The organism is Mesorhizobium sp. WSM4814 (assembly GCF_055811595.1).
Genome location: NZ_JBVVQT010000022.1, coordinates 57,672 through 109,558, shown reverse-complemented (window position 1 = coordinate 109,558; position 51,887 = coordinate 57,672). Strand labels below are relative to the sequence as shown.

Here is a 51,887-nt window from a genome sequence, read left to right as displayed (position 1 = left end):
CGCTCTTCCTCGCATTCCCCGGTCCGCTGTTTCTGCACGAGCGAGCCAGCTTCTGGTCGCACGCCGCCGCAGAAAAAGTGCGTCGCGATCTGATCGATCTTGGATTGCGGATCGGCCAGCGGCTGGAGACATCCGGCAACGCCCAGGAAGCGCGCTCGATCTATTTGAGGGCGTTGGACCTCTATCCGGATGCCGGCCCCGTCTGCAAGGCGCTGATCAGGGAGCAGCTGTCGCGCGGTGATTTCGAAGGCGCGGTCGACGACTATGCACGCTACGAACGGGCGCTGCGCGCTGCCGGCGAAGCGGCGCCTGCTGCGGAAATACGCGCCTTGGTCGAACCCTATCTTGTGCGGCACACGCGCTGAAGACCGTGTCATGCGCTGCCTGGCGAAACACCGGGCTATCGCCGGTCTGGCAGCCCCCTCAATCTCCGAGCAGGGTGTTTGCTAAGGGCTGCCAGGTTCAGAACGAGGCCAGCGATCGCGTCCATCCTCTCGCTGCGCGTCAGCCCGGCCTGGATAGCACGAGGTGATGGAGCCGAGGGAAATGACAGGTCGCGAGGCAGGACAGCGCTGTCATGCATAACAATGACTTAAAGCGCCTCGCATGAATCCATTCAGCCGCGACGCGCTTTCGACTGCGGCACACGGATCGTTTGTTCAGCCAGGTCGCGCTGCACGCACCCAATCGAGTCGTGCGGCGGGGACAAGGCCGTAATTGTAAAAATTGATACCGTCGACGTCCGGCGCCACCGCCGGCTTCACCTTGGCGGCGAGAATTTCGGGGCCTGCCATTTCCGGATAAAAGAGCCGGTAGCCGGCGCCGAGGAATTTCTCTGCCCCGAGCGCGGTGCGGCCAGCCGCCATAAGGCCCGTCACGTCGCCGGCCTGCATGTCGTAGGCACAAAGGATCGCCCCGTCGCAAACCTTGCCGAGCGCTGCCAGATCGCAGCCGCCGAGCCAGCCGTCTCGCAGGTCGATGACGAGGACACGGGTCCCCGGATCGGCAACCTCGCGCAGTTCGGCGACAAGACTGGTCACCGGCTCGAACCGCCACAACAGATAGGCGTGGAGATGCGGCCAGGGCAAAAAGGTGTCGAGGCCACTTGCGGGAAATTCTGGAAAGCGCCGTTCAGGCACCGCGCGCTCGCACGCCTCGGCAATCCACTGCTTGACGAGGTCACGCGCCGCCTGGCCTTCGATGCCGGCACAAGCGGCGCGGGCGAGGCAGGACGGACAGAAGCACAGCGACAGAAGAAAGTCGTCTTCCGGCGTCAGCCCGACGCCATCTTTCTCATGATGGTATTCATGGGCAAAGCCCATGAAGGACGGGCTTTCAAGTTCGATTCTGTCCGGCTTATAAGTGTGCGTAACGTCGGCGACGAGCGCGCGGATATAAGCGCGCGCATCCGGATGCGACGGGCACAGATTGTAATAATTGGGATCGCCAAAGGCGTTGCGGGTGACGGCCTGCGGATAAAGCATGCCGAGGCGGGTATTGTGCAGGCAGACCGTCCAGCACGACACCTGGAGGCCGCCTGCCTCGCGCTGTTGGATAAGTTCGGCCAGAACGTCGCCACCTTCCGTGATCATTTCGGCCACCTTCGGCTGGATCACGAGATCGGCCCATCGGGCGGCGGTTGGCTTGAAGTAGATCGTGCCGTCCTCCGGGAAATAGGCTTTGCGGCGTGGGCTGCGCGGCTGCAGGAAGCGACCGGCATGATAGGAGGTCGCGAGACTGATCATGTTGAGCCTGGCGCGCTCGACGAGATCGCGTTCGACTGTCTCCAAGCCCAGATCCTGGACATCCCAGGGGTAGGTCCACATCGAAAGCTGCATGAAATATCCTCAGTTTTCTGCAATGGCGCCGTGAGCAAACGCCGGTTGGTTTCCCTGTCAGCCTTCCACCGGTTCGGCGATCTGCAAAAGGCAATCTCCTGCCTCGCACATCGTGTGCAGCCGGCGCGAAAGTACGATACCGCTTTCGGCGAAATGCAGGGCCTCCTCGGCCAGATCGAGCCGCTCGAGGTCGTGATACCAGCCGGCCAATTGTCCGGCGCTCACGCCGTCGCCGAGCCTGACGGCGGGTTCGAACCAGCCGCGGCGGGTGGCGTAGAGGCCCTGACTGTGCCGGGAAAGCGAGAGCAATCGCGTCGGCGCCGAAGGCTTCGACTCCGGCGCGAGAACCGGCGCCTCGACCACGCCGGTGGCGACCATCAGACTGTCGATCGCGCGAGCGGTAATCGCCATCGTCTCGACTGTGGCAGTGCCGCCGCCGCCGAACTCGCCGCTGACGCCGATGGCACCGGCCCGGCGGGCTGCGCCCATCGAGGTTGGCGAGGCCTGACCATTGTTGGCCACGAACCCGTACGGCATGCCGAGCGCCCGCATCAGCTCCACCCCGCGCCCATGCCTATCGGGATCGGTATTGCGCTCGATGAGCGCCGTGGGAAGATGCTCCATCGAGGTGCCGCCCGAATGAATATCGAAGATGACGTCGTGGCGGGGAAACAGTTCCGTCTCCAGGAAATTGGCAAGCCGGCTTGTCGGCGCGCCCGACGGATCGCCGGGAAAGGCGCGGTTGAGATTGCCGCCATCGAGCGGCGAACAGCGTTTGGCGGCCATGACCGCCGGTGCGTTCGCCATCGGCAGGACGGTGACGCGGCCCTTGAGCCGCTTGGGATCGAGCCGGCGGATCAGCTTTGCCAGCGACAGCTCGCCCTCATATTCGTCACCGTGATTGCCGGCCATCAGAAGCAGCGACGGGCCTTCACCGTTGCGTATGAGGCAGATCGGGACCTTGACCTGGAAATAGGGCGAACGGTCTATCGAGAACGGAATGCTGAGATAACCTGATGTCTTGCCGTCCCGGTCGAAGTCGAGCGTATGGGTGAGGCCGGTGTGCATGGCGGCAACTCAGGCGGCGGCGATCGCGGTGACCTCGATGCGGAGGTCGGGATCGGCGAGACGCGCCTCGACGCAGGCCCGCGCCGGCAGGCGTTGAGGATCCACCCAGGCATCGTAGACGCTGTTCATGGCTTCGAAGTCGCCGATCTGCGGCAGGAAGACGTTGACCGCCACAAGCTTTGACTTGCTGCTGCCGGCCTCGACCAAAAGCGCCTCGATCTTTGAGAGCACATCGCTGGTCTGGTCTTCGATGCCGGCCTTGCGATTGTCGGCTACCTGGCCTGCGATGTGGACGAGGCCGCCATAGACGACCGCCTGCGACATGCGGGAGCCGGACTGGAAATACTTGATCATATCGGATCCTTTCGAGGTTTCTTTGGGGCCGCCGCAAGCTCCGGTCAGCCGAAATAGGTGGGAAAGGCGTGGCGGACATGCCCGGCCGCGTCGACGCCGAAGATCACGCGATAGCGATCGAGGCAGGTGCAGGGATGGGAGATGCCGAATTCAACGACGTCGCCAACGGCAATGTCGTCGCCCTGCGCGATTGTCAGGAAGGCGTGCTGGTCGTTGAGCTTGAAGACCTCGGCGCGTGGTATCGGCAGCGGCTTCCCGGCCCGGAAGACCGCGAGCACCATCGGAAAGCCCTGATCGAACGACACGTCGCGCATGCCCATGCCGCATATCGCAAGGCCGGCCTCCGGCCGCGACAGCACCTCGGCCCACAGGCGCAAAGCCGGACGAAACGAATTTCGTGCGGAAGCACCGACGCCGCCGACCGCAAAACCCTTGCGGGCATCGAGTGCAACAAGCGAGCGGTCATAGATGCCATGGTCGTGGAAGAAGATGGCGCCGCTGCGCAACACCAGCGTCGCATTGCTGTCCCTGGAAACGGTGGGCGAAAGTGCTGCGACCACTTTGTCGAAGAACACAGAGCCGCCGGCCGTGACGACCAGCGGCACGTCGCCGCCGACGCGGGCGCGCAGCCGCAGGAACATGTCGGCGGTCATCGCCAGCAGAGCCGAGATCGCCGCATCAGTGCGGCCAGGATCGGGTTGCGCCGCGGCACCTTCGTAGGTTGCGACGCCGGCGATCAGCAGCCGTCCGCCGGCCGCATCAACTGCATCGGCGATCGCCTCGGCTTGCGTCGTGGTCCGCGCGCCTGCCCTCCCCGCACCGAGGTCGACGATCACGCGCAACGGCGGCAGCGTCGCATTGGCCCGCCAGGCTTCGGCAAGCGCATTCACGGCGGCGATCGAGTCGGCGAAGACGAAGAGCTCGACGCCTGGCCAGGCGCCAACCAGCGCCGCGAGCCGGTTCGCACCGCCTGATCCACCAACCTCGTTGGCGATGATCAGCCGTGTGAGGCCGGCCCTGAGCATCACTGCGGCCTGCCTAATATCCGCGACGGTCGTGCTCCATGCTCCGGCTTCTACCAACGATCGAGCAAGGTCTGGCGCCATCGGGGTTTTGGCATGCGGCGCGATCATCGCGCCCTGTTCGCGCGCGTAGCGCAGAAACAGATCACTATTGGCGATGAAGGCCTCCTCGTCGAGGGTCAACACCGGCAACGACATGCGCCCGTCAGCCGGATGCCAGCGCTCAGATGCGACAAGGCTGCTGTCCAGCCCGAAGGTGCCGGGCGGCACGCCGCGGATGCGATCGTCGAGCAGGAAATTTTCAGGGGTCGCGAGCGACAGTACGGGTGAGTTTTCGGTCATCCGATGCTAGTCCTTTCGCCTTCGCAGGATGAAGTCCGGTTCGATTTCCGATGCCGGCCACAGCATGAGAGAGATGCGTGCCAAAGCCTTACTCCGGACCGATCATCGATGCCCACCATCATCTTTGGGATCTCGGCCTCGGCCGCCATCCCTGGCTCGCCACAACGGCTGGCGAACGCGGCGGCCTGGGCGAGCTGGGCCCCTTGCGGCGAAACTATCTTCCTGAGGACTATTTGCGCGACGCCAGCCGGCACAATGTCGTCGCCGCCGTCCATGTCGAGGCCGGTTGGGCCGGGGATGACTGCGTCGGCGAAACGCGATGGCTTGAAACGCTCGGCAAGTCGCGGGGCGTGGCCGCCCGCTACGTCGTTCACGTTCCGCTTGCGAACCGCCAAGCCCCGGCGCTGGTCGAGGCGCAGGCGGCATTCGACCGTGTCGTCGGCGTGCGCGACATACTGAGCTGGGATCCCGATCCCGCCCGCCGTTTCGCTGCCCGTGATGACATCATGGACGACCCAGCCTGGCGCGCCGGCCTGGCGCTGCTTGCCGGCCACCGGCTGGTTTTCGACCTGATGGTGTTTCCGCGCCAGCTCGCCGGTGCAGCGCGCCTTGCAGCGGCCTATCCGAACCAGCAGTTCGTTCTCAACCACTGCGGCAGCCCGATCGATCGCGACGCCGACGGAATGCGGGCGTGGCGCGAAGGGGTTCGGCGTTTGTCCCAGTGTGACAACGTCGCCATCAAGATATCGGATCTGGTCGCCTACGATCATGACTGGACGCTCGACAGCCTGAAGCCGGTTGTCATGCATTGCATCGACTGTTTCGGCACGCGGCGCGCGATGTTCGGCAGTGACTTCCCGGTGGCCGGTCTGCACGCGTCGTTCGATGCAGTATATGACAGCTTCAAGGCCATTGCCGGGGAGCTTTCCGCAGACGAGCAGACGGCGCTGTTCTTCGGCAACGCAAGGCGCATCTACCGGCTTGACGATATGTCATCGGCGGGCCTGCTCCCTGCCTGAGAGAAGCAGCAGCCCCAGGATCAGCGAACCGAACAGGATGCTGCGCCAGCCCGGCGATGCGTTGACGACGGTTATGAGAGCCGTAATCGTGACCAGCAGGATGGCGCCGGGGATGGTGCCGGCATAGGTGCCGAGCCCGCCGAGGATCGAGGTGCCGCCGAGCACCACGGCCGCAATCGAGGCGAGCAGATAGGGATCGCCGATCCCGACATAGCCTTGCCCGTTCATGCCGAGCACCAGCACGCCCGCAAGCCCTGAATTGAAGCCGCTGATGCCGTAGACCGCCAGCGTCGTCGAGGTTACTGGAACCCCCGACAGTGCCGCGGCGAGCGGATTGGCGCCCATGGCGAAGAGCCGTGCGCCAAAGGATGTGGCATGCATTGCGGCCAGAACGATCACGGAGACGGCCACCCACAAGAGCACACCTGCGGGAATACCGGCCGGCCGCGCATTGCCGAGCCAGCGGACCAGCGGGTTTTCGGCGGTCACGGCGCTGCCGCCGGCGATGATGATCAGCAGACCCTGCAGGAATGTCGCCATGGCCAGGGTCATGATCATCGGATGGACGCGCAACAGCGCCACGCCCAGCCCGTTCACCAGACCGATTGTCGTCGTCAACGCAAGGACGGCAAGGACGGCGGTGAGCCCGGTCGGATCCCCCTGCCACGACAGCAGCGGCAGGCTGACGGCGCTCACTGTGACGATAGCCGCGACGGAAAGGTCGATGCCACCGGCAATCACCACGAAGGTCTGGCCCGCCGCAACCAGGCCAATTACCGCGGCCAGTTCGACCAGATAGCGCAAATGGCCATAGGCGCCGAAGCCACGCGAAACGAAGCTCGCGACGATCCACACTGCGGCAACGATGGCAACGGTGAGAAAAGGCCGGCTGCGCAGGATTGTCAGGGCGCGCCTGCCGCCTGCGCTCTCTTTCCATGCTGTCATTGCTGCACCTTGCGGAATTGCGGGGTGGCGACCGCCCCGATGATGATGAGGCCTTGTGCGACATACTGGGCGACCGGCGTGAAGCCGAGGAAGAACATCACACTGATCATCAGGCTGAGCAGCAGGCTGCCGGCAAGAGCGCCGCGCATCGTGCCTTGACCGCCGAGGAAGCCGATGCCGCCGAGCACGGCGGCGGCGATGGAATTCAGCGTGAAGGCCGTGCCGATGACCGGATCACCCGAACCCGTTTGCGCCGCAACGAACAGACCGGCGCCTGTGCAAAGCAGGCCACTGATCGCGTAAGCCGCTATCCGTGCGCCATCGACCGGCACGCCGGAGCGATAGGCGCCGACGGGATTCTCGCCGGCAGCATAGAGGCTCAAACCAAGCGGCGTGGCGAGATAGAGCTTCCACAGAAGGACTATGAGCATCAGCAGCACGAAGGCTGCGGGCGTGTTGCCGGCAAGCAGGTCCGACAGCCATTCCGGAATGGCGCCGCCGGGTCTCGGCAGGATGAGCAGCGCAGCACCGCCGATGATGAAGGAGCCGGCGAGCGTCACCACGATCGCCGGCAACCGAAGTTTCACGACAATGAACCCGGTTGCGGCACCGATGCCGACACCGGTCAGCGCCACCGCAGCGGCACCGCCGGCTATGCCCAGCGGCCCGGTCATCGTCGTCGCGGCGATCACCGCGCCCAGGCTGACCATTGCGCCGATCGCCAGGCTGATGCCACCAGTGAGCATGAGGATCGCCTGGGCCATGGCGACCAGCGCCAGCGGAAACCAGCTCTGGGTGAATTTGGCGAAGCCGGAGGCGGTCAAGAGGCCAGGAAAGAGGAAGCCATAGGCGACGAGGAACGCCATAACCACGGCGAACAGGCTGCGCACGCCGACATTGCGGCGCAGTTGAACCGGCCAGTAAAGAGCGCCGGCTTGCCCTGAGGGAGCCACCGTATTCACGCCGCCACCTTTCGCTGTTCGGCGCCCATCGCGGCGGAAACGATCGCTTCCTCGCTCAGCGCGCCGCGCTCGAGCATGGCAACGATGTGACCCTCCCGGACCACCGCGACGCGGTCGCAAAGGTGCACCAGTTCGGGTGTGTCAGAACTGAGCAGCACGACCGCCTTGCCGGCGGCGGCGAAGTTGCGAAGCATCATGTAGATTTCGCGCTTGGTCTCGACATCGACGCCGCGCGTCGGGTCATTGAGGAGAAGCACAAGCGGGTCGTGCGGCATCCATTTCGCCAGCGCGACCTTCTGCTGGTTGCCGCCCGAGAGGGCCTGCGCCGGCCGGTCGAGGTCGCCCTTGATACCAAGCTGGGCAGCGAGACCTCTTGCCGTCTCGCGCTCGGCACGGCGGCTGCGCAGCTTCAGCGCCGGCAGTCTTGCGAAAGCGGGCAGCATCATGTTGGTGATGATGGAATGGATCAGGTGCAGGCCCTCGCGCTTGCGGTCGGCCGGGACATAGGCGAGGCCAAGCGCGTTGGCTTTCGGCACACCGCTGGGCAAACCCGAAGCCCCCTTAACGATCGCGGATGCCGTCCTGGCCGGAATGGCACCGTAGAGGCCGAGCAGCAAATCTTCCTGCCCTTGCCCGACCAGGCCTCCGATGCCAAGCACCTCACCCGTCCTGATGTCGAGATCGACGTCGCGCATCAGGCCGGCCGAAAAATTACGAACCGAAATGGCGTTGGCAGCCGATGCCGAAGGCTGCCAATGCGGAAAGAGGTCGCCGGGGTCGCGCCCGACCATCAGCCGTACCAGTCCTCTGGCGTCGGTTCCTTCCAGGGTGCGGTCCGCCGTGCAGGTGCCGTCCTTCAGGACGGTGACGTGCTGGCACAGCGCCATGACTTCGTTCAGCCGGTGCGAAATGTAGAGAATGGCGATGCCCTCGCCGCGCAGCCTCTCCAACAGGTCCGTCAGGATTTTCGTTTCGGTTGCCGAAAGCGACGAAGTGGGTTCGTCGAGAATGAGCACGCGCGGCCGGCGGTAAAGCGCCTTGGCGATCTCCACCATCTGCCGGCGGCCAAGCGACAATTGTCCGACCGGCATCGAGAGCGGTTCGTGAAGTCCGACAAGGTCGCATGCTGCCCTGGCCCGCACTGCGAGTTCGGGATAGTCGAGCAAACCGAACCGGCGCGGATAGGCGCCAAGGCCGATGTTCTCGGCGATGGAGAGGCTGGCCGTCAGGCTGAGTTCCTGCTGGACGACGGCAATCCCTGCCTGTTGCGCATAGGCAGGGCTCATGCGCGACACCGGGCGCCCATCGACCTCGATCGCCCCGCCGTCCGGGCGCAAGGCACCGGACAAAAGGTTGATCAAAGTCGACTTTCCGGCGCCGTTCTCGCCGAGCAGCGCATGCACGCGGCCCGGCTGGAGAGCGATGGAAACATCGCGCAGGACGGGATTGCCGAAGAAGGACTTCGACACCCCCCGCGCGGCAAGAAGCGGAGCCGTGGCCAGCACTTTCTGCGACCTTTCAGGCTTATTGCTCAGCCAGAAGTTTCTTGAACAACTCCTCGTCGTAGGGCGAATAGATATAGCCGTCGGCCGGAAAGTCGGCCGCCCGTGCGAGGTACTGATCGATATTGGAATTGTCGATCACCGGCAGCGGGATCTTGACAAAAGCCGGCACATCCTTGCCTTCCAGCGCCTGGACGGCGGTGTAGGTGGCGAAAGCGCCGAGCCAGTTCGGCTGCATGGTTGCCCAGCTCTTGAGGCCCTTTTCCTTCCAGAGTTCGAGGAATTGGCGGGCATTCTCGCCGGTGATCGGCACTTGTTCGCGGCCCTGCTTGTCGAGGGCGAGCACCGCGCCCGCCGACAAGGCGCCGCCGAGCGACAGTATCCCGTCGATCTCGGGATTGGCGAACAGCAGGCTGGTGACGGCTTCCTGTGCAGGCGCGACATTGTAGGGTGTATTGGTCTCGGCAAGGACCGTGACGTCAGGATGGGCCTTGAGCGCCGCGTCAGCGCCTTTGCGCCGATCGTCGCTGACCGAAACGCCGGCCGGGCCGTTGAGGATGAGGATCTTGCCCTTGCCGCCGATCGCGTCGATAAGGAACTTGGCCGCCTGATCGCCCCACTGGGCGGAATCGGTGTTGACCTTGGCGGTCACCTGGTCGGTGTCGACGAGGCTGTCGAAGTTGATGATGGCGATGCCCTTGGCGCAGGCATCCGCCAGCACACGCGCCGGCGCGGTCGACGAGCCGGCAATCAGGATGATGGCGTCAACGTCGGAATCGATCATCGACTGGATCTGCTGGATCTGGACGTTTGCGTCGCCCTGGGCGTCGGTTACGACAAGCTTGTCGACCAGCCCCTGCTTCTTCAGGGTCTCGACCTCGGCTTCGATCGTGCCCTGTGTCTGCTTCATCCAGGTCGGCACTGAATAAATGTTGGCCCAGCCGATCGTGTACGGCGCCTTGCGGTCGCCCTTGATGCATTTGGCGGCCGCATTGGCCTGCGAACCGGCGCCGAGGCTTAGTAGGAGACCGAGGCAAAGGGCGCTGGCGGATGCGAAAAACGATGATTTCGTCATGATTGTTCCCTTCTGAGGTTATGCCTGGACGTGCGGGGTCCGGACGAGAAAACCCGCCGGTTGCCGCATCCGGAAACCGCCTGTTTTTCTCGTCAGAACGTTCTGCGCCTGGCTCGTTATTGTCTGATATTTCAGACAATGGGTCTGTATATCAGACAAATGGGATGCTAGACTGAGCCTTGACATCTTTCAAGCGTCTTGAGACGAGGGCCGAATTGATTTTTACGCGGATGCGGCCGACATGAGCGATGGAGCTACTGGTCTGATCGAAACGGAAGCCGGCGCCGAGCCGCGCAATGGCGAACGCCGCCGCGGCATCGACCGCGTCATCATGCTGCTGGAAGCGCTTTTGCGGCACCGCGCGCCGATGCGCGTCGGCGACATCGCCAAGATGATCGGCGCACCGCGTTCGACCACTTACGAAATCGTCAACAGCCTGCTCGAAGCCGAAATGCTCGAAAACGTCGGGACGGAAGGCTACGTCTATTTCGGTCGGGCTATGCATCTGTTCGGCTGGGCCTACTCGCATCACAACGCCCACTACCGGCGCATTATCGAGACGCTGGACAAGATGGCGGCCGAGACCGGCGAGACCGTGCAGTTGTGCGGCCTGCGCGGGAACAAATACATCGTTCTCGATTGCCGTGATTCTTCCGGCCCGTTCCGGATTTCAAGCGATGTCGGGGTCGAGGTGCCGATCCCGTGGACGGCGTCCGGGCGGCTCCTGCTCGGCCATATGAGCGAGCAAGAAGTGAAGGACTTCATCCCGCCTGGCGACTACAAGCTGCCCGACGGCCGCGTCATTGCGCCAGCCGAATTCTTCAGCGATGTCGCCCTGGCCCGCCGGCAAGGTTTCAGCGAGACCGTCGCCCTCGCCGACCGCTTCACGTGGTGCATGGCCGCGCCCATCCGCGATAGCTACGGCGCCATCAACAAGACTCTTTGCTTCGTGTTGCCGGTCGACACACCGGAAGCACGGCGCAGCGATTTGCTTGCGCTGCTGTGCGAACGCGCCCGTGGATTGTCGTTGGCGGGAAGCTAACGCATTTCGCCCAAAAGTGCGCAGCGGTTTTGGGATGACGACATGCATAAAAATAAAGAACTTAAAGCGCGTCGCGTGAATTCCTTATGACGCGCTTTTTGAAGAATCGGCTCTGGCGCCTTCGCCAAGGGAGCGCGGAAAAAAATGGCCGGGCTCGAATACGGCCCGGCCAAAAGAAGGTTTACACCTTCAGAGGGGAACACCGTTCAGCGGATGGGAGGAAACCGTCGAACGGTGTCGCCTGTTTGAGCCTGTTTGGGCGGGTTGGCGACGAACAAAATTCCAAAAGCCGGCGGGACGACGAAAATTCCTGTTCTATGTGCTCTGACCACTTCAGACGGGTGACGCCCTTGTCTCAACCCTTGTCTCTGGCAGATCGGCATAGTGCCGGCGCGCCACGTCGGGATGCGAGCGCAGGCGACTTTTCAGCACATTGGTGCCGACGTCGCGAAACAGCGGATTGTCCGGATCGCTCGCCGGTCCGCGCGCCTCGGCAGCCAGTTCTTCAGGCAAGGTCAGCAGCGGGATCGTCGCGTCGAGCCGGGCGCTGAAGAAAAACGGAACGGAAATCCGCTCGACACCGGCCGGCGGCGTCACGACACGGTGAACCGTTGCCCTGAGATAGCCGTTCGATGCCAGTTCGAGGAGTTCGCCGATGTTGACCACCAGCGTTCCGGGGATCGGATCCACATTCACCCAGCTTCCGTCATATTCGACCTGCAGCCCCTTGTTGTCGTCCTGAAGCAGGAGCGTCAGGAAACCGCCGTCCTTGTGTGCGCCGACACCCTGGTCGCCGCCGGTTGTGTCGCGCCCGGGATAGCGCACGATCTTCATGCGATGGTTGGGCTCACCGCTATAGATCGGATCGAAAGCATCCTCGGCCTGGTCGAGCGACAGCGCGAAGGCCTTCAGCAGGCGGACTGCCACCGCCGTCGCCCTGGTCTGCCATGCCAGCAGTGCCGGCTTGAGTTGCGGCAGGGCCGAAGGCCATTGGTTCGGCCCTTGCAGCCGCGTCCAGGCAGGAATGCCCGGCCCCTTTGGTATGGGTCGACGCTCGACGCCGATGTCGAGCTGTTCGCGCCAATCGGCCTTGCCCCTGGTCAGTTCGCCACCGGTGCGCGTGTAGCCGCGGAATTGCGGGGACTTGACCATTTCGATGGCCAGCTTGTCGGCTTCCGGCAAGGCAAAGAACCGCCGCGAGGCGTCGAGCACCTCGTCGATCTCCACAGCCGAAATTCCATGGCCGCTGAGATAGAAGAAGCCGACATCGCGGGCCGCCGTGCGCAGATCGAACAGAAAGGTCCGACGCTCCGACGCGCCCTGTTCGAGACGGCTGAGATCGAGCACGGGTACAATCCTGGCCATGGTCAACCTCCTCCTGCCTCAGGCTTGGTTCAGGCCTTTACGGTGACACGCAGGTTGTTGCGATCAAAGCAACGCTCGATCCAATCTCGATGCCGTTGGCGGAAAGTCAGCGCTGCGTTTGGCGGCCGGCAGGCAAATAACGTCCGAACGGCTGTTCCATGGCACACTCACGGCCAAGCGCTGCAATGTCATTGCATGAAGAGTTCTGCGGTCTCAGGTTCGCCCTCTCTTCATGAATTCGGCTCGATTGCGAACGCTCAGATCACACGACACGGCGACGACGCACCATAGCCGCTTTCAGCCATCAGCGTATTGACAAAATATTTTGTCAATACGAAAATGAGTGTGCTTGAGCTTTGGCGGCCGCATCGGCTCGTAGTGGCGTCGTACCGCACCCGGCCCCGACCGTGAGGACGCCAAACCCTGAAAGGAGTTCCCATGCCGATCAAGAAAGATGAAACCGGAAAGCGTTGGGTCGAGATGGAGTTCATCACGCCCGGCACACCTGAGGAGGTGTGGCGGGCCATTGCGACGGGTCCCGGCAACACTGCCTGGTTCACAAAAACCACGATCGACGAGCATGTCGGCGGCAGGCTTCATTTCGACTTCGGTCCCAATGGCGCGTCCACCGGCGAAGTGACGATTTGGGAGCCGCCGTTCCGTTTCGGCTATGTCGAACGCGACTGGAGCGAAGGCGCGCCGCCTGTCGCAACGGAGATCACCGTGACCAGCCGGTCGGGTGATCGTTGCGTCGTCCGCATGGTCCATTCGCTGTTTGCCTCGACCGACGATTGGGATGATCAGTTGGAAGGGTTCGAGAGCGGCTGGCCCGGCTTTTTCGAGGTGCTGCGCATTTACCTTTCGCACTTCGCTGGCGAAAACGCCGCCAGCTTCAGCGTCATGGCCAGCACGAAGGCCGACCAACTCTCGATTTGGAGGCAACTTACCGAGACGCTCGGACTGGCCGGCGCAAATGTCGGCGAGCAGCGGAATGGCCCGCAGCAGCCGGAGAGACTATCCGGCATAGTCGAACGCGTGCGGCAGGACGACAAGCAGCGCTTCATCGCGCTGCGCCTGACTGCACCTGCTCCCGGCATTGCCCTGATCGGAACCTATGATATCGATGGCAGCGCAAACGCCAGCATGGCCCTGTATCTTTATGGCGACGACGCCGAACAGCGCGCCGCCGAGGGCGAGCCCAGGTGGCGAAACTGGTTTGGCGAAACCTTCAAGCATCCGGGCTGACGGATGCTTCTGGATCGGCCGGCCAGGAGGTCGGCCGCCCGGGCAGTTCCGATATCATGGCGCATATGCATAGGAGAGTGTGATGAAGGTCGCCAGGTGGGGCAACAGCCTCGCTATCCGTATTCCTGCCGTTGTGGTCGAGGTCCTCGAACTCAGGGAGGGCGATGAGATTGAGATCCACGTCGCCGATGCCCGACGACTCGGCGTCGCGCGCAAACCTGCGCGCGAGGAATTGCTGAAGCGGCTTCGCGCCTTCCGCGGCCGCCTTCCCGCCGATTTCAAGTTCGACCGGGACGAGGCGAATGCTCGGTAGCTTCTTCGACCGCGCAATTCGGCTGTCGGAACGATACTGCTGTGAAGCGTCGCCCCGATCCGGTGACAGGACGCGTCAGTCGTGGAGTTCCCTCGAGATCGCCGGGCCGACTGAAAAATCGCTGAATGTGACTTCGAAACCTTCGCGTTGCGGCGAACAGCACATCATGCCGACCTCGACTGTTTTCGAGGGCGGGAAGTATGCGAGCCGCACCGGCTTCCAGCGATGGTCGGAGGCATCGCGATACTGAACGCGGATTGTCTCGGCATGGCGGCTCAGCCGGATCCTGACTCCGTCCGGACCGGCCGGGATGCTGACCAACGACCAGTCGGAAGCATCATTGGTGACGACGACGGAAAAATAGGCGAGCCCGTCGGTGAACTCGATGCCGGCCTTGACCCAATGCGTCTCGCTCAGCCGGACCATCAAACCGGCCTGATCATAGAGCACCTTGTAGTCCCCCTTGACGGTGACCTCGGCGCTGAAATCGCCCTCGACCTGCCGGTAGAGGAAGTGGCCATTGTCACGCCAGAAGTCATAAAAAGTCTCGCGCCAGAAATCGGTTTCCTTGCCGGTCCGCACATGTACGGTGCTGTCGCCGAAGGCATGATGCGGTGGCGGGTTGAGCCAGGTCAGTTCTGCAGGCTGAGATGTCATCGACTTGTTCGCCTCGCCGGTTCGTGTTGCGTCATCCGCCTCTCATGCGACGAGGCGGATTTGTCTCTTTTACGCGCTCATTTCGGCGCTTGGTAAAGCTCGGACGCGGCCTCTCTCAGCGCGCGCCGGCTCTCCGGCCTGAAATACATCATGTGGCCGCCTTCCAGCAGTTCGAGGCGGATAGGCGTTGCGCCGGGAAGCGAAGGAACCTGGCCGACAAGATAGCGTGACACCAGATAGGGCGTCACCAGGTCGGTGTAGCCGTTGACGATCAAAACGCCGAGGCTGGGATTTAGTGCGCGCGCCTGCTGAAGGTCATCCATCACGCCGGTATAGCCCTGACGCGTCGGGCTCGTCCCGTAATCCCAATTGCCGCTGATTTCACGGTTGAGAAGCCGATAGCTTAGATCGGTACGGAATTTCAGTTCCTCCCTGACATAGCTGACAAAGGCGGAAGTGAGCGCCGGCACGCTTCGGTCGAGCACCGGATCAGGGCCGCTGGGCCTTGGACTTTCCGGGGCAACGTCTGCCGTTTCGATCGTGCCGTCATAGACGCTGAGAACATTGCCCCTTGCCCGCGCAAACTCCTTGGCGAAGAGCGCGGTGGGAATGCGTGCAAAGTTTCGTTTCACGAGTTCGAGCGGCAGGCCGGTGATTTCAGCAACGCGCGGGCTCGCCAGACGCCCGCCCTGTTCGAGCCCGCTGGCAAGCGCGACGAGATAGTCGCCAAGCGCATAGCGTTCGACATCGGCCAACCGCTCCCGCAACTCGGAACCGGTGACGCTTTGGCTGCGCAGGCGCACCGCCGCCAGCGACGGCAGCTCAAGCGCCCAGTGAAGCGGCTGGAACTCGTCGGGCCGCACGAGCGTGAATTCGAGCGCCGGCGAGATGAGCACGATGCCGCGAGGGCTGATGCCGATATCATCCTGGAGCGTCTTGGCAAGCAGTGCCGCCCGAAACCCGCCATAGCTTTCGCCGGCAAGAAACACCGGCGACGCTGTGCGGCCCGCTTGTGCCAGATAGAGCCGGATGAAGGCGCCCATCGCGGCGGCGTCCTGATTGACGCCCCAGAAGCTGCGTGCCTCGGTGCCGGATGCTTCGCGGCTGTAACCGGTTCCGACGGGATCGACAAAGACCAGGTCGGTCATGTCGAGCCAGGTGTTCGGGTTGTCCAAAAGCCGCTGCGGCGGTGGGAGAAAACTTCCATCGGCCGCTGTCGCCATCACGCGTGGACCAAGCGCGCCAAGATGCAGATAGGCGGAAGCCGCTCCGGGACCACCGTTGAATACGAAAGTGATCGGGCGACGGGGATCAGGTTCCCGGCTTGGCTCGGGACGCAGCGTGTAGGCGACATGAAAGATTTCCGCGGTGATGTCGCCCTTGCCGGATAGCAACGACAGCGTGCCGGCACTTGCCTGATAGTTGAGCGTGCGTCCCGCGATCACGATCGAATGATCTGAGACCTGGGGCGGCGGGAGCAGCGACAGAACGCCGCCCGAAGGCGACGGCCGTTCGGCCACTTGCGCATGGCCGGCTGGAAGGCCGCCGACCAGCACCAGCATAGCAAGGGTGATTTCTAGCAGCTTGGTACGCATGGCGACTCCGCAGCGGAACGACTGTAAGCTACCACGCTGATGGCTCAGCCGAAATCACAGGACTGTGCACGCCCTCGCTGCTGGAAGGAGAGCAAGGCTTTCAACGCACGATCTTCACGCACATCGGCGTGCCGATTTCGATAAACCGCCCGGTGTCGGCCAGCCGCCCCGTGGCCGCATCGCGCGCGAAAATCGAGATGCGGTCGGCGTTCTGGTTGGCCGAGAAGAGATGGCGACCTGAGGGCGTCAGTGCCAGATTGCGCGGCGTAGCGCCCCCGCACGGCGCATGGTCGACCAGCGCAAGCGTGCCCGTCTGCTGGTCGACGGAAAACACCACGACACTGTCATGGCCGCGGTTGGAGCCATAGAGGAAGCGGCCGTCGGGCGATATCTGGATGTCGGCGCAATGATTGCCGTCGCGCGCCGCGGCCGGCACGGCCGGCTTCGTGTCGATCTCGGTGAGCCTGCCCGACGCTTCGTCCAGCGCAAGCGAGACGACCGTCGAATCCAGTTCGTTCATGACGAATACGAAGCGCCCGCCCGGATGCAGCGCCACGTGACGTGGCCCAGCGCCGGGCGCAAGCGCCGACTCCGCCAGTCTGGTCAGGCCGCCGGCGGGCCCGATGCGGTACGCGACAAGCCGATCGATGCCGAGATCGGCGACCATCGCCACGCCACCGGCAATCGTCTCGGTGACGCTGTGGGCATGGGGACGTTCCTGACGAACTGCGTCGGGACCAGTTCCGCTATGGGCGACGCTCGACAACGGCGCAGTCAGGCCGCCATCGTCGCGCAGTCCGTAGACGACGAGCGAGCGATCGGGGCCGCCTTCGCCCATGCCGTAATTTGCGACCAGGAGCTTCGTCCCGTCGCGCGTGACGGTGTTGTGCGCCGTGATGCTGCCAAGCGTCGGCTGCTTGTTGATGTAGGAAAGCGTGCCGGTTTGCCTGTCGAAATGGTAGGCCGAGACCACACCTTCGCGCCAGGTGAACACTTCGGAATTGGCATAGACATGGGAGCCGCCCGGCGTCACCGACAGGAAGGTCGGATTGTCGACGTCTCCCGTCTCGGCCAGTTTCCTCGTCTCCAGCGTCTCTTCGTCGAAACTGTAGACACCGAGCCCAACGCCGCGCGCGCCCTGAAAATACGGCGCCTCGCGGTTGAGGCTGCCGACGAAGACCAGACAGGCGTCCTGCATCGAAATCCCCTTTTTCCGCCGGCACCCAGCCGCAGCGGATCGCGGCAAAATTTCGCCTGTTCACGCTTGAAACACAATCCCATATGTGAAAATACTATTCACCAAAGAAGATTGGTACGGGGAATCGTGCAATCCAATCTCGACACGAAACCCAATACAAGGAGATGGGGCTGATCCGCGCCAGCTATGAAGTCTTCAAGAGTGAAGGAGAGCTCGTGCTTTATTGCGAGCACCTGCAGACGGTGAAGTGCCGGAATCCGGCCGATTTCGCCGGCAAGACTGAGACATAGGCGATGGCTGCCATTGCCGAATTGCCGCTGACCGGGCTGGTCGTCGTCGACATGAGCCAGTTCCTGTCCGGGCCCTACTGTTCGCTGCGGCTGCTCGACCTCGGCGCCCGCGTCATCAAGATCGAGCGCCCCGATGGGGGTGACCTGTCGCGCCGGCTCTATCTCAGCGACACCGAGATCGGCGGCGATTCCACCATCTTCCACGCCATCAACCGGGCCAAGGAAAGCTTTGCCATCGACCTCAAGGAAGAGGCCGATCTGGCGGCGCTGCGCGGCCTGCTGGCCAAGGCCGACGTGCTGATCCAGAATTTCCGGCCCGGCGTCATCGAGCGCCTTGGCCTTGACTACGAGGCGGTGCGCAAGATCAATCCACGCCTGGTCTATGCCTCGATCAGCGGCTATGGCGAAGAAGGCCCCTGGGTCAAGCGCCCCGGGCAGGATCTGCTGGCGCAGGCGCGTTCCGGCGTGATGTGGCTGAACGGCGACGAGGACCAGGGTCCGGTGCCCTTCGGCCTGGCGATTGCCGACATGCTGGCAGGCGCCGCCGCCGCGCAAGGCATCCTTGCCGCACTGGTGCGGCGCGGCCTGACCGGCACCGGCAGTCATGTCGAGACCAGCCTGCTCGAAGCGCTGGTCGACTTCCAGTTCGAGGTGCTGACCACGCATCTCAATGACGGACGCCGCCTGCCACGGCGATCGGCGTTCCGCAGCGCCCATGCCTATCTGTCGGCGCCTTACGGCGTCTATCCGGCCAAGGACGGCTATCTGGCGATTGCCATGACGCCGATCCCGAAGCTGGCCGACCTTTTGGCACTCGAACAGCTTGCGCCCTTTCGCGATCAGCCGTCGACCTGGTTCACCGCCCGCGACGAGATCAAGGCGATCATTGCGCAAAAAATCGCGACGAAAACCGTTGACGATTGGCTTGCCATCCTCGAGCCCGCCGACATCTGGTGCGCCAGGGTGCTGACCTGGCCAGAAATGATGGCCAGCGAAGGTTTTCAGGTGCTCGACATGCTGCAGACCGTGACGCGCGAGGATGACGTCTCGATCCTCACCACGCGTTCGCCGCTCAGGGTCGATGGCGTCCGCGCCAAGGTCGAGCGGGCGGCGCCGCGCATCGGCGAGCACAGCGCAAAGATCCGTGAAGAATTCGGGCTGTGAGCGACGTGACGCTCAAAGGCATGACCTGGAGCCATCCGCGCGGCTACGACCCGATGGTCGCCTGTTCGGGACTGTGGAAGCAGCAGACCGGCGTCACCATCGAATGGGACAAGCGCTCGCTGCAGGATTTCGAATCGTTTCCGGTCGAGGACCTGGCCCGTGCCTACGATTTGATCGTCATCGATCATCCGCATGTCGGCCAGATCACCGCCGAGACTTGTCTGGCGCCGCTAGACGTTGTGGGGCGTGAAGAGGAACGCGCGGCACTGGCGGCAGGCAGCGTCGGCCAGTCCTATCCTAGCTACAACTGGCAAGGCCGGCAGTGGGCGTTTCCGATCGACACGGCCAGCCAGGTGCAGGCGTGGCGGCCGGACATGCTTTCCGCCGCGCCGGCGAACTGGTCCGAGGTGCTCGACCTGGCGCGGCAAGGCCGCGTGCTGCTGCCGCTCAGGCCGCCGCATTCGCTGATGGTGTTCTACACGCTTGCCGGCAATCTCGGCAGGCCCGCCGTCGAAGAGCCTGGCGACCACATTAACCCTGACATCGGCGGCCGCGTTTTCGAGATGATGCGCGAGATCGCGGCTCTCGTCGATCCGACCTGCCTTGGCATGGACCCGATCGGCGTCCTGGAGGAGATGGCCAGCTCCGGCACGCGGATCGCCTGCGCGCCGCTGATCTACGGCTACGTTTCCTATGCCATCGCCGGATTCCGCAGCAGCCGCCTTGCCTTCGCCGACATTCCGCCTGCCGGCGACGCCAGTGTAGTCGGGTCGGCGCTCGGCGGAACCGGCATTGCCGTGTCGGCCTTTTCGAAGGCCACGCAAGAGGCCATCGACTTTGCCTACTGGATCGCCAGCGGCGAGGTGCAGCGCGGCCCCTATGCGTCGGCCGGCGGCCAGCCCGGCCATGCCGCAGCCTGGGACGATGCCGCCGTCAACGCAGCCGCCGGCAATTTCTACAAGGACACCCGCGCCACGCTCGAGAGGGCCTGGGTCAGGCCACGCCACGATGGCTACATGGCCTTCCAGCAGGCGGCCTCCGATCGCATCAATCTCGGCCTGACCGAAAGGCACGATGCCGGCCGCGTCGTCGCCGATCTCAATCGCCTGTTTGTGAAGAGTCTCCGACACCCGGCGCTGAGCTGTGGCAGAGTTCGCTAACTTCTCACAAATTCCACAGCCGCTTCGCATTGGCGGAGAGCAGCTTTTGCCGTTCATCGATGCTTGCTCCGGCAAGCAGCGCATGCGTCGCCGCAATCCAGGTGGCTAGTCCGCCGCCAAGCGTGCAGACCGGCCAGTCGCTGCCCCACACGACGCGGTCCCAGCCAAAGCATTGGATGGTGTGCTCGACATAGGAACGCAGCGTTTCGACTGTCCAGGATCCAGCGTCCGCATAAGCGACCACACCGGAAATTTTGCCGACGACGTTCGGGCGCCGCGCGATCTCCGCCATATGCTCGCGCCAGGGATGCTCACTGCTGCCCTTGATGTCGGGCACGCCGCAATGGTCGAGCACGAACTGCACGTCCGGCGCGAGGTCGGCAAGCGCAATCGCCTTGGGGATCTGATGCGGCAGGACGACGAGGTCGAAGGTCAGTTTGGTGCCGGCAAGCCGCTTGATGTTATCGCGAAACAGCACGCCTTCCGAAAGCCCGTCCGGCACGACGTGGAGCACACGGCGAAAACCCTTGACGAAAGGATCGGCGCGCTGGCGCTCGAGATAGGCGGCAAAGCCCGGCTCTTCCGGACGGCAGGCGGCTATTGCCCCGCGCAGCAAGCTGTCCTTCTGGTGTGACAGCGCCTTTACGTGACTGGTCTCAGCCTCGATATCGGCTGGATCGACATCGACCTCCATGTGCAACGCGCCATCTATCCCGGCGCGGCGAGCCTGGACTGCATATTCGTCGTAGGGGAAATCGCGGTTCAGCGCCGGCACGTTGGAGAGCCAAGGGTAGCGCAACGCCGACTGGTCGATCAGATGCAGATGGGTATCGAAGATCATGATTGCGCGCTCCTCCTTCGCCGTTTCAAAATCATCTCACGCAGAAATTGTTCAATCAGTCGCCTGCTTGGCAGCGGCTCCCGCCAGTTGCGACAGCTTTTCGGCCGCTGCCAGCAACAGTTCTATGGTCCTCGTAATGTCGGGCGCCCTGGGTGCGTTGATCAGGGTTATGTAGGGGATCGACAGCGCGGCGATCGCCCTACCGTCCGAGCCAAGCACGGGTGCCGACAGGTTGAACACACCGGCGGTCTGCATCGATGCCATCATTTCATAGCCGCGTTGTCGGATCTGGTCGAGACGGGCAAAGAAGTCCGGCGATTGAGGCGGCTTGTGGGCGCTGCGCAGATGTTCGGAGATCATCATCCGCCGCTCTTCCGGCGAGCGGAACGCCAGCAGCACATGTCCGGAGCCGGTGTCGAACAGGCTGACATGCGCGCCGACGCGAATCGAGATGCCCCAATAGTCCGGCGCCTCCTGCTGGGCGATCACCACGGCAGAACCGCGGTCGAAGACGACAAGCTGGTTTGACTGCTGCGAGGTCTCGGCAAGTTCGCGCATCAGCGGCGTCGCATAGGAAACCAGCCGCCGCACCGGCGCGTGCAGATGCGCCAGGCCAAACAGCTTGAGCGTCAGCGAGTAACGGTCGCCATCCGGCCGCGTGACGTAGCCGCGCCGCACCAGCCGGTCCAACATGCGGTAGAACTCGTTGGGGCTGCGGTCGAGCTTCTTGGCGATTTCCGCCTGGGTCAGGCCGCCATCGACGCCGGCCAGAAGCTCAAGGATGTCGAGACCCTTGTCGAGCGCCGGCGCGCGATAGCGGTCATCGTCCTCGTCCTCCGCCATAGTCACTCCCCGTGGTCAGCATCCGAAGGACCATCGGCTTGGTGATTGTGTAAATTATTTGTTTGTATGTAAATAGTGGGCAGATCACCGCCGGTGCAACGCAACGCATCGCGGCATTCATAACGACGATAGTGAAACAGGAGCCGGTCATGCAGCGGATGGCAATGGTGCTCGGCCTCAAGCCGGAAAAGGTCACCGAATATGTGCGGCTTCACGCAGCCGTCTGGCCTGACGTGCTGGCGATGATTTCCGCCTGCAACATCAGGAACTATTCGATCTATCTCAAGGAGCCGGAGCATCTCTTGTTCAGCACTTTCGAGTACCACGGCACCGACTATGCCGCCGACATGGCGAAGATGGCCGCCGATCCCATGACGCAGGAATGGTGGGCGCTGTGCATGCCTTGCCAGGAGCCGCTGCCGACCCGCAAGGAGGGCGAATGGTGGGCATCGATGGACGAAGTCTTCCATCATGACTGATGGCGTTTTCGACCCAGCCTCGCTCTTCCAGTCCTGGGCGAAGCCATCGAAGCCGCGGCCGATCGTCATTTTCGGCGCCGGCTCGATCGTCGGCGACGCGCACTTCCCGGCCTATCGGAAAGCCGGCTTTCCGGTCGCCGGGCTTTTCGATCCAGACCACGCCAAGGCGGAAAAACTCGCGGCCAACTGGGGCGTCACCGCTTACCGGTCGATCGAGGAGGCTGCGTCAATCGACGGCGTCATCTTCGACCTGGCGACGCCGCCGGCTCATCATGCCGGTGTGCTCAGGGTGCTGCCCGACGGCGCCGTAGCGCTGATCCAGAAGCCGATGGGCAGCGACCTCAGCGAGGCCACCGAGATCCTCGAAATCTGCCGCGCCAAAAATCTGAAAGCGGCGGTGAATTTCCAGCTTCGCTTCGCGCCGATGATGCTGGCGCTGAAGGATGCGATCGCCAGGGGCTGGCTGGGCGACGTCGTCGACTTCGACGCCTGGCTGGCGCTGGCGACACCCTGGCAGCTGTGGGAATTCCTGCTGAAGGCGCCGCGCGTCGAGATCGCCATGCATTCGATTCATTATCTCGACCTGATCCGGCAATTGCTCGGCGATCCCAAGGGGATTCACGCCAGGACGCTCGGTCATCCCGGCCATAAGGTTGCGCAAACCCGCACCAGCGCGATCCTCGACTATGGCGATATTGTGCGCTGTGCACTGTCGATCAATCATGATCATAAATTTGGCCGAAAACACCAGGCCTGCGAGTTCCGCATCTGCGGAACCGAGGGCGCCGCCTATCTCGAGCTCGGGCTCAACCTCGACTATCCGCGCGGCGAGCCCGATGTCCTTGAAATTTGTCCCAGGGGCGGCTCAGACTGGGTCACGGTGCCGCTCGTCGGCGAATGGTTTCCGGACGCATTCGTCGGCCGCATGGCCAATGTCCAACGCTACGCCTCAGGCGAAGACGCCGAGCTTGTCAGTTCCGTCGAGGACGCCTGGAGCACCATGGCGCTGGTCGAGGCCGCGTACCAATCGAGCGCGGCGCCGGCAACACCGATCGCGGCGAGGCCCTGACATGGAGCAGACTGTCTATTTCGAGGACTACCAGATCGGCTCGTCGCGCATGACCAGCGGGCGCACCCTCACCGAGACCGACTTCGTCGTGCATGCCGGCCATACCGGTGATTTCTTCCCTCACCACATGGACGCCGAGTTCATGAAGACGACGCCGTTCGGCCAGCGCATCGCCCATGGCACGCTGGTCTTCTCGGTCGGCGTCGGACTGACGGCAAGCGTCATCAACCCGGTCGCGTTCTCCTATGGCTATGACAGGTTGCGCTTCATCAAGCCGGTGTTCATCGGCGATACGATCAAGACTCGCACCACCATCTCGGCCAAGCAAGACGACCCAAAGCGGCCGGAGTCGGGTCGCGTCATCGAGCGCTGCGAGGTGATCAACCAGCATGGCGATGTGGTCCTGGTGGCCGACCACATCTACATCGTCGAACGCCGCGCCAAGCCCAGCAGCGCTTAAGGGCTCCAGCGATCCGGTCCGCCACGTTGATGGCCGCTCCGGCGGACGGTTCGTCAAAGCGGAAAGCGGGCCCGCGAGCCGCTTCGGTTAACTGCTCGTGGAGCCTCGGCTGGGTCGGCGGATGGCTCTCACCTTGCCGCTGTTTCCACCGCCGCAGAAGAACTGATCGCCACCATCGGACTCGAGCCCCGACACGCCTGTTCCAGGCGGCATCTCAAGCTTCTCCAGGACCTTTCCGGTTTCAGGATCTATCCGCCTGACATCGCTCTCGTCACCTTCCCAGGTGCCGTGCCAGAGTTCGCCGTCGATCCAGGTGACCCCTGTGACGATACGGTTGGAATCGATTGTGCGAAGAACTGCCCCTGTCTGGGGGTCTATCTGGTGGATTTTGCGACCGCGATTCTGCCCCACCCAAAGTGAGCCTTCGGCCCAGGCGAGTCCGGAGTCGCCGCCGCCACCTGGCGCCGGAATCGTGGCGAGCACGCGGCCAGTGTTGGGATCGATCTTCTGAATGCGATCTTCGGCGATCTGGAACAGGTGCTGGCCGTCGAAGGCCGTTCCTGCGTGCGCGGCGACATCGATCGCGCGCACCACATTGCCGCTCGCAGGATCCAAGGCGTTCAGCCTGTCTCCTGACGCAAACCAGACCTGCTGACCGTCGAATGTAACCCCAGCCACCTGGTCGACACCCGGAAAGGGTCCATATTCGCGGAGGACTTCAGCTGCAGATCGTTTCATGCTTCTGCTCCAGGCTCAGATCTGTTGAATTGTCCATGACACTAGTAACCCGACAGTGAGCCGGGGAGTAACAAGATTGTCGGGAATCCCGGCACCGGCGGGGTCATCCAACGGCGCGCTCGCCCGCGGCCGAAGGACTGCACCTTGCCTGCTGCCGCAAGCTGCTCGAGCGAGCGCTGCACGGTGCGCGAGCTGGCTCCGAGCGCAATTGCGAGCGCCGAGCTCGACCACGACTCGCCGTCGGCGAGGAAGGCGAGCACCGCTGCATGCGGCTCGTCGGCGGGCGGCGCCAGCACCACGACATCGCGTGGGCGGCGCGGCTTAAGCGCAAAGCCTCGCTTGGTCGCGCTCACATCCGCCAGTGACCGCATCTCCACCCGAAGCCGACCGACTTCGACCCGCAACCGGGCGCGATGCGATTCATCGGCGTGCTTGCCGCCGAAGGCGCGTGCGACGAGCGTGCTCCGCGGCACGTCTGCGGGCCAGGCTTCGCCCAGCGCACGCGCAAGCGCGAACAGGACCGGGCGCGTCGCCAGCGAGACGATCATGCCGGCGTCCCGCACGATATTGCGGCAGGCGTCGACGACGAGTGCCCCCGACGCCAGCAGCGCTTCGACCTCCTCGAGCAGGAGCGGGCGCTCAACCCCGCGCGCGATCAGCCGCGCCGCGGGCGTGTTCATCACCAGGGATGCGCCTTCAACCTCGGCCGTCAGCGCTGGAATGTCCGCCTGGCCCGCCGCGTGCGCGGCCCGCCCGAGCGCAGCGCGCGCCGCCTTGGTCCGGAGGCGGCGTAGCGCGACCCCCGCAATCACCAGCTCGTGGGCGGCCCTCGACGCGGGTGGGAGCGTCGTCGGGTCGAAGCCGGCGAGCCTGCTCTCGGCCTCATCGAGGCGTCCGATCAGGAGCAGGCGCCGCGCTTCAAGATTGCGCGCATGCGCGGCATTGACGTGGTCGCCGTGCTTTTCAAGCGTCGACCGCGCGGCGTCGAGTGCCTTCGCCGGCCAGCCGAGGTCGCGCGAGACGAGCGCGATCTCGGCTTCGGCGACGACGCACCTCGCGCGGGCCACTGCCTCTTTCGGACCGAAGGCGCGCGCAGCACTTTTGAGAAGAGCCTTTGCTCGGACGAGATCGCCGAGCTGCGCCATCGCGATGCCGCGCAGCGCAAGCGCAGGCGCATCCTCACGCAGGGCGACCCGCTTCAAAGCGCCAAGAGGATCACCCGTCGCAAGGGCGCGCGCCGCAGCGGTGATCAGCGAGTCCATCGGAATCCCGTCACACTTGTCACTCTCACCTTTCGATGTCCGGTCCTAATCTATCTCAGCACCAACAACCAGCGCGCCGTGTCGAAAAGGGACGACGTCTCGATGACACTCCACCCCGACCAGAAGATGCCCGAAGGCAGCGGATCTGCCGATTTCCCAACCGACAATGTCGCCGCCGGCGCGGCCGACTGGCTATCGCTGGCGGCCGCGCCCACCTTCGCAATCATGGCGCTGCTGACGGCCGTTACTGGTGATGCCGACATGATCTGCGCGGCGCAAGATGCGTCGCCGCTGAACGAAATGGCGATGATGTACCTGCTGATGAGCGCCTTCCATTTTGCGCCCTGGCTGAAGCTGGTCGCCGGCCGACGAAGCGGTGCCCACCGGTCGTGACCCGGGCGTGCGCCAGGTCAAACGTGAATTACAGAGTTCCGCCGGATAGGTTGACCTCGCCTGCATGACGCATCATGCGGCGAAAGCTCATCGAGATATGGGCTCGCCTGATGTGCCCGATCGACTCCCAGTCGCCGATCTCGGCGGCGGCAAGCACCTCTTCCATTTCGCGGCGGAACGCAGTGAACTCCTCGACCAGGCCCAACTGCGGCATCATCTTCAGGACGACGCGCGCGACCTGAAAATACAGGCGCTCGCTGATCTCGCGCAGCGGCTGGTTGCCGGTCATCGCGGTGAGCTCGTAGAAAAAATCCATGTTGAGGCGCAGGAAAGCGCGCTGGTCGGGATTGAGCACATCGGAATCGCAGTGCGCGATGAGTGCCCTTATCCGGTCGAGGTCGTCCGCCGTGCGCGGGATCGGCGAAAGCTTGCCGACGAGGAGCGCCAGCTCCAGGCGCAAGTGATAGACCTGCTGCAATTCCTCGATGTCGACGTCGGTGACGATCGTGCCGACGCCATGGACGGATTGAACCAGACCCTCGGATTCGAGGCGCGCCAGGACACGGCGAACCGGCGTGCGGCTGATCTGGAATTCCTGGGCAAGCTCTTCCTCGGAGAGATGGCTGCCGGGCGCATAGTCGAGCAGGCAGATGCGGTCGCGCAATATCCGGTAGATACGCTCGAACCGCTCCCGCGCCGAGAGCGGGCGCGGCGGTGCGGCGGTCGCGGCCAGGGGCGCGGCATCCGTCTCAAGCGTCATCCAGCCTCCAGGACAGCGTGCAGGAACTGCCGCGTCCGCTCGTTCTTGGGGGCGCCGAACAACTCGTTTGGCGGCCCCTGTTCGCAGATCTTGCCGGCATGGAAAAAGCAGACGCGATCGGAGAATTCCTTGGCAAATCCCATCTGGTGGGTGACCATCAGCATGGTGAGGTCATGTTCCCTGCCGAGTTTTCGGATGACTTCAAGCACTTCGCCGACGAGTTCGGGGTCGAGTGCCGAGGTCACCTCGTCGAACAGCATGATCTTGGGCCGCATGGCGCAAGCGCGGGCGATGGCGACACGCTGTTGCTGGCCGCCGGAAAGCTGCGAGGGATAGTGGTCCTTCTTCTCCGACAGGCCGACCATGTCGAGCAGCTCGGCCGCACGCGCCTCGGCATCGGCCCGCTTCATGCCGAGCACGGTTATCGGCGCCTCGATGCAGTTCTGCATCGCCGTCATGTGCGGGAACAGGTTGAACGACTGGAACACCATGCCGATCTTGGCGCGGATCTTGCGGATGTGCGCGAGATCGGCGGGAACAAGCTTGCCGTTCCTCTCCATGTGGGTGAGCGGCTCGCCTTCGACCCAGATGACGCCGTCATTGATCGTCTCCAGCGTCATCAGCATGCGCAGCACCGTGGTCTTGCCGGAGCCGGACGGCCCGATGATGGAAACCTTCTCGCCGCGTGCTATGTCCAGATTGAGCCCGTCGAGAACGGTCAGCGCGCCGTAGCGTTTCGAAACATTGTCGAAGCGGACCATCGGTTGTTCCGTCATCGCATGGTCCTCCGGTTGAGCAAGCCTTCGAGGGAGCGAATGAGCGCAGCGGAAACCAGGCTCATGGCAAGGAAGAACAGGCCGACCAGCGTCATCGGCTCAGTGTAGCGGAAGGTTTCGGAGCCGATGATCTTGGCGGTCTGCATCAGCTCCAGCACGGCGATTGCGGAAAGCAATGGCGTCTCCTTGAACAAGGCAACCAGATAGTTGCCGAGCGCCGGAACGATCGGCGGGATCGCCTGCGGAATGATGATGTCGCGGAACGTCGTCCAGGCTGACAGATTGAGGGCGACCGAGGCTTCCCACTGGCCGCGATGGATGTTGTCGAAACCGGCGCGATAGACCTCGGAACAATAGGCAGCGTAGTGGATACCGATGGCAAGCACCCCGGCGGTGAAGGCGTCGAGCACGACACCGAATTTCGGAAAGACGAAATAGAGAAAGAATATCTGGATCAGCAACGGGGTCGACCGGATCAGTTCGACCAGCACCGAAATCGTCCAGCCGGTCCACGGCACGGCGATGCGGACCACCGCCAGCACCAGGCCAAGCGAGGCGGCAAGCGCAAACCCGATCAGCGTCGCCTCGATGGAAACGATGGCAGCGCTGGCGAGCACCGGCAGGATTTCAAAAGCAAATGCCCAGTCCCAGATCATGCTGCCTTCCCCCGCGCCAATCCGAGCGAAGCCCGCCTTTCGAGAAGCCGCATGCCGATGGTCACGACCAGCGACATTGCCAGGTACATCAGCAGGACGAGGGTGAAGATCGGAATGGTCTTGAACGTGTTCTGGTTCATTTGCTGCGCCTTGAAGGCGAGGTCCGAGAGCGTGATCAGCGAGACCAGCGCTGTCGATTTCAAAAGCTCGATGAACAGATTGCCCCAAGGCGGGATCATGGCGACGAAAGCCTGCGGCACGATGATCCGGCGCAGCATCTGGGGGCGGCTCATGTTCAATGCGGTAGACGCCTCCCACTGTCCGCGGGCGACGGACTGGATCGCGCCGCGCACGACTTCCGATCCGTAAGCACCAACGTTCAGGCCGAGCGCCAGGACAGCAACCAGAAATGCGTTGAGCGTGACACCGAATTGCGGCAGCACGAAAAACAGCCAAAACAATTGCACCAGCGCCGAGGTGCCGCGGAAGATCTCGACATAGACCGTGGCCAGCCATTTGAGCGGCACCGGGCCATACATCCTTGCCAGCGCCGCCAGCACGCCCATGACGATTGCCAGCAGGCTGCCGAGGATAGCGATCTCGATCGTCAGGACCGCGCCTTGCAGCAGCCCCGGCATAAACACTTTGTAAGATTCCTGCGTTGCCAAGGCACCGATCACGACAAGCGCGACGACCAGCATGGCAACGAGCGTACGGATTCCCATGCGGATTCCCCTAGGAAAAAGGGGCGGCGCTTTCGCGCCGCCAGCAGTTGGGAACCTATTTGCCCGCGCAAAGCTCCGCGGTGGTCTTGTTGGGCAGGTAGTCCTTGCCGAAGCCGAGCGGCTCGACCAGCGCGATGTGCTCCGGCGAACCGAGGAACGTCTTCAGCTCGGCGTTGAACGCCTCCTGCAGGTCGGTATCTTCCTTGCGGAAGCCGAAGCCGCCATGGCCTTTCACCGACTTGCCGGCAACCTCGCCGAACGGCTTGGTCGATTCGACGCCGTCGGCCTTCTTGGCCATGTCGGCGATCGAAAGAGCGGTTAGCGCGGCAGCGTCGGCACGGCCCGACTGGACGGCGGCGACCAGACTGGACTGGTCGGGCAAGGCAACGATCTGCCCGGCGGCGACACCAGCGTCCTTGGCATAGCCGCCCTCGACGGCGCCGGCCATCACGGCGAGCTTGAGATCCGGGTTTTCCTTGATGCTGGAAAAGTCCTTCACGCCCTTCGGATTGCCTTTTGCCACCAGCATGGCCTGACCGATGCCGTAGGACGGCTCGGAGAAATTGATCTCGGCGCAGCGCTTCGGATTGATGAACATGCCGGCGGCGATGATATCGAAACGGCCGGCCTTGAGACCTGGGATAAGCGAGCCGAACTCGGTCAGCACGCCGTCAACCTGCGCGATACCCATCTTGGCGAGTACCGCCTTGGCAACTTCCGGCGCTTCGCCGGTCAGCTTGCCGTCAGGCGTGGCGTAACCGAACGGCGCCTCGTTGGCAAAGCCGACGCGGATATAGCCGTCCTTCTTGGCCTGTTCGAGGGTGGTTTCCGCATAAGCGGGCAGCGCCGTGAATGATGTCGCGGCAAGCGCGAGGCAGGCGGCGGCTTTCACGACCATCCGGCGCGATATCGATGATTTGAACATGCTTTTCTCCCATTGAACAACTGACTGATATTCCCGGGCGCGGCCTTCTTCGAGGTCGACACCTGCCTGTCAAGACGTATACAACTGCCCTAGACATTGTGCAAGCTAAGATATAAAAACTACAGAAATCTGGTAATAATTCGTAATCAGACCACACATTATTGCCAGTTGTGCACAATTTAAGAAAAAACCAGCGTACTGGCAGGTGGGACTTCGGTGGCGAGCGCGAGCGGTTTCGGGACTTTCACGCAAGCGGAGTATGCGCAGCGCCTGGCCGGCGTGAAGTCACGCATGGAGAAGGCCGGCTTCGACCTCATCATCTGTCAGGACCCAGCTAATATGTGCTGGCTGACCGGCTATGACGGATGGTCGTTCTATGTTCCGCAATGCGTGCTCGTCCATCTCAGGGAAGACCGGCCGATCTGGTTCGGCAGGGCGCAGGACGCTAGGAGCGCACGCCTGACCACCGGCCTGCCGGAGAAGAACATCGTGCCGTTCTCGGAACGGCTGGTGCAGCAGCCCGTCGAACACCCCTATGACGAACTCGCCCAGCTGATCCGGTCGCGTGGCTGGGGAAACGCCCGCATCGGCGTCGAGATGGACGCGCATTATTACACCGCGCGCTGCCATGCCCATCTCGTCAGCGGGCTGCCTGACGCGCACTTCGCCAACAACCACGATCTCGTCAACTGGGCGCGGCTGGTCAAATCCGAGCTGGCGCTGATCCGCGAGGCCGGTGCGATCTGCACACACGCCATGAAACGCGCCATAGAAAAAATGCGGCCCGGCGTGCCGCAGAACCATGTCATTGCGGAAATCTACCACGCACAGATCACGGGCGTGCCCGGAGCGGGCGGCGACTATGCCGCGATCTGTCCGCTGATGCCCGTCGGCGAGGGCACCAGCACGCCGCATCTGACCTGGTCCGACGCGCCGCTGCCGGACAGCGGCCTCGCCATTCTGGAGATCGCCGGGGTGCGGCGGCGCTATCATGCGGCGCTGACGCGGACCGTGCATTTCGGCAAGCCGCCGCAAGTCCTCGTCGACATGGCCAAGGCGATCGTCGAGGGCGTCGACGCCGGCATTGAGAAGGCCCGCCCCGGCTACACCGCCGAAGAGGTGGAAGCCGCCTGGCAGGCAGTGTTGAGGAAGAACGGGCTGAAGAAGGAGAGCCGCGTCGGCTATCCGGTCGGGCTCGCCTACCCGCCCGATTGGGGCGAACGCACCGCAAGTCTTCGTCCCGGCGACACCACCAAGATGCAGTCCGGGATGTGCTTCCATTTCATGGCCGGCGTTTGGCTCGACGATTTCGGCATCGCCATCTCGGAATCCTTCGTCGTCACGGATCGCGGCGGCGAACGCCTCTGCGACGTGGCGCGCGAACTCATCGTCATCGACTGAGCATGGGGACTGGAAGCCGGTCACTGACGAGAGATCATGCCGGCAACGAAACCGGTAACCAGCACGAGGACGCCTGATGGACCGTAATCCGTTTTCCGAAGCCGAAATCGCCGGCCGCCTTGTCAGGGTCCGCACGGCGCTGGCCGAGCGCGAGCTCGACGCGACGGTCTTTGCTTCGCCGGAGAACGTCTTCTACCTCACCGGGCTCGATCACTGGGGATATTTTGCCCCTCACCTGCTGATCGTCCCGCTCGAAGGGAAACCTGTCCTGGTCACCCGCTCGATGGAAAGGGTGACGATCGAGAAACAGGTGACGGCAGCGGAATTCCGCGGCCATTCCGACAGCGAAACGGCGGCCGACCTTGCCGCGCGGGTGCTTGCGGAGCTCAGCCTGTCCGGCAAGCGGATCGGCCTCGAATACTGGACGGCCGGCCTCAGCCATGGGCTTGCCGTCGCACTCCAGACGCAGGCCGATGCCAGATGGAGCGATGTTTCCGGGCTGGTCGACAGGATGCGGCGAGTGAAGAGCGCCGAGGAACAGGCACTGATGCGTCAGGCGGCACAAGTGACCGACGCCGCCGCCGGCGCCGCGATCGCCGCGATCTCGGACGGTGCCTCCGAACAGGAGGTCGCAGCCCAGTGCGTTGCGGCGATGATTCGCGCCGGCGGTCATGCTCCGGGCTTCGGCCCGTTCATCCGCCCGGCCGCGCGCCTGGGCGAAGAGCATACGACCTGGGGCGACGGGATCTACCGCAAGGGCGAGCCGGTCTTCGTCGAACTGTCCGGCTGCATCTCGCGTTATCACGCGCCGCTCGGCCGGCTCGTTCGCATCGGCCATATCAGCGACGAAGACGCCGCGATGGCGGAGGTGACCGCCAGGGCGTTCGATGCCGTCGTCGAGGCACTCAGGCCCGGCGCCAGGGCGCGCGACGTCTACGCCGCCTGGCAGACCGTCGCCGACGAGGCCGGTCTTTCCCATTATCGCCGCCATCACTGCGGCTACCTTGTCGGCGCCGGACAGCCGCCATCATGGACTGGCGGCAATTCGGTGACCGGCTTGAGGCACGATTCCGATCTCGAAATCGAGACCGGGATGAGCTTCCACATCCTGTCGTGGCTGATGGGCACCGGTCGCGGCGATGACTTCGTCTCCAACACCGTGCTTCTGACCGATGCGGGCGCCGAAGTGCTTACCCGCACGCCGGCCGGCCCGATCGTTCGATAGGCCGCAGGGATGGCGCGCTACTCGGCATTTTCGATTTTCCGCAACGCTCTGTCTGGCCAGAAGAACTGGCAGCGCGCCTGGCGGGCAGCGGAGCCAAAACCGTCCTACGACGTGATCGTCATCGGCGGCGGTGGACACGGCCTCGCTACCGCCTTCTACCTCGCCGAGAACCACGGCATCCGCAACGTCGCGGTGCTCGAAAAGGGCTATGTCGGCGGCGGCAATGTCGGCCGCAACACCACCATCATCCGCTCCAACTACCTGCTCGACGGCAACACCCAGTTCTACGAATTCTCGATGAAACTCTGGGAGAACATGTCGCGGGCGCTGAATTTCAACGTCATGTTCTCGCAGCGCGGCCAGCTCGTCACCGCGCATTCCGCCGACCAGCTCGACGGCTTCAGCCACCGCGCCAACATCATGCGGCTGAACGGCATCGATGCCGACATCCTCGACCGCGACGAGGTGCGCCGTCTCGTGTCTTATCTCGATTTTTCCGACACCGCCCGCTTTCCGATCCATGGCGCCATCTTCCAGGGCCGGGCGGGCACGGCGCGCCACGACGCGGTCGCCTGGGGCTATGCGCGGGCCGCCGACGGCCATGGCGTCGACATTATCCAGAACTGCGAGGTGACAAGCTTCCTCCGCGACGGCGACAGGATCGTCGGCGTCGAAACGACGAAAGGCCGGATCGGCGCCGGCAAGGTCGGCCTCGCTGTTGCCGGTCATACATCCGTGCTCGGCGCCAAGGCCGGCCTGGAACTGCCGATCGAAAGCCACGTCTTGCAGGCCTTTGTCACCGAACCGCTGAAGCCGTTGGTGGACCATGTTGTCGCCTATGGCGCCGATCATTTCTACGTCAGCCAGTCGGACAAGGGCGGGCTGGTCTTCGGCGGCAATCTCGACGGCTACAATTCCTACGCCCAGCGCGGCAATCTGGGCGTCGTGCGCGAAGTGGCGGAGGCGGCGATCGCTCTGATGCCGTGCATTTCGCGCATCCGACTGCTGCGCCATTGGGGCGGCGTCATGGACATGACGCCCGATGCCAGCCCGATCATCTGCCCGACGCCGATCGAGGGGCTCTATCTCAACGGCGGCTGGTGCTATGGCGGCTTCAAGGCGACGCCGGCTTCCGGCTGGTGCTTCGCCCACACGATCGCCACCGGCAAGCCGCACCCGTTGATCGCAGCCTACGGGCTCGATCGTTTCCGCACCGGCCACACGCTCGACGAGGCTGGCGCCGGCCCCTCAGCCTGGCTGCAATAGGAGGCGCAAGACAATGCTGCGCATCGAATGCCCCTGCTGCGGTCTGCGCGACCATGACGAGTTCCGCTACGGCGGCGATGCTTCCGTCACGCGTCCGGCGCACGACGATCCCGATCCCGAGGCCTGGTACCGTTACGTCTATGTCAGGACAAATCCGGCTGGCCTGCACCGCGAGTTCTGGCAGCACGTGACCGGCTGCCGCCAATGGCTGGTGGTCGAACGCGACACGCGCAACCACGCCATCGCATCCGTCGATCTCGCCAGGCAATTGTCGGCCAGGAAATCACCCGCCAGGAAACCACCGGCATGAGTTCGAACCACAAGCGGTTGTCGATGGGCGGCCGTATCGACCGCGAGCAGCCGGTCGAGTTTACCTTCGACGGCCGGAGCCTGATCGGATATCGCGGCGACACGCTTGCCTCCGCGCTGCTCGCCAACGGCGTCACGCTGGTCGGGCGCAGCTTCAAATATCATCGTCCACGCGGCATTTTTTCCGCCGGGGCCGAGGAGCCGAATGCACTGGTCACGCTTGCAACCGCAGGCAGGCGCCAGCCGAACCTGCCGGCGACGACACTGGAACTTGCAGACGGCGTAGTCTCGGAAAGCCAGAACCGCTGGCCGTCGCTTACGTTTGACGTGCAAAGCGTCAACGGCCTGTTGGCGCCGTTCCTTTCGGCCGGCTTCTACTACAAGACCTTCATGGGCCCGACGCGCCGCGCCTGGATGTTCTACGAGCACTTCATTCGCAAGGCGGCCGGGCTTGGCAGAGCCGGCACCGATCCCGACTCAGACCGCCACGACATCAGTCATGCCTTTGCCGATGTCGCCATCATCGGCGGCGGCCCTGCAGGATTGTCGGCGGCGCGTGCTGCCGCAGCGGCCGGCGCGCGGGTGGCGCTGATCGAACAGGATTTCCTGCTCGGCGGCCAGCTTCTGGCGGAACCGTCCGACAGCGCAGCGGCCGCATGGTTGAGACAGGCCGAGGCCGAGCTGGACGGCTTCAAAACCGTCGCCCTGATGAAGCGGACGACCGCTTTCGGCATCTATGACGGCAATGTCATCGGACTGGTCGGGCAACGCGACCCAACCAATCCGCAGCCGGCCGGCGAAGTGTTGCAGACATTCACCATGCTTCGCGCCCGCTCGATCGTTTTCGCCACCGGCGCCATCGAGCGGCCAATGGTGTTCTCCAACAACGACCGGCCCGGCGTGATGCTTGCGTCGGCCGCCCGGACCTATCTCAACCGCTTCGCCGTCCTGCCCGGCAAGAAAATCATCGTCGCCACCGGTAATGACAGCGCCTGGCGCGCCGCCTTCGACCTTGCCGGTGCCGGCGCAGAGGTGACGGTTGCCGATGTTCGCGCAGCGCCGTCCACAGCGCTTGCCGCAGAAGCCGGACGGCTCGGCGTGGTGGTGCGGGCCGCAACGCGCACCGTCGACCTGCATGGCGGCCATGCCGTCAGGCGTGCAACGCTGAACGGAGCGGACGGCCAGTCCGAGGCCGCATGCGACCTGGTCTGCGTGTCCGGCGGCTGGTCGCCGACCGTGCATCTCACCTCGCACCTTGGCGTCAAACCTCAATATCGCGACGACATTGGCGGCTTCGTGCCGGGCGCGTTTCCGGCGGACCGGTTCGGCGCCGGCTCGATGATGGGAACTTATTCGACCGCCGGTGCCATCGAGGACGGTCATCGCGCCGGCACCGCGGCAGCATCATTCTGCAGCAAGTCGGCGCCGGTGCCTGCTCCGTCGAAACTCGATCTTGGCGAGACCGCCACGGCCCCGTTTCGCGAAATCCCTTCTCTCGGCCGTGGAAAGGCCTTCGTCGATTTCCAGATGGACGTGACGACCGGGGATATCGAACTCGCCTATCGCGAGGGCTACGAATCGGTCGAGCACCTGAAGCGCTACACCACGCTCGGCATGGGCACCGACCAGGGCAAGACCAGCAATTTTGCAGCGCTTGCCTCGATGGCGGCCTTACGCAATGCAACCATCCCCGAGACCGGCGCCACGACCTTTCGACCGCCGTATACGCCGGTCGCCATCGGTGCGCTTGCCGGGCGCGCCATCGGCCATCATTTCAAGCCGATCCGCCGCACGCCGATGCACGACTGGCACATGGCGAACGGCGCCGAGATGCTGGAGGTCGGGCTCTGGATGCGGCCCTATTTCTACAGCCAATCCGGGCTCGACGTGAACGAAGCCTATGTCGCCGAAATGCGGAGTGTGCGCCAGGCCGCTGGCCTGATGGACATCTCCACTCTCGGCAAGATCGACGTCCAGGGCCCGGATGCCGCGATTTTCCTCGATCGCATCTACGCCAACGGCTTTGCCAAACTGCCGGTTGGCCGTGCGCGCTACGGCGTCATGCTGCGCGACGACGGCATCGTCTTCGACGACGGCACCACGACGCGGCTGGCCGAGAGCCGGTTCTTCATGACCACCTCGACCGCCAAGGCCGCCGACGTGCTGTCGCGTCTTGAATTCCTGCTCGATATGGCCTGGCCGGATTTGCGCGTAGCGGTGACCTCGGTGAGCGATGAATGGGCGGCGATGTCGGTTGCCGGACCGAAAAGCCGTGCAATTCTTGCTGCGGCATTTCCCGCTCTCGATGTTTCCGACGCGGCACTTGCGCATATGGGATTGCTCGAAAGCGAATGGCAGGGCCGTGCGCTCCGCATCCTGCGTCTCAGTTATTCCGGCGAGCGCGCCTACGAAATCTATGTCGGCGCAACTGCCGGTGAACAGCTTTGGAGCCGCCTGCTCGAAGCAGGCAGGCCGCTCGACCTGAAACCTTACGGCGTCGAGGCGCTCGGCGCGCTGCGCGTCGAAAAGGGCCATGTCGCCGGACCTGAAATCGATGGGCGCACGACGCTCGACGATCTTGGCCTCGGCCGCATGGCCGGCAAGCGTACCGGCTTCGTCGGGGACGTGCTGCGACGGCGCCCCGCCTTCCAGGCGCCCGACCGCCAGCGCCTGGTCGGACTGGAATGCATCGAGGAGGGAAAACGCCTTCGCGGTGGCGCCATCCTGTTTCTGCCGGGCGAGAAACCTTACGGCCACGGGCGCGGCCGCGTGACTTCCGTCACCTTCAGCCCCGAACGCGGCCACTATATCGGGCTGGCCTTGCTTGCCGGCGATGTCGCTAGCGAAGGAAGCGAGGTCGTGGCCGTCTATCCGATGAAGCCCGAAACGGTGCGTGCCCGCATCGTCTTGCCGGTATTCCTCGATCCGCAGGGGGAGCGGCTGCATGGCTAGTATTATGTCTTCGCAGGAGTTCAGCCTGTCTGTGGCCGATTGTCCGCTCATCCAGATCGAGGGCTGGGACGGGGCGCTGGCGCAATTCGAATCGAACCTTTCGGCATCACTCGGCACGAAACTTCCTGCCTCAGTCGGAGAGACGGTCCGTCACAAAGGTTTTCTCGTCATCCGCGTCGCGCCTCGCCGCTTGTGGCTGGCTCTCGACGACGGCGCGCAAGCACCTTCGCTTGCCGTCGATCCGGATCTCGGCTGTTCGGTTTCTCTCGACGAGGGTCGCGTGCGTTTCAGAATGGCTGGGGCCGACGTTGCGCCGGTCCTCTCCAGATGCATCACTGTCGACTGGCGCGCGCCGGCGGCCGCCCCGGGCCGCGCCGTGCTGACATCCTTGCACCATGTGCCCGTGCTGTTCCTGCGCACCGGCGAGACCGCGTGCGAACTCATCGTGCCGCGAAGTTTTTCGCAAAGCCTCTCGGACTGGATTGCTGACGCTGCGGGTTAGGGAAAAGACCAGGCGCGAACGCTCCCCTCAGGAGGAGCCACTCCACGGTCTCGCTCCTTGGATGATCTCTTGAGCACGCGCGGCAAAGCGACCGGCGAGCGGCCACTTGCCGGCCGCATCGGCCGACGCCGCGCTGCCTGCCCGCGCCCGGTCGGCGATGCCGACGAAGATCACCGCGAAACGGAACAGCGAAAAAACCAGGTGGAAGCGTTGCAGAGGCGCAGTGGGCACGGCATGCGCGAAATAATGGTCGAGGAATTCGCGCTGGTTGGGGATGCCGAGGGCAGGATGATCGAGGCCGAGGATGCCGCCATATTCGTCCGGGGTCGAATGCCAGGTCATCGAGCAAAAGCCGAGATCGGCGAGCGGATGGCCGACCGTCGACAGCTCCCAATCGAGAATGCCGATCACCTCCGGCTTGCCGGGATGGAACAGCAGATTTCCGAGGCGGAAGTCGCCATGGGCGATCGACACGCGTCCATCATCCGTGGGCAGATGCTGCGGCAACCAGTCGGCGACCGCTTCGAGTGCCGGAATTCTGTCACTCGGCGATTCCCTGAGCTGCCGGGTCCAGCGGCCAATCTGGCGCTCGAAATAGTTGCCGGGCCGGCCGTAATCGCCGAGACCGACCGCGTCGGGACGGACAGCATGCAGCTTGGCCATCGCTTCGGCCATGCCGAAATAGATGGCGCGTCGCTCCGCGGGGACGAGGCCAGGCAGCGAACAGTCGTGGAAGACGCGACCGTCCAGCCGCTCCATCAGGTAGAACGACGTGCCGAGCGGCTCGGCGCCGGCGTTATAGAGCACCGGCCGCGGCACCGGCACGTTGGTCGCTGCGAGAGCTTCAAGCACGCGGAACTCGCGGTCGACGGCATGCGCCCCGCGCAGGATCGGCCCGGCCGGTTTCTTGCGCAGCACCATGCGATGCGCACCATAGTCGACGAAGTAGGTGGGGTTGGACTGCCCGCCGCCGATCCGCTCGAGCGTCATTGCGGCATCGCCGAAGCGGTTCGCGAGAAAGCCCTTCAATGCAGCAGGATCGAAATCCGCATTCAACGGCATCTTTTCCTCCTGAGATGCCACCCCGCGTCCGCTATGCCTCGCCTTCGACGGTCCAGCGCCAGAAGCCCCTCTCCTCGTCGTTGAGGAAACGGTTCAGCACCATCTTGTGGACCTCATCGGCGCCGTCGACCAACCGCGCCTGGCGCGCATAGCGGTAGATCCATTCGAGCACCGTGTCCTTCGAATAGCCTCGCGCGCCATTGATCTGGATCGCCACATCGGCCGCGTCATGCAGCACATTGGCGACCTGGACCTTGGCCATCGATACTTCTTTGCGGGCAAAGCCGCCGCGGTCCAGCTCCCACGCAGCCTTCATCACCAGGATGCGGCCGATCTCGATGCGCATGGCGAGGTCGCCGAGCTTCAGCTGGACGCTTTCGCGGTCGGCGAGGCGCTGGCCGAAACCATGGCGCTCGGCAGCGTAGGCGCGCGCGATCTCAACGCAGCGCTTGGACAATCCAAGCCAGCGCATGCAGTGGGTAAGCCGCGCCGGGCCGAGCCGCACCTGCGTCACCTTCATGCCCCTGCCCTCGCCAACCAGCATGTCTTCGCCAGGGATTTCGAGCCCCTCGAATTCCAGCTCGCAATGCCCGCCATGCTCCTCCGGGCCCATGATCTCGATGCGGCGCATGATGCGCCAGCCCGGCTGGTCCTTGTGGAACATCAGAGCCGACAGACCATGGCGCGGATCGTCCGAGGTTCGCGCGATCAGAATGAAATGGCTGGCCTCCTCGGCGCCGGTGATGAACCATTTGCGGCCGGTCACCACATATTTGTCGCCGCGCCGTTCAGCACGCGTCATGATCATCGAAGGGTCCGAGCCGCCGCCGGGATGCGGTTCGGTCATGGCAAAGGCCGAGCGTACCTGGCCCTCGACGATCGGCTTCAGCCATTTTTCCTTCTGCGCCGGCGTGCCGAGCGCCTCCAGCACCATCATGTTGCCATCGTCGGGCGCTGCCGAATTGAACACCACGGGCCCGAAGATCGACCGGTTCATCTCCTCATAGCAAACCGCAATATCCATCTTGCCGAGACCGGCGCCGCCGGATTCGGGCTTGAGCTGCAGGCACCACAGGCCCGCCATACGCGCCTTGGCACGAAGCGTCTCCAGCAGCGGCAAGGCGACGTTTCCATGTGCGTCATAGGACGTCTTGTCGGCCTCGAGCGGCAGGATCTCACGCTCGACGAAGTCGGCAATGCGGACGCGGTAATCTTCGGTGCGGGCGGGAATGTCGAAATTCATGGACAAACTCCCAGCGATGAAACGAGGTGGCCACCATCGATGGACGAGATCGCCGAAAAGCATCGGGTCCATATCTGAAATCGAGCGCGCGCTCGTTTTCCTTATTCGCCTCTATCCCCTTTTGCAGCTGCCGTCATCCGGCGAAGCGTGGTTCCGCCACGCCCTTGATGCCAAGGCCGGTTATCGCGAGCAGGCTGCCGCGCAGGACGCCATCGCCGGGGAGGCGCGGAACGACCACCACGACTTCGATCTTCATGCCGTCCTCCTCTGTGGGCACCGTGCGGCGATAGGCGAGCCGCCTCAGAACTCGACCTTGTCGCCGCCCTTCAGTGACAGGATCTCGCGCGCCTCGTCGGGCGTCGCCACTTCCATGCCGAGCCCCTCGATGATCTTGCGGGCAAGCACCACCTGCTCGGCGTTCGATTTGGCAAGCTTGCCCTTGCCGGCCCACAGACTGTCTTCGAGCCCGACGCGGATGTTTCCGCCAAGCGCTGCCGATTGCGCCGCGATCCGCAATTGGCTGGCGCCGGCACCGAGCACCGACCAGCGGAACTGGTCGCCGAACAGCCGGTCGGCGGTGCGCTTCATATGGGCGACGTCTTCAGGGTGCGTGCCGATGCCGCCAAGCAGACCGAACACCGACTGCACGAAGAACGGCGGCTTGACCAGCCCGCGATCGGCGAAGTGGGAAAGATTGTAGAGATGGGCGATGTCGTAGCACTCGAACTCGAAGCGCGTGCCGTTGTCGTAGCAGGTCGCAAGGATGTATTCGATGTCCTTGAACGAGTTGCGGAAGACCAGGTCGCGCGTCGCTTCCAGATGCGGCTTTTCCCAGTCGAACTTGAAGGTCTCGTATTTGTCGACGAGGTGATAGAGCCCGAAATTGATTGAGCCCATGTTGAGCGAGGCGACCTCTGGCTTGAACTCGGCGGCCGGGCGCACGCGTTCCTCGACCTTCATGTAGGGACTGCCGCCGGTGGTGATGTTGATGGCGGCATTGGTGGCCTGCTTGATGCGCGGCAGGAAGCGGGCGAAGGCCGCCGGCGTCTGGTCGGGCTTGCCGGTCTCGGAGTCGCGGGCATGCAGGTGCAGGATCGCCGCACCTGCCTCCGCCGCCGCGATCGCCTCGGACGCGATCTGGTCCGGCGTGATCGGCAGATAGGGCGACATGGTCGGTGTATGGATCGCCCCTGTCACCGCACAGGTGATGATAATTTTGCCCCTGGTCTGCATAGCACCGGGCTTGCGGCTTGTTTCCGTCATCTTCCAAACTCCTGATCCGATTTTTTCTTGTGCGCGGCCAGCGCCATCAGCCGGCGGTCGCGCCAAACCTGCCGTTCGCCGAGTTCTTCCCGCGGCAGCCGCTTGCGGCGGTCGGCCTCCACCGTCTCGATGACTTCGCCGGCCCAGTCGACGCGGCGCAGCATCTGCGGAAAAATGTTGGCATAGATCGATTGATAGCGCTCGACATAGTCGCGTACACCGCCCGGCGCATTAAGGTCGATCGTTTCGAACGGACCCATGAATGACCAGCGCAGCGCCAGCCCGTCGCGAATGCCGGTATCAACATCCTCGACGCTGGCATAGCCGTCGGCGACAAGTCGAAAAGCCTCCTCCAGCAGCGCGCCCTGCAGGCGGTTCATGATGAAGCCGTCGAGCTCGTGCTTCATCACCAGCGGTGCGTGGCCCGCATCGACGAGGAAGGCGCGGGTCCTTTCGACCGTTTCGGAAGACGTCCATGGCGCCGGCACGACTTCCGCGGCCGGGATGAGGTAGGGCGGATTGATCGGATGCACGACTAGGCAGCGGTGCCGCCCTTGCAGATCGTCGGTGAATTTCGACGGCAGCAACGCCGAGGTGGAACTGGCGATCACCGCTTGCGGAGCGGCAATTGCATCGATCCGAGAGAACACCTCGCGCTTCACATCCAGGTTTTCCGGCGTGTTCTCCTGGATATGGACCGCATCGGCCAGCGCTTCTTCGAGCTCCGCAACGACGGCAATGCGACCAAGCACGACGTCGATTGCCTGCCCCCGCAGCAGATCATTCGCAGCGAGGTCGCCGAGCACGCCGGCGATGTAATCGTGCGCACCTTCGGTCGCGGCCGGCGACTGGTCCCACATCCGCACATCGTGGCCGGCGCGGGCAAAACTGATCGCCCAGGCCCGCCCGATGAACCCGCTGCCGACAATCGCTACTTTCATCATGGTCGGGCTCCTCAAAGGGTTTCGACATTGCCGTCGACGCCGAGCGATTGGCCGGAGATGTTGATCGCCGCATCGGACAACAGGAAAGCGACCATCGCGGCGACGTCATAGGGGCTGGTTATGCGGCGCAGCGAGATGTTGTGGAGATAGCGCTGCGTCATCTCCTCGTTCGACACACCGAGCTGTCTGGCCCGGTCGGCGATAACCTTGTCGATGCGTGGTCCCTCGATGATGCCGGGCAGGATGGCGTTGACCCTGATGCCGTGCGGTCCGAGTTCCTTGGCAAGGCTTTGCGTGAAACCGATGACGCCGAACTTGGCCGCCGAATAGGGGGTGCGGAAAGCGTAGCCATGGCGGCCGGCGGCGGACGACATCGAGACGATCGAGCCGCCGCCCGCCGCCTTGATCAGCGGCACGGCACGCCTGGCGCAGAGGAACTGGCCGGTCAGGCAGATGTCGATGCAGCGGCGCCACTCCGCCGGATCGATTTCGTCGACGCCGCCGGTCGGCCCGGCGATGCCGGCATTGTTGATCAGCGCGTCGAGGCCGCCGAGCTTTTCCGTCACCGTCTCGAACAGCCGGTCGACGTCGTCGTCGCGCGAGACATCGGCCTTGACCGCGGCGACCAGGGCGATCCTGTCCGGAGCGGCGGCCAGCGCCTCGTCGGAGACGTCGCAAACGACGATGCGCGCGCCGAGCCGCGACAGCGTTTCTGCAATGGCCAGGCCGATGCCGCCGGCGCCTGCCGTGACCAGCACGCGCTGCCCCTTCAGCCCGGTCAGAAAATCATCCGCCGACGACGGCGCCCCTTTGCTCATCGTGTATCCCTTCTCATTGCAGCCGCCGTTCGCGCAGCGCCATGACAGCGCCCAGAACGACCAAGCCGTACAATATTGCCCCTGAAATTGTGACGAAAGCACTGCCCTCTGCGAGGGCGACGGACGATTCCGTAATGTGAAATTTCTGCTTCAGCTGTTGCGAAGGGTCTGTTGCGCAATTCGCCAGGCCTGCTCCACATGCCGCCGGGCCGCGGCTTCGGCGGCATCGCCGTTGCGCGACTTGATCGCGTTCATAATGTCGGTCATTTCGGCAATTGCGGCATCGCGGCGATTCTCCGAAGCGATGGTCATGGAACGCAGCTGGTTGATGCGGACGTTCAGACCCTGGACGATCTCCCAGGCGATGCGCTTGTCGGCGGCATCGAAAAGCACCTCGTAGAATTTTGTGGTCGCCCGCATCACCTCGATCGGATTGGCTGATGCCCACGCCTTGAGCAGCACATCGAACGCGCGCTCAAGCGCGGCGATCTGGCCCTCAGTCGCCGTCAGCGCGCAGGCGCGCGCCGCGATGCCCTCCATCAGAGCGCGCAGTTCATAAATCTCGTCGGTGCGGCTGAGATCCGGCCTGGCCACCGCGGGTCCATGGCCAGGTATCATCTGGACGAGGCCCTCGGTCTCCAACTGCCGCAGGACCTCGCGCACCACCGAGCGACTGACGCCGAGCTGGTCGCAAAGCGGCCGCTCGACCAACCGTTCGCCAGGCTGGAAGTGAAACCCCATGATCGCGTCGCGCATGCGCTCCAGCGCCAGCGTTCTCAGCGTCTTGGCGGATCGTTCGATCCTCAGTGTGTCGTCGGCCAATTCATATACTCCCAGCATCCGCAAGAAACAGATTCGACGATCCGTTGACAAGGGATTTGGTCTTCAATAGTATGGTATACCATAAGACGGCTAGGCAAAAGCGGAACTTTTCCGGATGCCTCAGCCGACCCGACACCGAGGATTCGATGAAGCCGGCCATTCGAAAGATCGTCACCCATGTCGAGAACACGCTAATCGAAGGCGGCAAGGCGGCCCCCCGGCCGCTGCGCCTGATCGGCGTGGCGGCGGTGCTCGACAACCCCTGGGCCGGGCGCGGTTTCACCGAGGACCTTTCGCCCGAGATCCGCGCCTATGCGCCGGTTCTGGGGGAGATGCTGACCCATGAAATCCTCGCAGTTGCCGGATCCGGCGAAGCGATCGAAGGCTACGGCAAGGCCGCAATCTGCGGCACATCAGGCGAGATCGAGCATGCCTCGGCGCTCATCCACACGCTGCATTTCGGCAACCACTATCGGCGTGCCGTCGGCGCCAAGACCTATCTTGCCTTCACCAACCTGCGCGGCGGGCCGAACACGCCGATCATGATCCCGCTCATGGACAAGAACGATGAAGGCCGACGTTCGCACTACCTGACGGTGCACTTCCAGATCGGCGACGCGCCGGCGCCGGACGAGTTGGTGGTGGCGCTTGGCGCCTCGATCGGCGGACGACCGCATCATCGCATCGGCGACCGCTACCAGGATCTCAAGGAGGTCGGCGACCTGCATGGCTGAGCTGACGGACCGTGGCTGGCATCGCGGAACGGCGCCTGACGGCACCGGTTTCATCCGTGCCGGATCCGGCGCGCCGGTCCTTCTCATCCACGGTGTCGGCATGAACGCGGCAATCTGGGCACCCCAGATCGAGCTGATGAAAAACAGATGGGATGTGATCGCAATCGACATCCTGGGACACGGCCAGTCGCCGTTGCCGCCCGAGGACGCCAGCCTTGCCGATTATGCCGGACAGGCAATTCGGCTTCTCGATCACCTTGGCCTGGATGCCGTCTCGATCGTTGGCCATTCAATGGGGGCGCTGGTCGGGCAGGAAATCGCTCTCAATGCACCCGAACGGGTTCGTAGCCTCGTCTCGCTCAATGCGGTTTTTCGCCGCCCGGCGGAGCTTGCGCAGGCAGTGCGCGAGCGCGCCGCCGAACTGAATGGCGCGGAAAACCCGTCGGGGACGGACGCAACGATCGCGCGCTGGTTCGGCAACCCGGTCCCCGACAGCCTGGCCGAGGCGGCAAGGATGACGCGCGTGGCACTGCAAAGCGTCAACTCCGAGGGCTATGCGCGCACCTATCGACTTTTCGCCCATGCCGATGCGGCGCATGGCGATCGTCTTTCCGGTCTCGCAATGCCGGCCCTGTTCATGACCGGCTCGCAGGACAGGAATTCCTCGCCTGCGATGTCGGCGGCGATGGCACGCCTCGCGCCGCGCGGTCGCTGCGTCGTTCTGGAGGGCGAACGACATATGATGGCCGTAGCCTCGCCTGACGTGGTCACACGGCGCATTGTCGATTTTCTCGAGAGCAACGACGGCGCAAGCACATCGGCGCGACCGGCAATGGACACAGCCTTCGACGCGGGCGAATTCAGGCGGGCGCTCGGTTCCTTCCTGACCGGCGTTACAATCGTCACCGCGATCGGGCCGGAAGGAGAGCCTCTAGGCTTCACCGCCAATTCGTTTACATCCGTTTCGCTCGATCCGCCGCTTGTGCTGGTCTGCATCGCCAAGAAAGCGCTGGGTCATCCGGTGTTTTCGACCTCGAAATGCTTTGCCGTCAACGTGCTCTCGGAGGAACAGCGAGCCGCGTCCGGCGTCTTCGCTTCGAAATCGCAGGACAAGTTCTCGGCTGTCGAGTGGCGCTTCGGCCCGACCGGCAGCCCGCTGCTCGCTGGATCGGTGGCGACGTTCGACTGTGACATGGAGCAATTGGTCGACGCCGGCGACCATTCGATCCTCATCGGCCGCGTTCGCGAATTCTCCCACAATTCATCGCAGCCCCTCGGCTATTGCCGTGGCGCCTACGTCTCGCCCGGCCTCAGCCAGGAAGCACTGGCGGCCGCGCCGCCCGACATGGAGGTCGGCGCCATCCTCGAAGACGAAGGCCGCGTGCTGTTCCTCGAAACCGCCGACGGCTTTTTCGAACTGCCGGCGGGCCGAGGGCTCGGGGCGCCCGGCGACACGCGAAGCCTTAGGGGACGCCTCGCTGCGAAAGCCATCGAGGCTCATCTCGGATTCCTGTTTGCGGTCTGGGACGACGCCGCAAGCCCATCGCGAACGCATGTCTACTACCGCGGCACGGTAGCCGCGCCCCACTCCAGCGATCGCCAGGTCCGGCTCGTCGACATCGACAGGATTGCCGGACTGAACATCGCCGACGCTGCCGTGCGCTCGATGCTCGCCCGCTATGTTCGCGAATGTCGGGAGGATGCGTTTGGAGTCTATGTCGGCAACGAGGTCGAAGGTGAAGTCCGTCCGCTCGCCAAGCCGGTAGCAATCAACACTTCCAGTCCGGGTCAACAGATATGAAGTTCTCGCTCTTCGTCCATATGGAACGCTCGGACCCGGCAAAGCCGCATGCCGACCTCATCGATGAGCTTGAGGAGTTGGTCGTGATGGCCGAGGCGGCAGGCTTCGAGACGGCCTGGATCGGCGAACACCACGGCATGGAGTTCACCATCTCGCCAAACCCGTTCATCAACATCGCCTATCTCGGCGCCAGGACGAAGCGCATCCGGCTCGGCACAGGAACCGTCATCGCGCCGTTCTGGCATCCGATCAAGCTCGCCGGCGAGGCAGCCATGACCGATGTCGTCACCGGCGGCCGGCTCGACATCGGCATCGCCCGCGGCGCCTACAGCTACGAGTACCAACGCCTGTTCCCTGGGCTCGACGCCTGGGGCGCGGGCCAGCGCATGCGCGAGATCATCCCGGCCATCAAGGGCCTCTGGGAAGGCGATTTCGAGATGTCCGGCGAATTCTGGTCGTTTCCCTCGAGCACCTCGTCGCCTAAGCCGGTGCAAAAGCCGCACCCGCCGATCTGGGTGGCGGCGCGCGATCCGAACTCGCACGACTTCGCCGTCTCCAACGGCTGCAACGTCCAGGTGACGCCGCTCGCCTCCGGCGACGACGAAGTAACCAGCCTGATGGAGCGCTTCAACGCGGCGTGCGCGGCGCATCCCGACATGGCCCGCCCCGAGATCATGCTGCTGATGCACACATTCGTTGCCGAAGACGCCGCCGATGCGGAGCAACTGACGAGGGACCTGTCGCTGTTCTACTGCCAGTTCGGCGCGTGGTTCCAGAACAAGAAGCCGGTTCGCCAAGGCATATTGGAAGCGCTCTCCGACGACGAGATCGCAGCAATGCCGCAATATGCGCCGGACAAAATCCGACAGAACCTGGTCATCGGCGAAGCCGAAGAGGTGATCACCCGGCTTAAGGCATATGAGGCGCTCGGCTATGACCAGTACTCGATCTGGATCGATAGCGGTCTGCCGCACGAGCGCAAGAAGAAGTCGCTGCAGCTGTTCGTCGACAAGGTGATGCCGGCCTTCGGGCATGGGAGGCCGCAATGACCCTTGTGGCCTTCAGCAACTTCATAGATGGGGCGTTCGATACGCCGACAGCCACCTTCGAAAGCATCGATCCATCAACCGGAGCGCCCTGGGCGACGATGCCCGCCGCAACCGAGGCCGATGTCGACCGCGCCGTCGAGGCGGCGCACCGGACGCTGCACTCGGCCGCGTGGGCCTCGCTGACGGCGACGGCGCGCGGCAAGCTGCTGATGCGCCTCGGCGACCTGGTCGTCGCCAATGCCGGCCGCCTAGCCGAACTGGAAACGCGCGACACCGGCAAGATCATCCGCGAGACCCGCGCCCAGATCGCCTATGTCGGCGACTATTATCGCTACTATGGCGGGCTTGCCGACAAGCATGAAGGCTCGCATGTGCCGATCGACAAGGCCGATATGGACGTCACCATCCGACGCGAGCCGATCGGCGTCGTCGCCGCCGTCGTGCCGTGGAATTCGCAGCTCTTCCTTTCGGCCGTCAAGCTCGGCCCGGCGCTGGCCGCCGGCTGCACGGTCGTCCTGAAAGCCTCGGAGGACGGTCCAGCGCCGCTGCTGGCCTTCGCCGAACTCGTTCATGAGGCCGGATTTCCCGCCGGGAGCGTCAACATACTGACCGGGTTCGGGCACGATTGCGGCCGGCGCCTGACAAGTCATCCGCTGGTTTCACGCGTCGCCTTCACCGGCGGGCCTTCGACCGCTCGCGCTATCGTCCGCAACACGGCGGAAAATCTCGCCTATACGACGCTGGAGCTGGGCGGGAAAAGTCCGGTTGTCGTTTTCGCCGACGCCGACTTGGACAGCGCGGCCAACGCGGTGGTGGCCGGGATTTTCGCAGCGTCTGGACAAAGCTGCGTCGCCGGCTCCCGGCTGCTTGTCGAGCGTTCGATAAAGGCCGAGTTCCTGGACAGGCTGAAGCACAAGGCCGAGGCCATCAAAATTGGTGATCCGCAGGATCCAGCCACCGAAATGGGACCGCTGGCAACGCCACGTCAGCGGGAATGGATCGAGAAGATCGTTGCCGAGAGCCTCGCCAATGGCGGGACGTTGGTCACCGGCGGAAAAAGGCCCGACAATCATCCGCACGGCTTCTACTACGCACCGACCATCATCGATGCCGAGGATTCAGCGCTGCCCTGCGTGCGCGAGGAATTGTTCGGTCCGGTGCTCAGCGTTCTCACCTTCGACACGGAAGCCGAAGCCCTGGCGCTTGCCAACGATACGGCGTTCGGCCTCGCTTCGGGCGTGTTCACCACCAATCTCGCCAAGGCGCACCGCATGGCGCGCGACATCCATGCCGGCATCGTCTGGGTCAACACATACCGCGCCGTTTCGCCGCTCGTGCCGTTCGGCGGCTATGGTCAGTCGGGGTTCGGCCGCGAGGGCGGGCTCGACGCCATCCGCGACTACACGCGCTCGAAGTCGGTGTGGATACGCGTATCCGACGAGCCGATCCCGGATCCGTTCGTCATGCGATGAGGCAGCGTCAACGCGCAATTTCACAAAAACAAGAAAGCAACCAACAGAGGAGAATGAGATGAAACTGATTTTGACCGGCATTTTGGCCGCACTCCTGGCAGCCACTGCCGCACACGCCGATGAAATGGTGTTCACCAGCTGGGGCGGAACCACCCAGGAGGCGCAGACCAAATCCTGGGCTGCTCCGTTCGAAGCCAGTTCCGGCATCAAGGTCCTGCAGGACGGCCCGACCGACTACGGCAAGCTGAAGGCCATGGTGGAAGGCGGCAGCGTCGCCTGGGATGTCGTCGATGTCGAGATGGATTTCGCCATCAAAGCGGCCAAGGACGGCCTGCTCGAGCCGATCGATTTCAACGTCGTGCCGAAAGCTGATCTCGATCCTCGCTTCACCACCGAGCATGCGGTCGGCAGCTTCTACTACTCCTTCGTTCTTGCCTGGAACAAAGGGGCGGTGTCGGCTGAGCCAACCGGCTGGGCCGACATGTTCGACCTGACGAAATTTCCCGGCAAACGCACCTTTTACAAATGGTCGGCACCGGGCGTCATCGAGATTGCGCTGTTGGCCGACGGCGTGCCGGCGGACAAACTCTATCCGCTCGACCTCGACAGGGCGTTCAAGAAACTCGACACGATCAAATCGGAAATCGTCTGGTGGGACAGCGGCGCGCAGTCGCAGCAGCTGATCGCCTCCGGTGAAGCAGCCTTCGGGCAGCTCTGGAATGGACGGGTCTTCGCCCTCGAGCAGGACGGCGCCGATGTCGGCGCATCCTGGAAACAGAACATGACTGCCGCCGACGTGCTCGTCATCCCCAAGGGTTCGAAGAACAAGGCGAGCGCGATGAAATTCCTGGCCACAGCGACAAGCGCGAAAAGCCAGGCCATGTTTGCCGAAGCAAGCGGCTACGCCCCCATCAACACGGCAGCCAAGGCCGAAATGCCGGCCGATGTCGTCAAGTCGCTGCCGGACGCCTATGTCGACGGGCAGATCAACCTCGACATGAACTACTGGGCTGAAAACCGCGACAAGATCGCCGAGCGCTGGTACGCCTGGCAGGCCAAATAGCCGCCGACCTCACCCATGAACCGGCGGGGCGTCGCTAGGGCGTCCCGCCTGAGCTGCCGGGATCATCGCCATGTCGGGCAATTTTCTTCATCGACAGCCAATCCTCCGAAGGCCCGACGGTATCGGCGGCGCCCTACCGGCGCTAACCCTTATCGCCCTGTTCTTCGTGGTGCCGGTTGTTGCGCTGCTGTTGCGCAGCGTGACCGAACCGGTGCCGGGCCTGCAGAACTACGCAATCCTGTTTGGCGACGGCACCTATGCGCGGGTCTTCTTCAACACCTTTCTGGTCGCCACCGTCGTCACCGCCGTAACCGTGGTCGTGGCGTTTCCGGTCGCCTGGATGCTGGCGATCATGCCGCCTGCCCTCGGCTCGATCGTCTTCGGCATCATCATCCTGTCGATGTGGACCAATCTGCTCACCCGCACCTATGCCTGGATGGTGCTGCTCCAACGCACCGGCGTCATCAATCGGACGCTGATGGATATCGGCCTGATCAGCGAGCCGCTGCCGCTGATCAACAACCTGACCGGCGTCACCATCGGCATGGTCTACATCATGCTGCCCTTCATGATACTGCCACTGGTCGGAACGCTGCGCGCCATCGATCCGATGACGCTGCGCGCCGCCGCTCTGTGCGGTGCCAGCCCCTTCGACGCCTTCCGCCGCATCCTGCTGCCCTTGTCGCTTCCCGGAATCGCTGCAGGCGGCCTGATGGTTTTCGTCATGTCGCTCGGCTATTTCGTGACACCAACGCTGCTCGGCGGCACCTCCAACATGATGCTCGCCGCAATGATTGCCCAGATGATCCAGTCCTTGCTCAACTGGGGGCTCGGAAGCGCGGCGGCTTTCATCCTGCTTTTGGTGACCATGGCGCTCTACGCGCTGCAACTGCGTCTCGTCGGCGCCAAGCGCATGACAGGAGGCATCTGAGATGCTGCTCGACTACGACCGGCTCGGCTGGCTGCGTGCAGCACTTCTGGGTTTCACCGGCCTGGTCGCGGCGTTTCTGCTGCTGCCGGTTGTTTTCATCGTGCTTCTGTCGTTCGGGTCGTCGCGGTGGCTGGCTTTTCCGCCACCAGGCTGGACGCTGAAATGGTATGAGGAGCTCTTCGCCGATCCGGCCTGGCTCGAAGCGGCGCTGACCAGCGCGCGCATCGCCGCCATGGCCGCAATTCTTGCCGTCGTCATCGGGCTACTGGCTTCTTTCGCCCTGGTCCGGGGACAGTTTCGCGGGCGCAACACGCTTCGCGGCCTGCTGCTGACGCCAATGGTGCTGCCGGTCGTCGTCTTCGCCATCGCCATCTATGCATTCTTCCTGCGGATCGGGCTCGGCGGCACCACGGCAGGCTTTGTAATCGCCCACACGGTCCTGGCATTGCCGTTCGCCATCATTCCGATCACCGCGGCACTCGAAGGCTTTGACAAATCCATCGAGGACGCGGCGATCGTCTGCGGCGCAAGCCCATTCGAAGCAAAACTCCGGGTGACCTTGCCGGCGATCAAGATCGGGATTTTTTCGGCGGCGATCTTTGCCTTCCTCGCCTCGTGGGACGAGGTGGTGGTCGCGATCTTCATGGCCAGCCCCACCTTGCAGACCTTGCCGGTCAAGATCTGGGGCAGCCTGCGCCAGGATCTCAGCCCGGTCATCGCCGCGGCCTCCAGCCTTCTCGTTCTCCTGACGCTGGGCCTGATGATCGTAACCGCACTCATTCGGCGGAAATTGTCGAAATGACCGAACCGTTCCTCTCCATTCGCGACCTGCGCAAGGCGTTCGGCAGCTTCGTCGCCGTGCAGGATGTCACGATCGATATACCAAAAGGCGAATTCCTGACCTTTCTCGGCCCTTCCGGCTCTGGCAAGTCGACGACGCTCTACGC

At 63.7% G+C, this 51,887-nt stretch carries 53 protein-coding genes and 1 pseudogene (1 of these 54 only partly in view); 26 read left to right on the top strand and 28 right to left on the bottom strand.

Annotated elements, in window-relative coordinates; translation table 11 throughout:
- Nucleotides 1-365: hypothetical protein (locus tag AC0L2V_RS26280; RefSeq protein ID WP_473521599.1), on the top strand; the 365-nt coding region annotated here is incomplete at its 5' end.
- Between the two features lie 294 nt (nt 366-659).
- Here the strand turns inward: AC0L2V_RS26280 and AC0L2V_RS26275 are convergent.
- The 4 genes from AC0L2V_RS26275 to AC0L2V_RS26260 are packed head-to-tail and all read right to left on the bottom strand — an operon-like array spanning nt 660 to nt 4,624.
- Nucleotides 660-1,838 carry a hypothetical protein gene (locus AC0L2V_RS26275; RefSeq protein WP_473521598.1) on the bottom strand — a complete coding sequence of 393 codons (1,179 nt, stop codon included), beginning with the start codon at nt 1,836-1,838 and terminating at the stop codon, nt 660-662.
- Nucleotides 1,839-1,895: 57 nt separating this feature from the next.
- A complete protein-coding gene (locus tag AC0L2V_RS26270) occupies nt 1,896-2,906 on the bottom strand; it encodes a succinylglutamate desuccinylase/aspartoacylase family protein (protein WP_473521597.1) in 1,011 nt (336 codons plus the stop codon).
- Nucleotides 2,907-2,915: 9 nt separating this feature from the next.
- The gene (locus tag AC0L2V_RS26265; RefSeq protein WP_473521596.1) at nt 2,916-3,260 is read right to left on the bottom strand and encodes a RidA family protein; all 345 of its coding nucleotides are present in this window, start codon (nt 3,258-3,260) and stop codon (nt 2,916-2,918) included.
- Between the two features lie 44 nt (nt 3,261-3,304).
- The gene (locus AC0L2V_RS26260) at nt 3,305-4,624 is read right to left on the bottom strand and encodes an alanine racemase (protein ID WP_473521595.1); all 1,320 of its coding nucleotides are present in this window, start codon (nt 4,622-4,624) and stop codon (nt 3,305-3,307) included.
- A 77-nt stretch (nt 4,625-4,701) separates the two neighbouring features.
- Here AC0L2V_RS26260 and AC0L2V_RS26255 point away from each other — a divergent pair, with 77 nt between their 5' ends.
- Complete coding sequence (locus AC0L2V_RS26255) at nt 4,702-5,643, top strand: amidohydrolase family protein (protein ID WP_473521594.1); 942 nt, start codon at nt 4,702-4,704, stop codon at nt 5,641-5,643.
- Here the strand turns inward: AC0L2V_RS26255 and AC0L2V_RS26250 are convergent.
- Genes AC0L2V_RS26250 through AC0L2V_RS26235 form a run of 4 tightly spaced genes read right to left on the bottom strand, consistent with a single transcriptional unit; the run spans nt 5,617 to nt 10,127 of the window.
- Nucleotides 5,617-6,588, bottom strand: coding sequence for an ABC transporter permease (locus AC0L2V_RS26250; protein ID WP_208602530.1), 972 nt, complete (start codon nt 6,586-6,588; stop codon nt 5,617-5,619). The genes AC0L2V_RS26255 and AC0L2V_RS26250 overlap by 27 nt on opposite strands.
- Nucleotides 6,585-7,541, bottom strand: coding sequence for an ABC transporter permease (locus AC0L2V_RS26245; protein WP_413468425.1), 957 nt, complete (start codon nt 7,539-7,541; stop codon nt 6,585-6,587). The genes AC0L2V_RS26250 and AC0L2V_RS26245 overlap by 4 nt, the downstream gene beginning before the upstream one ends.
- A 5-nt stretch (nt 7,542-7,546) precedes the next feature.
- A complete protein-coding gene (locus tag AC0L2V_RS26240; protein ID WP_473521593.1) occupies nt 7,547-9,055 on the bottom strand; it encodes a sugar ABC transporter ATP-binding protein in 1,509 nt (502 codons plus the stop codon).
- Nucleotides 9,056-9,074: 19 nt separating this feature from the next.
- Nucleotides 9,075-10,127, bottom strand: a complete 1,053-nt coding sequence (locus AC0L2V_RS26235; RefSeq protein WP_091597270.1) for an ABC transporter substrate-binding protein — start codon at nt 10,125-10,127, stop codon at nt 9,075-9,077.
- Nucleotides 10,128-10,368: 241 nt separating this feature from the next.
- On the opposite strand from AC0L2V_RS26235, the gene AC0L2V_RS26230 reads away from it, so the two are divergent.
- Nucleotides 10,369-11,169 carry an IclR family transcriptional regulator gene (locus AC0L2V_RS26230; RefSeq protein WP_473521592.1) on the top strand — a complete coding sequence of 267 codons (801 nt, stop codon included), beginning with the start codon at nt 10,369-10,371 and terminating at the stop codon, nt 11,167-11,169.
- 333 nt (nt 11,170-11,502) lie between these two features.
- Here the strand turns inward: AC0L2V_RS26230 and AC0L2V_RS26225 are convergent, their stop codons facing one another.
- Nucleotides 11,503-12,534, bottom strand: coding sequence for an isopenicillin N synthase family dioxygenase (locus AC0L2V_RS26225; RefSeq protein WP_473521591.1), 1,032 nt, complete (start codon nt 12,532-12,534; stop codon nt 11,503-11,505).
- 438 nt (nt 12,535-12,972) lie between these two features.
- On the opposite strand from AC0L2V_RS26225, the gene AC0L2V_RS26220 reads away from it, so the two are divergent.
- Nucleotides 12,973-13,779, top strand: coding sequence for an SRPBCC family protein (locus AC0L2V_RS26220; RefSeq protein WP_473521590.1), 807 nt, complete (start codon nt 12,973-12,975; stop codon nt 13,777-13,779).
- Nucleotides 13,780-13,861: 82 nt separating this feature from the next.
- Nucleotides 13,862-14,092, top strand: coding sequence for an AbrB/MazE/SpoVT family DNA-binding domain-containing protein (locus tag AC0L2V_RS26215; protein ID WP_473521589.1), 231 nt, complete (start codon nt 13,862-13,864; stop codon nt 14,090-14,092).
- Nucleotides 14,093-14,167: 75 nt separating this feature from the next.
- Here AC0L2V_RS26215 and AC0L2V_RS26210 read toward each other — a convergent pair whose 3' ends face one another.
- The 3 genes from AC0L2V_RS26210 to AC0L2V_RS26200 all read right to left on the bottom strand — a co-directional run bounded on the left by AC0L2V_RS26210 (nt 14,168) and on the right by AC0L2V_RS26200 (nt 17,542).
- Entirely contained in the window at nt 14,168-14,749 is a 582-nt protein-coding gene (locus AC0L2V_RS26210; RefSeq protein WP_473521588.1) for a DUF1349 domain-containing protein, read from the bottom strand.
- Between the two features lie 77 nt (nt 14,750-14,826).
- Nucleotides 14,827-16,344, bottom strand: coding sequence for a S10 family peptidase (locus tag AC0L2V_RS26205; RefSeq protein WP_473521587.1), 1,518 nt, complete (start codon nt 16,342-16,344; stop codon nt 14,827-14,829).
- A 100-nt stretch (nt 16,345-16,444) separates the two neighbouring features.
- Nucleotides 16,445-17,542, bottom strand: a complete 1,098-nt coding sequence (locus tag AC0L2V_RS26200) for a lactonase family protein (protein ID WP_473521586.1) — start codon at nt 17,540-17,542, stop codon at nt 16,445-16,447.
- Nucleotides 17,543-17,697: 155 nt separating this feature from the next.
- On the opposite strand from AC0L2V_RS26200, the pseudogene AC0L2V_RS26195 reads away from it, so the two are divergent.
- From AC0L2V_RS26195 to AC0L2V_RS26185, 3 genes and pseudogenes are all read left to right on the top strand, one after another.
- Nucleotides 17,698-17,832 (top strand): annotated as a pseudogene (locus tag AC0L2V_RS26195) (amine oxidase); the annotation flags it as partial.
- 3 nt (nt 17,833-17,835) lie between these two features.
- A complete protein-coding gene (locus AC0L2V_RS26190; protein ID WP_473521585.1) occupies nt 17,836-18,996 on the top strand; it encodes a CaiB/BaiF CoA transferase family protein in 1,161 nt (386 codons plus the stop codon).
- Complete coding sequence (locus AC0L2V_RS26185) at nt 18,993-20,156, top strand: extracellular solute-binding protein (RefSeq protein ID WP_473521584.1); 1,164 nt, start codon at nt 18,993-18,995, stop codon at nt 20,154-20,156. Before AC0L2V_RS26190 ends, AC0L2V_RS26185 begins: the two co-directional genes overlap by 4 nt.
- Nucleotides 20,157-20,160: 4 nt before the next feature.
- On the opposite strand, the gene AC0L2V_RS26180 is transcribed toward AC0L2V_RS26185, so the two are convergent.
- Together AC0L2V_RS26180 and AC0L2V_RS26175 are read right to left on the bottom strand one after the other, a co-directional pair.
- Nucleotides 20,161-20,997, bottom strand: coding sequence for an amidohydrolase family protein (locus AC0L2V_RS26180; protein WP_473521583.1), 837 nt, complete (start codon nt 20,995-20,997; stop codon nt 20,161-20,163).
- 51 nt (nt 20,998-21,048) lie between these two features.
- Complete coding sequence (locus AC0L2V_RS26175) at nt 21,049-21,840, bottom strand: IclR family transcriptional regulator (RefSeq protein WP_473521582.1); 792 nt, start codon at nt 21,838-21,840, stop codon at nt 21,049-21,051.
- A gap of 149 nt (nt 21,841-21,989) precedes the next feature.
- On the opposite strand from AC0L2V_RS26175, the gene AC0L2V_RS26170 reads away from it, so the two are divergent.
- Genes AC0L2V_RS26170 through AC0L2V_RS26160 form a run of 3 tightly spaced genes read left to right on the top strand, consistent with a single transcriptional unit; the run spans nt 21,990 to nt 23,848 of the window.
- Nucleotides 21,990-22,319, top strand: coding sequence for an L-rhamnose mutarotase (locus tag AC0L2V_RS26170; RefSeq protein ID WP_473521581.1), 330 nt, complete (start codon nt 21,990-21,992; stop codon nt 22,317-22,319).
- Nucleotides 22,312-23,388 (top strand): Gfo/Idh/MocA family protein, encoded by a 1,077-nt coding sequence (locus AC0L2V_RS26165; protein ID WP_473521580.1) that lies wholly within the window; start codon nt 22,312-22,314, stop codon nt 23,386-23,388. Before AC0L2V_RS26170 ends, AC0L2V_RS26165 begins: the two co-directional genes overlap by 8 nt.
- Nucleotide 23,389: 1 nt before the next feature.
- Nucleotides 23,390-23,848, top strand: a complete 459-nt coding sequence (locus AC0L2V_RS26160; RefSeq protein ID WP_473521579.1) for a MaoC/PaaZ C-terminal domain-containing protein — start codon at nt 23,390-23,392, stop codon at nt 23,846-23,848.
- A gap of 87 nt (nt 23,849-23,935) precedes the next feature.
- On the opposite strand, the gene AC0L2V_RS26155 is transcribed toward AC0L2V_RS26160, so the two are convergent.
- Entirely contained in the window at nt 23,936-24,586 is a 651-nt protein-coding gene (locus AC0L2V_RS26155; RefSeq protein ID WP_473521578.1) for a Vgb family protein, read from the bottom strand.
- Between the two features lie 41 nt (nt 24,587-24,627).
- Entirely contained in the window at nt 24,628-25,848 is a 1,221-nt protein-coding gene (locus AC0L2V_RS26150; protein ID WP_473521577.1) for a helix-turn-helix domain-containing protein, read from the bottom strand.
- 126 nt (nt 25,849-25,974) lie between these two features.
- Here AC0L2V_RS26150 and AC0L2V_RS26145 point away from each other — a divergent pair, with 126 nt between their 5' ends.
- Entirely contained in the window at nt 25,975-26,241 is a 267-nt protein-coding gene (locus tag AC0L2V_RS26145) for a hypothetical protein (RefSeq protein ID WP_473521576.1), read from the top strand.
- A gap of 28 nt (nt 26,242-26,269) precedes the next feature.
- Here AC0L2V_RS26145 and AC0L2V_RS26140 read toward each other — a convergent pair whose 3' ends face one another.
- Genes AC0L2V_RS26140 through ehuB form a run of 5 tightly spaced genes read right to left on the bottom strand, consistent with a single transcriptional unit; the run spans nt 26,270 to nt 30,083 of the window.
- The gene (locus tag AC0L2V_RS26140) at nt 26,270-27,001 is read right to left on the bottom strand and encodes a GntR family transcriptional regulator (RefSeq protein ID WP_473521575.1); all 732 of its coding nucleotides are present in this window, start codon (nt 26,999-27,001) and stop codon (nt 26,270-26,272) included.
- The gene (gene ehuA, locus AC0L2V_RS26135; protein WP_027152502.1) at nt 26,998-27,777 is read right to left on the bottom strand and encodes an ectoine/hydroxyectoine ABC transporter ATP-binding protein EhuA; all 780 of its coding nucleotides are present in this window, start codon (nt 27,775-27,777) and stop codon (nt 26,998-27,000) included. The genes AC0L2V_RS26140 and ehuA overlap by 4 nt, the downstream gene beginning before the upstream one ends.
- A complete protein-coding gene (gene ehuD, locus AC0L2V_RS26130; RefSeq protein WP_023800464.1) occupies nt 27,774-28,433 on the bottom strand; it encodes an ectoine/hydroxyectoine ABC transporter permease subunit EhuD in 660 nt (219 codons plus the stop codon). Before ehuD ends, ehuA begins: the two co-directional genes overlap by 4 nt.
- Nucleotides 28,430-29,158 carry an ectoine/hydroxyectoine ABC transporter permease subunit EhuC gene (ehuC, locus tag AC0L2V_RS26125; RefSeq protein WP_473521574.1) on the bottom strand — a complete coding sequence of 243 codons (729 nt, stop codon included), beginning with the start codon at nt 29,156-29,158 and terminating at the stop codon, nt 28,430-28,432. The genes ehuD and ehuC overlap by 4 nt, the downstream gene beginning before the upstream one ends.
- Nucleotides 29,159-29,213: 55 nt before the next feature.
- A complete protein-coding gene (gene ehuB, locus AC0L2V_RS26120; protein ID WP_023800462.1) occupies nt 29,214-30,083 on the bottom strand; it encodes an ectoine/hydroxyectoine ABC transporter substrate-binding protein EhuB in 870 nt (289 codons plus the stop codon).
- Nucleotides 30,084-30,299: 216 nt separating this feature from the next.
- On the opposite strand from ehuB, the gene AC0L2V_RS26115 reads away from it, so the two are divergent.
- From AC0L2V_RS26115 to AC0L2V_RS26090, 6 genes are all read left to right on the top strand, one after another.
- Nucleotides 30,300-31,484 carry a M24 family metallopeptidase gene (locus AC0L2V_RS26115; protein ID WP_473521573.1) on the top strand — a complete coding sequence of 395 codons (1,185 nt, stop codon included), beginning with the start codon at nt 30,300-30,302 and terminating at the stop codon, nt 31,482-31,484.
- Nucleotides 31,485-31,560: 76 nt separating this feature from the next.
- Nucleotides 31,561-32,709 carry a M24 family metallopeptidase gene (locus AC0L2V_RS26110; protein ID WP_473521572.1) on the top strand — a complete coding sequence of 383 codons (1,149 nt, stop codon included), beginning with the start codon at nt 31,561-31,563 and terminating at the stop codon, nt 32,707-32,709.
- A 9-nt stretch (nt 32,710-32,718) separates the two neighbouring features.
- A complete protein-coding gene (locus AC0L2V_RS26105) occupies nt 32,719-33,975 on the top strand; it encodes a sarcosine oxidase subunit beta family protein (RefSeq protein ID WP_473521571.1) in 1,257 nt (418 codons plus the stop codon).
- A 13-nt stretch (nt 33,976-33,988) separates the two neighbouring features.
- Entirely contained in the window at nt 33,989-34,285 is a 297-nt protein-coding gene (locus AC0L2V_RS26100; protein ID WP_419696075.1) for a sarcosine oxidase subunit delta, read from the top strand.
- Nucleotides 34,282-37,236: a sarcosine oxidase subunit alpha family protein gene (locus AC0L2V_RS26095; protein WP_473521570.1), complete on the top strand. Its 2,955-nt coding sequence runs from the start codon at nt 34,282-34,284 to the stop codon at nt 37,234-37,236. Before AC0L2V_RS26100 ends, AC0L2V_RS26095 begins: the two co-directional genes overlap by 4 nt.
- Complete coding sequence (locus tag AC0L2V_RS26090; RefSeq protein ID WP_473512509.1) at nt 37,229-37,738, top strand: sarcosine oxidase subunit gamma family protein; 510 nt, start codon at nt 37,229-37,231, stop codon at nt 37,736-37,738. Before AC0L2V_RS26095 ends, AC0L2V_RS26090 begins: the two co-directional genes overlap by 8 nt.
- Nucleotides 37,739-37,765: 27 nt before the next feature.
- Here AC0L2V_RS26090 and AC0L2V_RS26085 read toward each other — a convergent pair whose 3' ends face one another.
- From AC0L2V_RS26085 to AC0L2V_RS26055, 7 genes are all read right to left on the bottom strand, one after another.
- Nucleotides 37,766-38,800: a phosphotransferase family protein gene (locus AC0L2V_RS26085; RefSeq protein ID WP_473512507.1), complete on the bottom strand. Its 1,035-nt coding sequence runs from the start codon at nt 38,798-38,800 to the stop codon at nt 37,766-37,768.
- Nucleotides 38,801-38,831: 31 nt separating this feature from the next.
- Nucleotides 38,832-40,043, bottom strand: coding sequence for an acyl-CoA dehydrogenase family protein (locus AC0L2V_RS26080; protein WP_473521569.1), 1,212 nt, complete (start codon nt 40,041-40,043; stop codon nt 38,832-38,834).
- Nucleotides 40,044-40,176: 133 nt separating this feature from the next.
- Nucleotides 40,177-40,299, bottom strand: coding sequence for a hypothetical protein (locus AC0L2V_RS26075; RefSeq protein WP_473512504.1), 123 nt, complete (start codon nt 40,297-40,299; stop codon nt 40,177-40,179).
- A gap of 44 nt (nt 40,300-40,343) precedes the next feature.
- A complete protein-coding gene (gene kce, locus AC0L2V_RS26070; RefSeq protein WP_473512502.1) occupies nt 40,344-41,306 on the bottom strand; it encodes a 3,5-dioxohexanoate:acetyl-CoA acetone transferase in 963 nt (320 codons plus the stop codon).
- A complete protein-coding gene (locus AC0L2V_RS26065; protein WP_473512500.1) occupies nt 41,303-42,250 on the bottom strand; it encodes a 3-hydroxyacyl-CoA dehydrogenase in 948 nt (315 codons plus the stop codon). Before AC0L2V_RS26065 ends, kce begins: the two co-directional genes overlap by 4 nt.
- An 11-nt stretch (nt 42,251-42,261) precedes the next feature.
- Nucleotides 42,262-43,068 (bottom strand): SDR family oxidoreductase, encoded by an 807-nt coding sequence (locus AC0L2V_RS26060; RefSeq protein ID WP_473512498.1) that lies wholly within the window; start codon nt 43,066-43,068, stop codon nt 42,262-42,264.
- A 150-nt stretch (nt 43,069-43,218) separates the two neighbouring features.
- Nucleotides 43,219-43,890: a GntR family transcriptional regulator gene (locus AC0L2V_RS26055; protein WP_091597522.1), complete on the bottom strand. Its 672-nt coding sequence runs from the start codon at nt 43,888-43,890 to the stop codon at nt 43,219-43,221.
- A 146-nt stretch (nt 43,891-44,036) separates the two neighbouring features.
- Between AC0L2V_RS26055 and AC0L2V_RS26050 the strand changes: the two genes are divergently transcribed.
- From AC0L2V_RS26050 to AC0L2V_RS26015, 8 genes are all read left to right on the top strand, one after another.
- Nucleotides 44,037-44,624 (top strand): amino acid synthesis family protein, encoded by a 588-nt coding sequence (locus tag AC0L2V_RS26050; protein ID WP_023800447.1) that lies wholly within the window; start codon nt 44,037-44,039, stop codon nt 44,622-44,624.
- Nucleotides 44,617-46,425 (top strand): alpha/beta fold hydrolase, encoded by a 1,809-nt coding sequence (locus tag AC0L2V_RS26045; protein WP_473521568.1) that lies wholly within the window; start codon nt 44,617-44,619, stop codon nt 46,423-46,425. The genes AC0L2V_RS26050 and AC0L2V_RS26045 overlap by 8 nt, the downstream gene beginning before the upstream one ends.
- Nucleotides 46,422-47,474, top strand: a complete 1,053-nt coding sequence (locus AC0L2V_RS26040; protein WP_473512494.1) for an LLM class flavin-dependent oxidoreductase — start codon at nt 46,422-46,424, stop codon at nt 47,472-47,474. The genes AC0L2V_RS26045 and AC0L2V_RS26040 overlap by 4 nt, the downstream gene beginning before the upstream one ends.
- Nucleotides 47,471-48,946, top strand: coding sequence for an aldehyde dehydrogenase (locus AC0L2V_RS26035; RefSeq protein ID WP_473512493.1), 1,476 nt, complete (start codon nt 47,471-47,473; stop codon nt 48,944-48,946). Before AC0L2V_RS26040 ends, AC0L2V_RS26035 begins: the two co-directional genes overlap by 4 nt.
- Nucleotides 48,947-49,004: 58 nt before the next feature.
- Nucleotides 49,005-50,009, top strand: coding sequence for an ABC transporter substrate-binding protein (locus tag AC0L2V_RS26030; protein ID WP_473512492.1), 1,005 nt, complete (start codon nt 49,005-49,007; stop codon nt 50,007-50,009).
- 70 nt (nt 50,010-50,079) lie between these two features.
- The gene (locus tag AC0L2V_RS26025; RefSeq protein ID WP_473512490.1) at nt 50,080-50,940 is read left to right on the top strand and encodes an ABC transporter permease; all 861 of its coding nucleotides are present in this window, start codon (nt 50,080-50,082) and stop codon (nt 50,938-50,940) included.
- Nucleotide 50,941: 1 nt separating this feature from the next.
- The gene (locus AC0L2V_RS26020) at nt 50,942-51,742 is read left to right on the top strand and encodes an ABC transporter permease (protein WP_473512488.1); all 801 of its coding nucleotides are present in this window, start codon (nt 50,942-50,944) and stop codon (nt 51,740-51,742) included.
- Nucleotides 51,739-51,887, top strand: the 5' end (the start) of a protein-coding gene (locus tag AC0L2V_RS26015; RefSeq protein WP_473512486.1) for an ABC transporter ATP-binding protein. It continues 931 nt past the right edge of the window; only the first 149 of its 1,080 coding nucleotides appear in the window; the start codon lies at nt 51,739-51,741; its stop codon lies beyond the right edge, outside the window. Before AC0L2V_RS26020 ends, AC0L2V_RS26015 begins: the two co-directional genes overlap by 4 nt.

What these genes read in the sequence shown, in the direction of transcription:
- AC0L2V_RS26020 (WP_473512488.1), top strand. Translation starts at nt 50,942, where the DNA reads ATGCTGCTCGACTACGACCGGCTCGGCTGGCTGCGTGCAGCACTTCTG.
- AC0L2V_RS26075 (WP_473512504.1), bottom strand. Translation starts at nt 40,299, where the DNA reads ATGAAGATCGAAGTCGTGGTGGTCGTTCCGCGCCTCCCCGGCGATGGC.
- AC0L2V_RS26215 (WP_473521589.1), top strand. Translation starts at nt 13,862, where the DNA reads ATGAAGGTCGCCAGGTGGGGCAACAGCCTCGCTATCCGTATTCCTGCC.
- AC0L2V_RS26035 (WP_473512493.1), top strand. Translation starts at nt 47,471, where the DNA reads ATGACCCTTGTGGCCTTCAGCAACTTCATAGATGGGGCGTTCGATACG.
- AC0L2V_RS26030 (WP_473512492.1), top strand. Translation starts at nt 49,005, where the DNA reads ATGAAACTGATTTTGACCGGCATTTTGGCCGCACTCCTGGCAGCCACT.
- AC0L2V_RS26180 (WP_473521583.1), bottom strand. Translation starts at nt 20,997, where the DNA reads ATGATCTTCGATACCCATCTGCATCTGATCGACCAGTCGGCGTTGCGC.
- AC0L2V_RS26210 (WP_473521588.1), bottom strand. Translation starts at nt 14,749, where the DNA reads ATGACATCTCAGCCTGCAGAACTGACCTGGCTCAACCCGCCACCGCAT.
- AC0L2V_RS26065 (WP_473512500.1), bottom strand. Translation starts at nt 42,250, where the DNA reads ATGATGAAAGTAGCGATTGTCGGCAGCGGGTTCATCGGGCGGGCCTGG.
- ehuA (WP_027152502.1), bottom strand. Translation starts at nt 27,777, where the DNA reads ATGACGGAACAACCGATGGTCCGCTTCGACAATGTTTCGAAACGCTAC.
- AC0L2V_RS26235 (WP_091597270.1), bottom strand. Translation starts at nt 10,127, where the DNA reads ATGACGAAATCATCGTTTTTCGCATCCGCCAGCGCCCTTTGCCTCGGT.
- AC0L2V_RS26275 (WP_473521598.1), bottom strand. Translation starts at nt 1,838, where the DNA reads ATGCAGCTTTCGATGTGGACCTACCCCTGGGATGTCCAGGATCTGGGC.
- AC0L2V_RS26140 (WP_473521575.1), bottom strand. Translation starts at nt 27,001, where the DNA reads ATGACGCTTGAGACGGATGCCGCGCCCCTGGCCGCGACCGCCGCACCG.
- AC0L2V_RS26170 (WP_473521581.1), top strand. Translation starts at nt 21,990, where the DNA reads ATGCAGCGGATGGCAATGGTGCTCGGCCTCAAGCCGGAAAAGGTCACC.
- AC0L2V_RS26045 (WP_473521568.1), top strand. Translation starts at nt 44,617, where the DNA reads ATGGCTGAGCTGACGGACCGTGGCTGGCATCGCGGAACGGCGCCTGAC.
- AC0L2V_RS26100 (WP_419696075.1), top strand. Translation starts at nt 33,989, where the DNA reads ATGCTGCGCATCGAATGCCCCTGCTGCGGTCTGCGCGACCATGACGAG.
- AC0L2V_RS26080 (WP_473521569.1), bottom strand. Translation starts at nt 40,043, where the DNA reads ATGAATTTCGACATTCCCGCCCGCACCGAAGATTACCGCGTCCGCATT.
- AC0L2V_RS26260 (WP_473521595.1), bottom strand. Translation starts at nt 4,624, where the DNA reads ATGACCGAAAACTCACCCGTACTGTCGCTCGCGACCCCTGAAAATTTC.
- AC0L2V_RS26270 (WP_473521597.1), bottom strand. Translation starts at nt 2,906, where the DNA reads ATGCACACCGGCCTCACCCATACGCTCGACTTCGACCGGGACGGCAAG.
- AC0L2V_RS26050 (WP_023800447.1), top strand. Translation starts at nt 44,037, where the DNA reads ATGAAGCCGGCCATTCGAAAGATCGTCACCCATGTCGAGAACACGCTA.
- AC0L2V_RS26160 (WP_473521579.1), top strand. Translation starts at nt 23,390, where the DNA reads ATGGAGCAGACTGTCTATTTCGAGGACTACCAGATCGGCTCGTCGCGC.
- ehuB (WP_023800462.1), bottom strand. Translation starts at nt 30,083, where the DNA reads ATGTTCAAATCATCGATATCGCGCCGGATGGTCGTGAAAGCCGCCGCC.
- AC0L2V_RS26060 (WP_473512498.1), bottom strand. Translation starts at nt 43,068, where the DNA reads ATGAGCAAAGGGGCGCCGTCGTCGGCGGATGATTTTCTGACCGGGCTG.
- AC0L2V_RS26145 (WP_473521576.1), top strand. Translation starts at nt 25,975, where the DNA reads ATGCCCGAAGGCAGCGGATCTGCCGATTTCCCAACCGACAATGTCGCC.
- AC0L2V_RS26265 (WP_473521596.1), bottom strand. Translation starts at nt 3,260, where the DNA reads ATGATCAAGTATTTCCAGTCCGGCTCCCGCATGTCGCAGGCGGTCGTC.
- AC0L2V_RS26225 (WP_473521591.1), bottom strand. Translation starts at nt 12,534, where the DNA reads ATGGCCAGGATTGTACCCGTGCTCGATCTCAGCCGTCTCGAACAGGGC.
- AC0L2V_RS26200 (WP_473521586.1), bottom strand. Translation starts at nt 17,542, where the DNA reads ATGCAGGACGCCTGTCTGGTCTTCGTCGGCAGCCTCAACCGCGAGGCG.
- AC0L2V_RS26250 (WP_208602530.1), bottom strand. Translation starts at nt 6,588, where the DNA reads ATGACAGCATGGAAAGAGAGCGCAGGCGGCAGGCGCGCCCTGACAATC.
- ehuD (WP_023800464.1), bottom strand. Translation starts at nt 28,433, where the DNA reads ATGATCTGGGACTGGGCATTTGCTTTTGAAATCCTGCCGGTGCTCGCC.
- AC0L2V_RS26095 (WP_473521570.1), top strand. Translation starts at nt 34,282, where the DNA reads ATGAGTTCGAACCACAAGCGGTTGTCGATGGGCGGCCGTATCGACCGC.
- AC0L2V_RS26190 (WP_473521585.1), top strand. Translation starts at nt 17,836, where the DNA reads ATGGCTGCCATTGCCGAATTGCCGCTGACCGGGCTGGTCGTCGTCGAC.
- AC0L2V_RS26165 (WP_473521580.1), top strand. Translation starts at nt 22,312, where the DNA reads ATGACTGATGGCGTTTTCGACCCAGCCTCGCTCTTCCAGTCCTGGGCG.
- AC0L2V_RS26085 (WP_473512507.1), bottom strand. Translation starts at nt 38,800, where the DNA reads ATGCCGTTGAATGCGGATTTCGATCCTGCTGCATTGAAGGGCTTTCTC.
- kce (WP_473512502.1), bottom strand. Translation starts at nt 41,306, where the DNA reads ATGACGGAAACAAGCCGCAAGCCCGGTGCTATGCAGACCAGGGGCAAA.
- AC0L2V_RS26150 (WP_473521577.1), bottom strand. Translation starts at nt 25,848, where the DNA reads ATGGACTCGCTGATCACCGCTGCGGCGCGCGCCCTTGCGACGGGTGAT.
- AC0L2V_RS26040 (WP_473512494.1), top strand. Translation starts at nt 46,422, where the DNA reads ATGAAGTTCTCGCTCTTCGTCCATATGGAACGCTCGGACCCGGCAAAG.
- AC0L2V_RS26230 (WP_473521592.1), top strand. Translation starts at nt 10,369, where the DNA reads ATGAGCGATGGAGCTACTGGTCTGATCGAAACGGAAGCCGGCGCCGAG.
- AC0L2V_RS26105 (WP_473521571.1), top strand. Translation starts at nt 32,719, where the DNA reads ATGGCGCGCTACTCGGCATTTTCGATTTTCCGCAACGCTCTGTCTGGC.
- AC0L2V_RS26220 (WP_473521590.1), top strand. Translation starts at nt 12,973, where the DNA reads ATGCCGATCAAGAAAGATGAAACCGGAAAGCGTTGGGTCGAGATGGAG.
- AC0L2V_RS26175 (WP_473521582.1), bottom strand. Translation starts at nt 21,840, where the DNA reads ATGGCGGAGGACGAGGACGATGACCGCTATCGCGCGCCGGCGCTCGAC.
- AC0L2V_RS26025 (WP_473512490.1), top strand. Translation starts at nt 50,080, where the DNA reads ATGTCGGGCAATTTTCTTCATCGACAGCCAATCCTCCGAAGGCCCGAC.
- AC0L2V_RS26110 (WP_473521572.1), top strand. Translation starts at nt 31,561, where the DNA reads ATGGACCGTAATCCGTTTTCCGAAGCCGAAATCGCCGGCCGCCTTGTC.
- ehuC (WP_473521574.1), bottom strand. Translation starts at nt 29,158, where the DNA reads ATGGGAATCCGTACGCTCGTTGCCATGCTGGTCGTCGCGCTTGTCGTG.
- AC0L2V_RS26205 (WP_473521587.1), bottom strand. Translation starts at nt 16,344, where the DNA reads ATGCGTACCAAGCTGCTAGAAATCACCCTTGCTATGCTGGTGCTGGTC.
- AC0L2V_RS26155 (WP_473521578.1), bottom strand. Translation starts at nt 24,586, where the DNA reads ATGAAACGATCTGCAGCTGAAGTCCTCCGCGAATATGGACCCTTTCCG.
- AC0L2V_RS26090 (WP_473512509.1), top strand. Translation starts at nt 37,229, where the DNA reads ATGGCTAGTATTATGTCTTCGCAGGAGTTCAGCCTGTCTGTGGCCGAT.